At 49.8% G+C, this 57,671-nt stretch carries 52 protein-coding genes (2 of these 52 cut by a window edge); 33 read left to right on the top strand and 19 right to left on the bottom strand.

Annotated features, from left to right (window positions below):
• The 6 genes from ispG to D515_RS05935 all read left to right on the top strand — a co-directional run.
• On the top strand, window positions 1-760 hold the 3' portion of the coding sequence (gene ispG, locus D515_RS05910) for a flavodoxin-dependent (E)-4-hydroxy-3-methylbut-2-enyl-diphosphate synthase (protein WP_002536953.1). It extends 359 nt beyond the left edge of the window; only the last 760 of its 1,119 coding nucleotides appear in the window; its start codon lies off the left edge, out of view; its stop codon occupies window positions 758-760.
• A 53-nt stretch (window positions 761-813) separates the two neighbouring features.
• The gene (gene hisS / locus D515_RS05915) at window positions 814-2,082 is read left to right on the top strand and encodes a histidine--tRNA ligase (RefSeq protein WP_039849686.1); all 1,269 of its coding nucleotides are present in this window, start codon (window positions 814-816) and stop codon (window positions 2,080-2,082) included.
• A gap of 13 nt (window positions 2,083-2,095) precedes the next feature.
• Complete coding sequence (locus D515_RS05920) at window positions 2,096-2,701, top strand: YfgM family protein (protein ID WP_002536956.1); 606 nt, start codon at window positions 2,096-2,098, stop codon at window positions 2,699-2,701.
• Between the two features lie 12 nt (window positions 2,702-2,713).
• Window positions 2,714-3,871, top strand: coding sequence for an outer membrane protein assembly factor BamB (gene bamB / locus D515_RS05925; protein ID WP_039849699.1), 1,158 nt, complete (start codon window positions 2,714-2,716; stop codon window positions 3,869-3,871).
• 88 nt (window positions 3,872-3,959) lie between these two features.
• The gene (der, locus tag D515_RS05930) at window positions 3,960-5,453 is read left to right on the top strand and encodes a ribosome biogenesis GTPase Der (RefSeq protein ID WP_039849687.1); all 1,494 of its coding nucleotides are present in this window, start codon (window positions 3,960-3,962) and stop codon (window positions 5,451-5,453) included.
• A 619-nt stretch (window positions 5,454-6,072) separates the two neighbouring features.
• Window positions 6,073-6,306: a zinc ribbon domain-containing protein gene (locus tag D515_RS05935; RefSeq protein WP_002536962.1), complete on the top strand. Its 234-nt coding sequence runs from the start codon at window positions 6,073-6,075 to the stop codon at window positions 6,304-6,306.
• 300 nt (window positions 6,307-6,606) lie between these two features.
• On the opposite strand, the gene xseA is transcribed toward D515_RS05935, so the two are convergent.
• On the bottom strand, window positions 6,607-7,935 hold the full coding sequence (gene xseA / locus D515_RS05940; protein WP_002536964.1) for an exodeoxyribonuclease VII large subunit: 1,329 nt from the start codon (window positions 7,933-7,935) through the stop codon (window positions 6,607-6,609).
• 165 nt (window positions 7,936-8,100) lie between these two features.
• Here xseA and guaB point away from each other — a divergent pair, with 165 nt between their 5' ends.
• From guaB to D515_RS05960, 4 genes are all read left to right on the top strand, one after another.
• Window positions 8,101-9,567: an IMP dehydrogenase gene (guaB, locus tag D515_RS05945; protein WP_002536968.1), complete on the top strand. Its 1,467-nt coding sequence runs from the start codon at window positions 8,101-8,103 to the stop codon at window positions 9,565-9,567.
• Window positions 9,568-9,649: 82 nt separating this feature from the next.
• A complete protein-coding gene (gene guaA, locus D515_RS05950) occupies window positions 9,650-11,227 on the top strand; it encodes a glutamine-hydrolyzing GMP synthase (protein WP_039849689.1) in 1,578 nt (525 codons plus the stop codon).
• A 355-nt stretch (window positions 11,228-11,582) separates the two neighbouring features.
• The gene (locus tag D515_RS05955) at window positions 11,583-13,142 is read left to right on the top strand and encodes an AbgT family transporter (protein ID WP_002536972.1); all 1,560 of its coding nucleotides are present in this window, start codon (window positions 11,583-11,585) and stop codon (window positions 13,140-13,142) included.
• Between the two features lie 398 nt (window positions 13,143-13,540).
• Window positions 13,541-15,097, top strand: coding sequence for an AbgT family transporter (locus D515_RS05960; protein WP_002536974.1), 1,557 nt, complete (start codon window positions 13,541-13,543; stop codon window positions 15,095-15,097).
• 59 nt (window positions 15,098-15,156) lie between these two features.
• Here the strand turns inward: D515_RS05960 and fghA are convergent, their stop codons facing one another.
• Window positions 15,157-15,999, bottom strand: a complete 843-nt coding sequence (gene fghA / locus D515_RS05965) for an S-formylglutathione hydrolase (protein WP_002536975.1) — start codon at window positions 15,997-15,999, stop codon at window positions 15,157-15,159.
• Window positions 16,000-16,058: 59 nt separating this feature from the next.
• Window positions 16,059-17,189, bottom strand: coding sequence for an S-(hydroxymethyl)glutathione dehydrogenase/class III alcohol dehydrogenase (locus tag D515_RS05970; protein ID WP_002536976.1), 1,131 nt, complete (start codon window positions 17,187-17,189; stop codon window positions 16,059-16,061).
• Window positions 17,190-17,361: 172 nt separating this feature from the next.
• Here D515_RS05970 and D515_RS05975 point away from each other — a divergent pair, with 172 nt between their 5' ends.
• Together D515_RS05975 and tadA are read left to right on the top strand one after the other, a co-directional pair.
• Window positions 17,362-18,246, top strand: coding sequence for a LysR family transcriptional regulator (locus tag D515_RS05975; protein WP_002536977.1), 885 nt, complete (start codon window positions 17,362-17,364; stop codon window positions 18,244-18,246).
• A gap of 54 nt (window positions 18,247-18,300) precedes the next feature.
• Window positions 18,301-18,819: a tRNA adenosine(34) deaminase TadA gene (tadA, locus tag D515_RS05980; protein WP_002536978.1), complete on the top strand. Its 519-nt coding sequence runs from the start codon at window positions 18,301-18,303 to the stop codon at window positions 18,817-18,819.
• Here the strand turns inward: tadA and D515_RS25975 are convergent.
• Both D515_RS25975 and mltF read right to left on the bottom strand, forming a co-directional pair.
• Complete coding sequence (locus tag D515_RS25975) at window positions 18,816-18,977, bottom strand: hypothetical protein (RefSeq protein ID WP_002536980.1); 162 nt, start codon at window positions 18,975-18,977, stop codon at window positions 18,816-18,818. The genes tadA and D515_RS25975 overlap by 4 nt on opposite strands.
• Before the next feature lie 102 nt (window positions 18,978-19,079).
• A complete protein-coding gene (gene mltF / locus D515_RS05985) occupies window positions 19,080-20,585 on the bottom strand; it encodes a membrane-bound lytic murein transglycosylase MltF (RefSeq protein WP_002536982.1) in 1,506 nt (501 codons plus the stop codon).
• Window positions 20,586-20,938: 353 nt separating this feature from the next.
• Here mltF and purL point away from each other — a divergent pair, with 353 nt between their 5' ends.
• The 3 genes from purL (at window position 20,939) to glnB (ending at window position 25,844) form a co-directional block, all read left to right on the top strand.
• Entirely contained in the window at window positions 20,939-24,847 is a 3,909-nt protein-coding gene (purL, locus tag D515_RS05990; RefSeq protein WP_002536984.1) for a phosphoribosylformylglycinamidine synthase, read from the top strand.
• A 128-nt stretch (window positions 24,848-24,975) separates the two neighbouring features.
• Window positions 24,976-25,413 (top strand): GNAT family N-acetyltransferase, encoded by a 438-nt coding sequence (locus D515_RS05995; RefSeq protein ID WP_002536985.1) that lies wholly within the window; start codon window positions 24,976-24,978, stop codon window positions 25,411-25,413.
• 92 nt (window positions 25,414-25,505) lie between these two features.
• Window positions 25,506-25,844 carry a nitrogen regulatory protein P-II gene (glnB, locus tag D515_RS06000; RefSeq protein WP_002536987.1) on the top strand — a complete coding sequence of 113 codons (339 nt, stop codon included), beginning with the start codon at window positions 25,506-25,508 and terminating at the stop codon, window positions 25,842-25,844.
• A 62-nt stretch (window positions 25,845-25,906) separates the two neighbouring features.
• Here the strand turns inward: glnB and D515_RS06005 are convergent, their stop codons facing one another.
• Entirely contained in the window at window positions 25,907-26,476 is a 570-nt protein-coding gene (locus D515_RS06005) for a DUF6198 family protein (protein ID WP_051997479.1), read from the bottom strand.
• A 555-nt stretch (window positions 26,477-27,031) separates the two neighbouring features.
• Between D515_RS06005 and glyA the strand changes: the two genes are divergently transcribed.
• The 9 genes from glyA to pgpA all read left to right on the top strand — a co-directional run bounded on the left by glyA (window position 27,032) and on the right by pgpA (window position 34,596).
• Window positions 27,032-28,282 (top strand): serine hydroxymethyltransferase, encoded by a 1,251-nt coding sequence (gene glyA, locus D515_RS06010; RefSeq protein WP_002536991.1) that lies wholly within the window; start codon window positions 27,032-27,034, stop codon window positions 28,280-28,282.
• 121 nt (window positions 28,283-28,403) lie between these two features.
• Window positions 28,404-28,853: a transcriptional regulator NrdR gene (nrdR, locus tag D515_RS06015; RefSeq protein WP_002536993.1), complete on the top strand. Its 450-nt coding sequence runs from the start codon at window positions 28,404-28,406 to the stop codon at window positions 28,851-28,853.
• A gap of 8 nt (window positions 28,854-28,861) precedes the next feature.
• Window positions 28,862-29,980 (top strand): bifunctional diaminohydroxyphosphoribosylaminopyrimidine deaminase/5-amino-6-(5-phosphoribosylamino)uracil reductase RibD, encoded by a 1,119-nt coding sequence (gene ribD, locus D515_RS06020; protein WP_002536994.1) that lies wholly within the window; start codon window positions 28,862-28,864, stop codon window positions 29,978-29,980.
• An 18-nt stretch (window positions 29,981-29,998) separates the two neighbouring features.
• Entirely contained in the window at window positions 29,999-30,661 is a 663-nt protein-coding gene (locus D515_RS06025) for a riboflavin synthase (RefSeq protein ID WP_002536995.1), read from the top strand.
• 36 nt (window positions 30,662-30,697) lie between these two features.
• Complete coding sequence (gene ribBA / locus D515_RS06030) at window positions 30,698-31,807, top strand: bifunctional 3,4-dihydroxy-2-butanone-4-phosphate synthase/GTP cyclohydrolase II (RefSeq protein ID WP_002536997.1); 1,110 nt, start codon at window positions 30,698-30,700, stop codon at window positions 31,805-31,807.
• A gap of 332 nt (window positions 31,808-32,139) precedes the next feature.
• Window positions 32,140-32,610 (top strand): 6,7-dimethyl-8-ribityllumazine synthase, encoded by a 471-nt coding sequence (gene ribH, locus D515_RS06035; protein ID WP_002536998.1) that lies wholly within the window; start codon window positions 32,140-32,142, stop codon window positions 32,608-32,610.
• A gap of 12 nt (window positions 32,611-32,622) precedes the next feature.
• Window positions 32,623-33,078, top strand: a complete 456-nt coding sequence (gene nusB, locus D515_RS06040; protein WP_002537000.1) for a transcription antitermination factor NusB — start codon at window positions 32,623-32,625, stop codon at window positions 33,076-33,078.
• 57 nt (window positions 33,079-33,135) lie between these two features.
• Entirely contained in the window at window positions 33,136-34,107 is a 972-nt protein-coding gene (gene thiL, locus D515_RS06045; protein WP_002537002.1) for a thiamine-phosphate kinase, read from the top strand.
• Window positions 34,108-34,110: 3 nt separating this feature from the next.
• Window positions 34,111-34,596, top strand: a complete 486-nt coding sequence (pgpA, locus tag D515_RS06050; RefSeq protein WP_002537003.1) for a phosphatidylglycerophosphatase A — start codon at window positions 34,111-34,113, stop codon at window positions 34,594-34,596.
• Window positions 34,597-34,624: 28 nt separating this feature from the next.
• Here the strand turns inward: pgpA and D515_RS06055 are convergent, their stop codons facing one another.
• The 5 genes from D515_RS06055 to xseB form a co-directional block, all read right to left on the bottom strand.
• Window positions 34,625-37,552, bottom strand: a complete 2,928-nt coding sequence (locus D515_RS06055; RefSeq protein WP_002537004.1) for a bifunctional diguanylate cyclase/phosphodiesterase — start codon at window positions 37,550-37,552, stop codon at window positions 34,625-34,627.
• Window positions 37,549-38,517 carry a substrate-binding domain-containing protein gene (locus D515_RS06060; RefSeq protein ID WP_039849692.1) on the bottom strand — a complete coding sequence of 323 codons (969 nt, stop codon included), beginning with the start codon at window positions 38,515-38,517 and terminating at the stop codon, window positions 37,549-37,551. Before D515_RS06060 ends, D515_RS06055 begins: the two co-directional genes overlap by 4 nt.
• Before the next feature lie 183 nt (window positions 38,518-38,700).
• Window positions 38,701-40,566 (bottom strand): 1-deoxy-D-xylulose-5-phosphate synthase, encoded by a 1,866-nt coding sequence (gene dxs, locus D515_RS06065; protein WP_002537007.1) that lies wholly within the window; start codon window positions 40,564-40,566, stop codon window positions 38,701-38,703.
• A 26-nt stretch (window positions 40,567-40,592) separates the two neighbouring features.
• Window positions 40,593-41,492 (bottom strand): (2E,6E)-farnesyl diphosphate synthase, encoded by a 900-nt coding sequence (gene ispA / locus D515_RS06070; RefSeq protein WP_002537008.1) that lies wholly within the window; start codon window positions 41,490-41,492, stop codon window positions 40,593-40,595.
• The gene (gene xseB, locus D515_RS06075) at window positions 41,485-41,730 is read right to left on the bottom strand and encodes an exodeoxyribonuclease VII small subunit (RefSeq protein ID WP_002537010.1); all 246 of its coding nucleotides are present in this window, start codon (window positions 41,728-41,730) and stop codon (window positions 41,485-41,487) included. The genes ispA and xseB overlap by 8 nt, the downstream gene beginning before the upstream one ends.
• 414 nt (window positions 41,731-42,144) lie before the next feature.
• On the opposite strand from xseB, the gene pomA reads away from it, so the two are divergent.
• The 3 genes from pomA to thiI all read left to right on the top strand — a co-directional run bounded on the left by pomA (window position 42,145) and on the right by thiI (window position 45,425).
• Complete coding sequence (gene pomA / locus D515_RS06080; protein ID WP_002537012.1) at window positions 42,145-42,906, top strand: flagellar motor protein PomA; 762 nt, start codon at window positions 42,145-42,147, stop codon at window positions 42,904-42,906.
• Window positions 42,907-42,916: 10 nt separating this feature from the next.
• Window positions 42,917-43,846 carry a flagellar motor protein MotB gene (locus D515_RS06085; RefSeq protein ID WP_039849695.1) on the top strand — a complete coding sequence of 310 codons (930 nt, stop codon included), beginning with the start codon at window positions 42,917-42,919 and terminating at the stop codon, window positions 43,844-43,846.
• Window positions 43,847-43,976: 130 nt separating this feature from the next.
• Window positions 43,977-45,425 carry a tRNA uracil 4-sulfurtransferase ThiI gene (gene thiI / locus D515_RS06090; protein ID WP_002537015.1) on the top strand — a complete coding sequence of 483 codons (1,449 nt, stop codon included), beginning with the start codon at window positions 43,977-43,979 and terminating at the stop codon, window positions 45,423-45,425.
• Between the two features lie 93 nt (window positions 45,426-45,518).
• On the opposite strand, the gene D515_RS06095 is transcribed toward thiI, so the two are convergent.
• From D515_RS06095 to D515_RS06130, 8 genes are all read right to left on the bottom strand, one after another.
• Entirely contained in the window at window positions 45,519-46,118 is a 600-nt protein-coding gene (locus D515_RS06095) for a DJ-1 family glyoxalase III (protein ID WP_002537016.1), read from the bottom strand.
• The gene (locus tag D515_RS06100) at window positions 46,105-46,995 is read right to left on the bottom strand and encodes a 2-dehydropantoate 2-reductase (protein WP_039849696.1); all 891 of its coding nucleotides are present in this window, start codon (window positions 46,993-46,995) and stop codon (window positions 46,105-46,107) included. The genes D515_RS06095 and D515_RS06100 overlap by 14 nt, the downstream gene beginning before the upstream one ends.
• 148 nt (window positions 46,996-47,143) lie before the next feature.
• Complete coding sequence (locus tag D515_RS06105; RefSeq protein WP_039849697.1) at window positions 47,144-47,926, bottom strand: nucleoside-specific channel-forming Tsx family protein; 783 nt, start codon at window positions 47,924-47,926, stop codon at window positions 47,144-47,146.
• Between the two features lie 256 nt (window positions 47,927-48,182).
• Window positions 48,183-49,577: an AmpG family muropeptide MFS transporter gene (locus D515_RS06110; protein WP_002537027.1), complete on the bottom strand. Its 1,395-nt coding sequence runs from the start codon at window positions 49,575-49,577 to the stop codon at window positions 48,183-48,185.
• Window positions 49,578-49,625: 48 nt separating this feature from the next.
• Window positions 49,626-49,991 (bottom strand): hypothetical protein, encoded by a 366-nt coding sequence (locus tag D515_RS06115; RefSeq protein WP_002537029.1) that lies wholly within the window; start codon window positions 49,989-49,991, stop codon window positions 49,626-49,628.
• An 18-nt stretch (window positions 49,992-50,009) separates the two neighbouring features.
• Window positions 50,010-50,576: a peptidylprolyl isomerase gene (locus D515_RS06120; protein ID WP_002537030.1), complete on the bottom strand. Its 567-nt coding sequence runs from the start codon at window positions 50,574-50,576 to the stop codon at window positions 50,010-50,012.
• Window positions 50,576-51,148, bottom strand: a complete 573-nt coding sequence (locus D515_RS06125) for a YajG family lipoprotein (RefSeq protein ID WP_002537032.1) — start codon at window positions 51,146-51,148, stop codon at window positions 50,576-50,578. The genes D515_RS06120 and D515_RS06125 overlap by 1 nt, the downstream gene beginning before the upstream one ends.
• Before the next feature lie 3 nt (window positions 51,149-51,151).
• Window positions 51,152-52,303: a methyltransferase gene (locus D515_RS06130; protein WP_002537034.1), complete on the bottom strand. Its 1,152-nt coding sequence runs from the start codon at window positions 52,301-52,303 to the stop codon at window positions 51,152-51,154.
• A 198-nt stretch (window positions 52,304-52,501) separates the two neighbouring features.
• Between D515_RS06130 and bolA the strand changes: the two genes are divergently transcribed.
• The 6 genes from bolA to nqrE form a co-directional block, all read left to right on the top strand.
• A complete protein-coding gene (gene bolA / locus D515_RS06135) occupies window positions 52,502-52,825 on the top strand; it encodes a transcriptional regulator BolA (RefSeq protein ID WP_002537036.1) in 324 nt (107 codons plus the stop codon).
• A gap of 489 nt (window positions 52,826-53,314) precedes the next feature.
• Window positions 53,315-54,655, top strand: coding sequence for a Na(+)-translocating NADH-quinone reductase subunit A (locus tag D515_RS06140; RefSeq protein WP_002537037.1), 1,341 nt, complete (start codon window positions 53,315-53,317; stop codon window positions 54,653-54,655).
• Window positions 54,656-54,658: 3 nt separating this feature from the next.
• Entirely contained in the window at window positions 54,659-55,903 is a 1,245-nt protein-coding gene (locus tag D515_RS06145; protein WP_002537040.1) for an NADH:ubiquinone reductase (Na(+)-transporting) subunit B, read from the top strand.
• A complete protein-coding gene (locus D515_RS06150; protein ID WP_002537041.1) occupies window positions 55,890-56,672 on the top strand; it encodes a Na(+)-translocating NADH-quinone reductase subunit C in 783 nt (260 codons plus the stop codon). Before D515_RS06145 ends, D515_RS06150 begins: the two co-directional genes overlap by 14 nt.
• A complete protein-coding gene (locus tag D515_RS06155; protein ID WP_002537043.1) occupies window positions 56,665-57,297 on the top strand; it encodes an NADH:ubiquinone reductase (Na(+)-transporting) subunit D in 633 nt (210 codons plus the stop codon). The genes D515_RS06150 and D515_RS06155 overlap by 8 nt, the downstream gene beginning before the upstream one ends.
• A gap of 7 nt (window positions 57,298-57,304) precedes the next feature.
• A protein-coding gene (gene nqrE, locus D515_RS06160) for an NADH:ubiquinone reductase (Na(+)-transporting) subunit E (protein WP_002537045.1) crosses the window boundary here: on the top strand, window positions 57,305-57,671 show its 5' portion. The gene runs 230 nt beyond the window's last position; the window shows 367 of its 597 coding nt (coding positions 1-367); its start codon is at window positions 57,305-57,307; its stop codon lies beyond the right edge, outside the window.

Below are 57,671 nucleotides of genomic sequence, written 5' to 3' on the forward strand. Positions count from 1 at the left end.
TGTGGTTGACGCAGCGCGTGACAAGAACATTCCGATCCGTATTGGCGTGAACGGTGGTTCGCTGGAGCGTGATATTCAAGAAAAATATGGCGAGCCGACACCAGAAGCACTGGTGGAATCGGCGATGCGCCATGTTGATATTCTGGATCGCCTCAACTTTGACCAGTTTAAAGTGAGTGTGAAGGCGTCTGATGTATTCCTGGCCGTTGAATCTTACCGTCAACTGGCAAAACGCATTGATCAACCTCTGCACCTTGGTATTACCGAGGCAGGTGGTGCGCGTGCAGGTTCAGTGAAATCTGCAGTTGGCCTTGGCATGCTGCTAAGTGAAGGCATTGGTGATACCCTGCGTATCTCATTGGCGGCTGATCCAGTAGAAGAAATCAAAGTCGGTTTCGATATTTTAAAATCACTGCGTATCCGTTCACGCGGTGTGAATTTTATTGCCTGCCCAACATGCTCCCGTCAGGAGTTTGATGTGATTGGTACCGTAAACGCACTGGAACAGCGTCTGGAAGATGTTGTTGTGCCTATGGACGTTTCAGTGATTGGCTGTGTGGTTAACGGGCCGGGTGAAGCTGAAGTATCACACATCGGTGTGGCTGGTGGTAACAAACGCAGCGCGTATTACGATGATGGCAAACGCCAGAAAGAACGTTTTGAAAATGACAACCTGATCGATCAGCTGGAAGCGAAGATCCGGGCGAAAGCGTCAATGTTGGATGAAAACAACCGCATCGACGTGAACACACAAGAGTAAGCGCAGCGCGCTCACTTACAGCTAGAACAAACAGATCGGTTACGAGAGTTAACGTGGCAAAAACTATTCAAGCAATCCGAGGCATGAACGACTGCCTCCCAACACAGTCTCCACTTTGGCAAAAAGTCGAAGGCACTGTTAAAGACGTTATCAGCGCATACGGTTACAGCGAAGTGCGCATGCCGATCGTGGAAATGACTCATCTATTCAGCCGCGCCATTGGTGAAGTGACCGACGTGGTTGAGAAAGAAATGTACACCTTCGAGGACCGCAACGGCGACAGCCTGACTTTGCGTCCTGAAGGCACAGCGGGCTGTGTGCGCGCCGGTATCGAGAACGGTTTGCTTTACAACCAGGAGCAACGTCTGTGGTACGTTGGTCCAATGTTCCGTCATGAGCGTCCACAGAAAGGCCGTTACCGTCAGTTCCACCAGTTTGGCGTGGAAGTGTTTGGCCTGAACGGCCCTGATGTTGACGCTGAACTTATCATGATGACTGCACGCCTTTGGCGTAAGCTGGGCATCCATGAACATGTGCGTCTGGAACTGAACTCTATCGGTTCGTTGGAAGCACGTGCGAATTATCGTGAAGCGCTAGTGGAATTCTTGATGCAGCATGAAGCGATCTTGGATGAAGATTGCAAACGCCGCATGCATACCAATCCACTGCGAGTGCTGGATACCAAGAATGCGGATATCCAAGCGGTATTGACCGATGCACCGAAGCTTTCGGAGTATCTGGATGAAGAATCAAAACAACATTTTGCAGGTCTTTGTGAACTGTTGGACGCAGCAGGTATCCAATACACGGTAAACGAGAAACTGGTTCGCGGTCTGGACTATTACAACCGTACCGTTTTCGAGTGGATCACTGAAAGCCTGGGCTCTCAAGGTACAGTTTGTGGCGGTGGCCGCTACGACGGTCTGGTTGAGCAACTGGGCGGTAAAGCTACCCCGGCAGTCGGTTTTGCAATGGGCGTTGAGCGTCTGGTGCTTCTGATGGAAACGCTGGAACTTGATGATACCCGAGCTGCGGTTGACGTATACATGGTCACTGCAGGCGAAGGCACGCTGGTAGCGGGCATGCAACTGGCTGAGAAACTGCGTGAGCAGGTTCCTGGTCTGCGCGTGATGACCCACTTTGGCGGCGGTAACTTTAAGAAGCAATTCAAACGCGCTGACAAAGTTGGTGCGTCGGTGGCTCTGGTACTTGGCGAAGATGAAGTCGCTAACAACCAAGTAACCTTCAAAGATCTTAAAGGCGGCGAACAGCTGACCATTTCTCAGGATGAAGTAGCCGATAAACTGGCTCAACGAGTTTAAGAGAGGACAAAACGTGGACGTCTACACCACAGAAGAACAACAAGTTGAAGCGATTAAAAAGTGGTGGCGGGATAACGGCAAAGCCGTTGTCCTCGGCGCAGTAATCGGTTTGGGCGGCCTTTATGGATGGCGTTATTACCAATCGGAAATGGAAACCAGCCGTGAGCAGGCATCAGAAGCGTATACACAAGTAGTAAGCGCACTGGTTGCAGGCGATGCGCAGGCGGAAGAGAAAGCGACAGCTTTCATCGGTGATAATGAAGGCTCTTACGCGACCCTGCTTGAGCTGCAATTGGCGAAGTCGTTTGTTGATGCAGGCGATCTGACCAAAGCGGCCGAGCAACTGCGTAAAGTGCAGTCCTCAAAAGACGAAACACTGAAAACACTGGCGACAGTTCGTTTAGCACGTGTTGAAGCAGAGCAGGGTAACTACGACGCTGCACTGACACAACTGAACAGTGTAACGGCGGAAAGCTGGAAAGCACAGGTTGAAGAACTTCGCGGCGATATCGAGCTGCGTAAAGGCGATACAGCCGCAGCGCGTTCTGCTTATGCAGCTTCCATTGCAGCAGCGACCAACCCAGTTGTTCAGATGAAACTGGACAACCTGTCTCAATAAGGTCTGAGTATGATGCGTAAGGGATGGAAACGTGTTGGTGCAGTTGCCTTGCTGGGAACACTGCTGATTGGCTGTGCGGGTGAGGAAGATTCCATCCAGATGGCACCCGTGCCAGTGGTTGAGAGCGAATTCACCCTGAGTCAGGTTTGGAAGTCCAGTGTAGGTAACGGTGTTGGAAATTATTTCAGCAACCTGTCTCCTGTACAGGCTTATGGCAAAGTGTTTGCGGCTGATCGCCAAGGTGTGGTTAAAGCCATGGACACTGAAACCGGTTCGACCCTTTGGAGTGTCGATCTGGGTGAAGATTCTGCCGCACTGATCTCCGGAGGTCTGACGGCCTCTTACGGTAAGATCTACTTGGGGACCGAAACTGGTGCGTTGATTGCGTTGGATGAAGAAACCGGAGAAACCGTTTGGCGTAGCAACGCAGGCGGCGAAATCCTTTCTAAGCCTTTGGCAGATGAAAGTCTGGTGATTGTTAACACCAGCCGTGGTGAACTGGCTGCATTTGATGCAGAATCCGGTGAAGAACGTTGGCGTATTTCCAGTGACGTGCCAAACCTGACATTGCGTGGAGACAGCTCTCCGGTATCAACGTCAGGTGGTGTGTTCTGGGGCATGGCAAACGGGCGTCTGGGTGCTGCATTCGTTGAGAATGGCAACATCATCTGGCAACAGCCGATTGCGAGCCCGAAAGGTGCCACTGAAATCGACCGCTTGGTTGATGTTGATGCGACACCTGTGATTGACGGCGCACTGCTTTACGCGGTGGGTTACAATGGCCAATTGGTTGCGATTGACCTGCGTTCAGGTCGCCCTGCGTGGAAACGCACTTACAGTTCATCGACTGACTTTTTGGTGGCGGGAAGCTATCTGTTTCTTATCACTGACAAAGATCATGTGGTGGCAGTAGATGCGCGCAGTGGCACTGAGCTTTGGCAGAACCGCGATTTGGAGTACCGTCAGTTGACGGCACCAGTGGCTATTTCCGGTTACGTTGTAGTGGGTGATGCAGAAGGCTATCTGCATTGGATGGACCCGAACTCTGGTGAGTTTGTGGCGCAGCAGCAACTGGATGACAGCGGTTTTGCGGTGAGCCCATTAAACGTAGATGGCGGTTATATCGTCACAACCCGTGATGGCACAATAAGTAAGAAGCAAGTACAGTAAATACAGTTGCTTATCAATTATTCGGCTCCTGATCCTGACCGGTCAGGAGCCGCTGTTATTAATGAATTTGAGATTTTAAGAGGTCAGTATGATTCCTGTAGTAGCCCTGGTAGGGCGTCCTAATGTGGGGAAGTCGACACTCTTTAACCGGCTAACAAGGACGCGCGATGCGCTCGTTGCCGATTTTCCGGGTTTGACCAGGGATCGTAAGTACGGAAAAGCTATGCTGGGTGAGCATGAGTTCATCGTGGTGGACACCGGTGGTATCGACGGTACCGAAGAGGGTGTAGAAACCAAGATGGCTGAGCAGTCACTGGCAGCGATTGAAGAAGCCGATGTTGTGCTGTTTATGGTTGATGGCCGTGCGGGTCTGACCGTTGCCGATGAAGCAATTGCGCACCACCTGCGTAGCCGTGAAAAGAAAACCTTCCTTGTCGTCAACAAAGTTGATGGCATTGATGCAGACGCAGCAAGTGCGGAGTTTTGGCAGTTGGGCATGCCAGACATGTACCAGATTGCAGCCGCACATGGTCGTGGTGTACTCGCTTTGATCGATCGCGCACTGAAGCCGTTCGCAGAAGAGCTCGCGAGCGAAGAAGGTGAAGAAGGTTTGGTCGACCTGACGGGCGAACAAGATGCCGAAGACGAAGATAAAGATCTGACCGAAGAAGATGCAGAATCTGCATTGGAGCGTCTGCGTAACCTGCCAATCAAATTCGGTATCATCGGTCGTCCAAACGTGGGTAAATCGACCCTGACTAACCGTATCCTTGGCGAAGACCGCGTCGTAGTTTACGACATGCCGGGCACAACGCGCGATTCCATCTACATTCCAATGGAGCGTGACGGCCGTGAGTACGTGATCATTGATACCGCAGGTGTTCGCCGACGTAAGCGTGTTAACGAGAAAGTTGAGAAGTTCTCTGTTATCCAGACACTGAAGGCGATCGAAGACTCGAACGTTGTGCTGCTGGTTATTGACGCGCGCGAGAACATTTCGGATCAGGATTTGAGCTTGTTGGGCTTTGCATTGAACGCAGGTCGTTCGATCGTCATCGCTGTAAACAAGTGGGATGGTCTGGACAGCGATGTGAAAGAGCGCGTGAAGTCAGAGCTTGACCGTCGTCTTGGCTTTGTTGATTTCGCCCGTATTCACTTTATCTCTGCATTGCATGGTACAGGTGTGGGTCACCTGTTTGAGTCGATTCAGGAAGCATATGAGTCTGCGACCAAGCGAATCAGCACCGCGATGCTGACCCGCATCATGAGCATGGCTCAGGATGATCACCAGCCACCTATGATCCGTGGCCGTCGCGTGAAGCTGAAGTATGCACATGCGGGTGGTTACAACCCACCGATTTTCGTTATTCACGGAAACCTGGTGAAAGAACTGCCTGATTCGTACAAGCGTTACCTGATGAACTACTACCGTAAGTCTCTGGAAATCATGGGTACACCTATCCGTATTCAGTTCCAGAACAGCGAGAACCCGTTTGAAGGTAAGAAAGAGAAGCTAACCATTTCTCAGGCGCGTCAACGTAAGCGTCTGATGGACATGGTGAAAACCCGCGGCAAAAAGTAACTCTCTGCCACTAAATACCAAGAGCCGACCTAAAGGTCGGCTTTTTTACGCCCGTAAAAAACGGATTGCATCTGGATAGATGAAGGTTGAATGACAGCCCATGTAATTTAGACAAAAGTGTCATCTTTCCGTGTTTCCCGCCCGTAATTTGAGCTGTTAGCCTCGATAAGGGCTATCAGATTGGGCTGATTGAACGCTAATTCAGTCTGATCTGACCGTCGAATGAGGAAATTTAGATGATCTTCGTCACAAAAAATAAGCAATTAGGCGTGAAATATCGTTCTAGGAAGGAAAGGCGAATTATTACGCGGCTACTATGACAGCTATAATTTATAAAATATCGAAATCAATGGTATTTAATTTATACATCGACATTTTATCCTTTTAAAAATCCATATGCAGAACATGTAACTTATGCTTTCGGGGGTTGTATTGATAAATATTTTTTTAGGGGGTGATCGCTGATCGGATCCCATAATCGCTGCGATCTGACGATCTTTATAGGATCCAGCACTAGGCTGCTCGTTTTGCCAGCATCTAAGGGTTAGAATAACGGTAAAAGGATCTTTGTGCATCCTTTGACCAAAAAACTGCGAAGTGAAAAGCTAAGGAAACCTGAATGGGAAATCATTGCCCTGAATGCGAGAGTGACTTGGTGTGGGACAACGGCACTTACCGTTGTGAAACCTGCGAGAAAAGTTTTGTAAAACAGGCTTTTTGTGCCACTTGCGACGCGCTATTGGAAAAGCTTCAGGCTTGTGGGGCGACCAGCTATTTCTGCAATAGCTGCAACGAGCTGAAATCGAAGTCGAGCGCGAGAATCGTTTTTGAAGAACAAAAAACGGTGTCCTGAGACACCGTTTCACCTTTCTGGTTAAAGATCCTTTTTAGGGGCTGTTGACCTTTGGTGATGATTTTTGCAGCAGTTTGTGGGGATTTTATGCAAGGCAGAAGCTTCGATGTGTAGCTCGCCTACATGAGAAGCTGATAACGCAGCAGAAATACCCCACAAACGCTGCCCGAAGGGTTCTGCTCTAACCGTTTTATGCTTTGTTGAGGTGTATTTGCTTAGAATCACTAGGCGGCACACACCTCGCCGCGCCTAAAACGCTTATAGCTAGAACTAAATTTAACCACCAAAGATCAACAGCCCCTAGATCACCGTAGATTGGATCTCTCCATCTCCAAACGTTGACCTGATCTGATCGCCAGATTTAAGCGACGATGCTGAACGAATCACTTCGCCTTTATCGTTTCGGGTGATTGAATAACCGCGTGCAAGTGTTGCCAGTGGGCTCACCGCATCCAGTGTTTCCATCTGCAGTGCCAGTGCATGTTGTTGTTGTCGGAGTTGGCGGCGCATGGCCTCAATAAGACGCTGCTCCACATAGCCCAGTTGCGCTTTCTGGCCAGGAATTTGGTTCGCGGGTGAGTATCTCTCAAGCTTTTGCGCTGCTCTATCCAGGCGCTGTGCTTCCGTTTGAAGTGTATAGCGCATGGATTGGTGAAGACGCCTTTCAAGCTCATCAAACTGCTGAGACTGTTGTTGAAGCTGCGCTTTGGGGTGCTGCATCGCCAATCGGTGTTGCAAGCGTGTCAGCCATTCCTGAGAGCGGCTTAAATGACGGCTGAAAGCGTGTGCGAGGCGATCAGTACGCTGCAAGAGTTGCTGATCACGTACCGAGATATCTCGGCTGACAAGCTCTGCTGCTGCTGACGGGGTAGGGGCACGGACATCGGCGACGAAATCCGCGATGGTAACATCAACTTCATGGCCAACTGCACTGACGATCGGGATGGAGCTGGCGGCAATGGTACGGGCAACAATTTCCTCGTTGAAACACCACAAGTCTTCCAGCGAACCACCACCACGGCCAACGATCAGCACATCACATTCATTGCGGCTGTTGGCACGCCCAATAGCCTGCGCTATTTGAATCGCAGCATCTTTGCCCTGCACTTGGGTGGGATAAATCACCACAGGCAAGCTAGGATCGCGGCGTTTCAATACATGCAAAATATCATGCAGCGCCGCTCCAGTACTAGAAGTGATCACGCCAACCCGCTTGGGTTGTTCTGGGAGTGGTTTTTTCAGACTGGCAGCAAACAGACCTTCTGCGGAAAGCTGCATTTTCAGTTTTTCAAATTGTTGTTGAAGCAGGCCGTCACCTTCGGGCTGCATGCTTTCGACAATGATTTGGTAGTCACCGCGGGGCTCATACAAAGAAAGCCTTGCACGCACCAACACCTGATTTCCGTTGGCAGGTTTAAATGTCACCCGTCGGTTATTGCCTTTGAACATGGCGCATTTGACCTGAGCCTGACGGTCTTTCAGGGTGAAATACCAGTGACCAGATGTTGCCACGGTGAGGTTTGAAATCTCGCCAACCAGCCAAACAATGCCCATTTCGTTTTCGAGCAATAAACGTACTTCAGCGTTTAATCTGGAGACGGTATAGATATTGTTGTTGGTGAGATTCATAGCGGAATGCGTCTTTGTTTTCAGCAAGATGAAGCCATGTTAAAGAGGCGAAATCTGAAAGCCAAACGTTTTCGTAAAAATCTGTAGCCAAACGTTTGCGCCGTCAGTATAATGCGGCGGCAATATTTTGAACTCCCTCATATTATATTGGCGTGAGATATTGCAATGTTACGAATAGCTAAAGAAGCCCTTACTTTTGACGATGTACTGCTGGTTCCAGCACACTCCACAGTTCTTCCGAACACTGCCGACTTGCGCACTCAACTGACGAAAAAAATCTCTCTGAACATCCCACTGATCTCAGCGGCGATGGACACAGTGACCGAAGCGCGCCTCGCAATTGCGCTTGCTCAGGAAGGTGGCATCGGTTTTATCCACAAAAACATGTCTATTGAGCAACAAGCGGAACAAGTTCGCTTGGTGAAGATCTTTGAAGCCGGTGTGGTTTCAAACCCTGTTACTGTGACGCCTGATCAAACCATTGCTGATGTAAAAGCACTGACCGACACTCACGGCTTTGCCGGTTTCCCAGTTGTCACTGAAGCCAATGAACTGGTGGGTATCATCACTGGCCGTGACGTTCGTTTCGTGACTGACCTGAGCCTGAAAGTGTCAGAAGCCATGACACCGAAAGAGCGTCTGGCGACAGTGAAAGAGGGTGCAAGCCCAGAAGAAGTTCAAAAGCTGATGCAAAAACACCGCGTAGAAAAAATCCTGGTGGTTAATGACGATCACCACATCGCGGGCATGATCACTGCAAAAGATTTCCAAAAAGCTGAGCGCAAACCAAACGCATGTAAAGACGAGCAAGGCCGTCTGCGTGTTGGTGCCGCGGTTGGCGCAGGTGCAGGTAACGAAGAACGTGTTGCTGCACTGGTTGAAGCAGGCGTTGACGTGCTGCTTATCGACTCTTCTCATGGTCACTCTGAAGGCGTGCTTCAACGCATTCGTGAAACCCGTGAAAAATTCCCTGAATTGCAAATCATTGGCGGTAACGTCGCAACTGGCGCAGGTGCAAAAGCCCTGATTGAAGCGGGTGTAGATGCAGTGAAAGTGGGTATCGGCCCAGGCTCAATCTGTACAACCCGTATTGTTACCGGTGTGGGTGTTCCGCAAATCACTGCGATTTCAGACGCAGTCGAAGTGGCAGAGCAATACGGCGTGCCATGTATCGCTGATGGCGGTATCCGCTTTTCTGGTGACCTGTGTAAAGCACTGGTTGCAGGCGCATCATGTGTGATGGTTGGTTCTATGCTGGCAGGTACGGAAGAATCTCCAGGTGAAGTAGAACTGTACCAAGGCCGCGCTTACAAATCTTACCGTGGTATGGGCTCGCTGGGTGCGATGTCTAAAGGTTCTTCTGACCGTTACTTCCAGAGCGATAACGCAGCGGACAAGCTGGTACCGGAAGGTATCGAAGGTCGCGTGGCATACAAAGGCCGTCTGAAAGAAATCATTCACCAGCAAATGGGTGGCCTGCGCTCGTGCATGGGTCTGACCGGTTCCGCGACGGTTGAAGCTTTGCGCACAAAAGCAGAATTCGTTCGCATCACTGGCGCTGGTATGACGGAATCGCACGCACACGATGTGACCATCACTAAAGAAGCACCAAACTACCGTACTGGCCAGTAATTCACGCCCGTAAGTTAAAGCCGAAATTTATAGCATGGGGACGGAAGTCCCCTGTATCGATGACTTTTTGAGACAAGCTGAAATGACCCAAAATATTCATGACCAACGTATTCTGATCCTCGACTTTGGTTCTCAGTACACCCAGTTGATTGCGCGTCGTATCCGTGAAATCGGTGTTTACTGTGAGCTGTGGGGCTGGGATGTTGAAGAGCAGGATATCCGTGACTTCAACCCGAACGGCATCATTCTTTCCGGTGGCCCGGAGAGCGTGACCGAAGACGGTTCGCCACGTGCGCCTGAATATGTGTTTAACGCGGGCGTTCCAGTACTGGGCGTGTGCTACGGCATGCAAACCATGTCTGAGCAACTTGGCGGTAAAGTTTCAGGCTCAAACGAGCGTGAGTTCGGTTACGCGAAAGTGACGCTGGACAACCCAGGTAGCCTGTTTGAAGGTATCGAAGATGCCATCAATGAAGCGGGCAAAGGCGTTCTGGATGTATGGATGAGCCACGGCGACAAAGTGGTAGAAATTCCATCTGACTTTGAGAAAGTTGCGTCGACTGATACTTGTCCGTTTGCAGCAATGGCAAACGAAGAGAAGCGTTTCTACGGCGTTCAGTTCCACCCTGAAGTGACGCACACCCGTCAGGGTCACCGCATGCTTGAGCGCTTCGTGATGGATATCTGTGGCTGTGAAAAGCTATGGACGCCAGCATCTATCATCGAAGATGCGATTGCGCGCATCAAAGAACAAGTGGGTGATGACGAAGTGATCCTTGGCCTGTCAGGCGGCGTGGACTCTTCTGTTGTTGCTATGCTTATCCACCGCGCGATCGGTGACAAGCTGACCTGTGTATTCGTAGACAACGGTCTGCTGCGCTTGAACGAAGCAGAGCAGGTTATGGAAATGTTCGGTGACCACTTCGGCCTGAACATTGTTCACGTTGATGCGGAAGACCGCTTCCTGTCAGCGCTGGAAGGTATTGCGGATCCAGAAGCAAAACGTAAGAAGATTGGTCACGTGTTCGTAGACGTATTCGATGAAGAATCGAAGAAGCTGAAGAACGCGAAATGGCTGGCGCAAGGCACTATCTACCCAGATGTGATCGAGTCTGCTGCTTCCAAGACCGGTAAAGCGCACGTTATCAAATCTCACCACAACGTAGGTGGTCTGCCGGATGACATGGAAATGGGTCTGGTTGAGCCGCTGAAAGAGCTGTTCAAAGACGAAGTGCGTAAGATTGGTCTGGAGCTGGGTCTGCCGTATAACATGCTTTACCGCCACCCGTTCCCAGGTCCAGGTCTGGGTGTACGTGTACTTGGCGAAGTGAAAAAAGAGTACTGTGATCTGCTACGCCGTGCGGATGCTATCTTCATCGAAGAGCTACACAAAGCAGACCTTTACAACAAGGTTTCTCAGGCATTTACCGTGTTCTTGCCAGTACGCTCTGTCGGCGTAATGGGTGACGGCCGTAAATACGATTGGGTCGTTTCTCTGCGTGCAGTAGAAACCATCGACTTCATGACCGCACACTGGGCGCACCTGCCATACGACTTCCTGGGCCGCGTTTCAAACCGCATCATCAACGAAGTTGACGGCATCAGCCGCGTGGTTTACGACGTATCTGGTAAGCCACCTGCAACCATCGAGTGGGAATAATCCCTCTTCAAATCCAGTCATTCAAAAGGCACGCATAGCGTGCCTTTTTCTTTCTCTCTCACCTGCGATACGTCTTCCGTTCTCAGGGTGGCTGATACTCACCATTTCACGCCAAAAGTAGCCACTTTAGCGTGGTTGTTGTGAATTTGGATTGTCTTTGTTTGCTTTGTGTTTATTGCTTGTGTGGTAATTGAATTTATGTGCTGAAACCGTAATTTTAATTGAGATTAGTCACTATCAATTTGGTTGGTTACGTGTATTTTGTGCTGTTGAATAATTATGACGTCGTTGCGAATTCATCAAAGAATCCGCTCCTTACGATGCAAACACACACTGTAAAAACTCGGAGCTTTAAATGAGTAACCATGCCATGAGCAATACTCCAGACGCGCCAAGTGGCGGTATGGAAAAGTTCCTGAACTGGATTGAAAGGGCGGGTAACAAAATCCCTGATCCTGCACTTCTGTTCTTCTATGGACTTTTAATCGTATGGGGCCTGTCCGCCGTTCTTTCTCAGGTTGATTTCGGCCTGATCCATCCTGTTACCGGCCAGGCTGTAGAGATTAATAACCTTCTGACAGGCGAAGCGCTTGCAAGCTTCCTCGCGAACATGGTGACGACTTTCACCAGCTTTGCACCTATGGGTATTGTGCTTGTAGCCATGCTGGGTGTGGGCGTCGCGGATGCATCTGGCTTTATCACCACTGGCCTGAAAAAAATGCTGAACGTGACACCTAAGAAGCTGCTGACGCCAGCGCTGATTCTGGTGGCGATTGTGTCGCACACGGCAGCAGATGCGGGTTACGTTCTGGTTATTCCTTTGGGCGGCATCATCTTCCACGCCGCGGGTCGTCACCCGCTGGTGGGTATTGCTGCGGCGTTTGCCGGTGTGTCGGGCGGTTTCTCAGCTAACTTTATTCCAGCGGGTATTGACCCTCTGTTGGCTGGCTTTACCCAATCTGCAGCGCAGGTTCTGGATAAAGACTACGTGGTGAACCCACTGGCGAACCTGTATTTCACAGGTCTTTCTTCATTCCTGATTGTGGCTATCGGCTGGTATGTGACTGAGAAAATTATCGAGCCACGCCTGAACAAATTGCCAATTGATGAAGATGCAGAAAAAGCACCTGATCTCGGCAGCTTCACCGCTATTGAAAGTAAAGCGTTCAACCGCGCAGGTTTTGCAATGCTGGCGGGTATCGTTCTGCTGGTGGTTGCTCTTATCCCTGAAACGTCAGCACTGCGTTCACCTGAAGGTGAACTGACTGCGTTCTCTGCGCCGCTGATGAAATCTATCGTACCGCTGATCTTTATCTTGTTTGTGATTCCAGGTGTGGTTTATGGTCGCGTGGCAGGTACCTTCAAAACGCAAGGCGATATCATTAAAGCAATGAGCGATACCATGGCGACCATGGGCGCATATTTGGTGATGTCATTCTTCTGTGCGCAGTTCCTGGCGGCATTCAGCCAGTCGAACATCGGCACCTTGCTGGCATTGGAAGGCGCGGCATTCCTGAAAGCGCTGAACATGCCGGGTCAGTTGACCATCATCGGTATGATTCTGTTGACCGCGTGTGTGAACCTGCTTATCGGTTCTGCATCGGCAAAATGGGCGCTGATTGGTCCAATCCTTGTACCAATGCTGATGGCGCTGGGTATTTCTCCTGAGTTGTCTCAGGCGGCTTACCGCGTAGGTGACTCCGTATCTAACATCATTTCTCCACTGATGGTGTTCTTCCCACTGGTCGTGGTTTACTGCCAACGTTATGTGAAGAGCACAGGTATCGGCACATTGGCTTCAATGATGATGCCTTACTCCATTGCGATGCTGATCGGTTGGTCAATCTTCCTTCTGGCTTACTGGGCTCTGGGCATCCCTCTGGGTATCCAAGCACCTTACACCTACCAGATGTAACAGCAATCTGTTGTAATCCAAGCCCTGCCGCCGTGCAGGGCTTTTTCTTGCGTTTGAATTCTTCTCCAACAATACGTGCTACATCAACGCAACATTATCAAAACATACATCTATGCATTAATGGATTTTTGAGATTTTGTATAAAAGATGTATCTTCTGGGATGTTTGCGTTATCTCACACTATTATCTGCGGTGCTGTCTTCAATCTGCCATAAGTCCTGACTCTTAATGTTGATTTGGCATTATCCCCTTTTTAATCTCATTTATTGGAGTTTTACTCCAAAAGTGGCATCTGCTAAGTTCTTGCGGCAAAAGTAACGGATATACCTGATTTCATCGCATGCTCGTTTCGGCGAATGGTCAATCAAGGTTAGAACTCATCGAAAAGGTGGTATGACATGAGTCAAGCTTCACAAGGAGCGCCGCAACAGAATGGCGCGATTGCGTTTATTGAACGCGTAGGTAAAAAAATCCCCGATCCTGTGATCATTTTTATGTTCCTTTTTGTGGCTGCATTGGCCATTACAGGTTTGATCGGCGGAATGGAATTCCAAACCACAGGGGCAGATGGTAACCCTGTCAGCCACACTGTGAAGAGCATGCTGGCAACAGAAAACGTTCGCTGGATGTTTGATAATGCGATCCTTGAAAACTGGCTGTCGTTCGGCCATGGCGTACTCGGTGTCATTCTCGTGGTGATGCTGGGTGTCGGCATTGCTGAGAACTCAGGCCTTCTGGGGGCAGTGATTAAGCGTGTTGGCCTACGCCTGAATGAGAAGTGGCTGCCGATGCTGCTGGTATTCCTGGGTATCATGAGCTCCATCGCGACGGATGCGGGTTACCTGGTGCTTATCCCATTGGCAGGTATGCTGTACGCAGGTGTGGGTAAAAATCCATTGATCGGAATGGCAGCTGCGTTCGCAGGTGTCTCTGCGGGCTTCAGTGCAAACCTGATTCCTGCAACCCCGGTTGACGTCATTATTGGTCTGAATGCACGTGTGTTTGCAGAATCTCAAGGCGTGCCTTTTGAGACCGCAGCAGGTGAAGTGCTAAACCCTGCGACAATGCACTATTTCTTCATCTTTGTTTCCACCTTCATGCTGGCGATTCTGGGTGCTTGGGTCACCAAACGCTTTGTCGCACCTCGTTTGGAAAAGATGGAGTACACGCTACCGGAAGACTTGGATCAGAGCGATTTCTCTGTCAGCGAAAGCGAGCAAAAGGGTCTGCGCGCTGCAGGTCTCGGCCTGATTGCTTCTCTGGCTGCGATTGTTGCGCTGGCAATGGGTCCACTTGCGCCATACACCAATGAGGCTGGCCGCACAGTCACCCCTTACATGAACAACGTCATCCTTTTGATTGCGATGGTGTTTGCGGTAACGGGTATTTGCTTTGGTTACAGCACGGGCAAGTTCAAGTCTTTACAAGACGTAGTGAATGCCATGGTGAAGCAGATGAACACCTTTGGTTATGTTTTGGTTTTGACTTTCTTCAGCCATAACTTCCTGGCGGTATTGAGTTATTCAGGCTTGGGTGTTTATATCACTTACCTAGGTGCGACCACCTTGTCTTCACTGGGTCTGGAAAACTTCCCAATCCTGCTCATCATTGGCTTCATTCTTACCACTGCACTTATCAATCTGTTTGTGGGTGGTTTGACATCGAAGTGGATGCTGCTGGGGCCAATTTTCGTTCCTATGCTGTATCAGGTTAACCCGAATATGACACCTGATTTGGTAGCAGCTGCGTATCGCGTAGCAGATTCGTCGACTAACATCATTACGCCAATGATGACCTATGCAGGTGTGATTCTAGCCTTCATGCGTAAGTACAAATCTGATCTGACGTTTGGCGACGTGATTGCGATGATGGTGCCATACTCAGCAGCGTTCCTGACTGTATGGACAACCTTGCTGATTGTGTTCTTCAGCTTCAACATTCCACTGGGCTTCTGATCAGGCTCAGCAAGAATAGAAAAACCCGGCTTCGGCCGGGTTTTTTGTTGTTTGAAGCCTTACTTCAAATGCTCTCCATGAAACCGTAGGTGATCTTCAATAAAGCTCGAAATGAAGTAGTAGCTGTGGTCATAGCCTTCCTGCATACGAAGCTCCAGCGGATAACCAGCTTCTTCAGCAGCTTGAAGCAGGTTACCGGGTTTCAGTTGCTCATGCAGGAACTGGTCGCCATCACCTTGATCAATCAGCATCGGTAAGTGCTTCTCGGCTTTTTTGATTAAGGCGCAGCTGTCGTATTCCAGCCAAGTTTGGCGGTCTTCACCTAAATAGTTGGTAAAAGCCTTTTCGCCCCAAGGCACAGCAGCGGGATTCACAATTGGGCTGAATGCAGAAACAGAACGGTAATCGTCACTGTTTTTCAGTGCGATTGTCAGGGCACCGTGTCCCCCCATGCTGTGACCGGAAATCGCCTTCACATCACTGACCGGGAAGTGCGCTTCGATAACAGCAGGAAGCTCTTTTACCACGTAATCGTACATGTGATAGAAACGATTCCAAGGTGCCTCAGTCGCATTCAGGTAGAAACCAGCACCGATACCAAAATCGTACGCACCTTCAGGATCATCAGGAATATTGTCGCCACGTGGGCTGGTGTCAGGGGCAACGATAGCAATACCCAGCTCAGCAGCGACACGATGTGCGCCGGCTTTCTGCATAAAGTTTTCGTCACTGCAGGTCAGTCCTGACAACCAGTAAAGTACTGGCACACGATTTGATTCTGACGCTTGAGGTGGCAAGAAAATGGCGAAACGCATATTGCTATGAACAGTTCGCGAGGTGTGAGTGTACTGCTTATGCCAGCCGCCAAAACTGCGGTTGCTGCTGATATTTTCAAGACTCATTTAGGACTCCAAAGCAGGCGGTTAGCTGCCGCCTGCGTGGGGTTTTAACTTAACGGCTCTTACTTGTCGTAGTGAATAACAGTACGGATGCTTTTACCTTCGTGCATCAGGTCAAATGCTTCGTTGATACCTTCAAGACCCATGGTATGAGTGATGAAGTCATCCAAAGCGAATTCACCCGCCATGTAACGCTCTACGATCTCTGGTAGCTCTGAACGGCCTTTCACACCACCGAATGCAGAACCACGCCATACGCGACCGGTAACCAGTTGGAATGGACGGGTAGAGATTTCCTGGCCAGCACCGGCAACACCGATGATGACAGACTCACCCCAGCCTTTGTGGCAGCACTCTAGCGCTGAACGCATGACATTGACGTTACCGATACATTCGAATGAATAATCCACACCACCGTCGGTCAGTTCAACAATGACGTCCTGAATAGGTTTGTCGTACTTGCTTGGGTTGATGCACTCAGTTGCACCCAGCTTTTGAGCCAGCTCGAACTTGCTCTCATTGATGTCAACACCAATGATGCGGCTTGCACCTGCCATTGCTGCACCAATGATAGCTGAAAGACCGATGCCACCCAGACCAAACACAGCCACAGTGTCGCCTTTTTGGACCTTAGCGGTGTTGAGTACTGCGCCCATACCGGTGGTCACACCACAGCCGAGAAGACATACTTCCTCTAGCGGCGCATCTTTGTTCACTTTGGCCAGAGAAATCTCGGGCAACACTGTGTACTCGGAGAAAGTTGAGCAGCCCATGTAGTGGTAGATTGGCTGACCATCTTTGTAAAAGCGGGTGGTGCCGTCTGGCATCAGGCCTTTGCCTTGAGTCTCACGGATTTTCTGACACAGGTTGGTTTTACCTGATTTACAGAACTTACATTCGCCACATTCTGGGGTGTAAAGGGGAATAACATGATCACCCACTTGAACGCTGGTGACACCTTCACCCACTTGTTCAACAATACCGCCACCTTCATGGCCCAGAATTGCAGGGAAAATACCTTCTGGGTCATCACCTGACAGGGTAAATGCATCGGTGTGGCAAACGCCAGTTGCGATAATACGCACCAGTACTTCGCCCGCTTTTGGCAGCATGACATCCACTTCTTCAATGCTAAGTGGTTTGCCGGCTTCCCAGGCAATTGCTGCGCGTGATTTGATAAATTGTTCTGCCATTGAAAGCATCCTCATTAGTAAAGGGCTAGTCCCTTAACGTCTAACCCTAGGCGATATATCTTGGTGGAGCGAGTTCACTTTTGTGACACGCTGAATTTGAGTGATAGTCTATTTATTTCTATTCGTGTGATAATCCATTTAAATTGCAATTAACTTTTACTGGTGAGAAATAATGTCAGATTGGCAAGGGGTTTCAGAGTTTTTGGCCGTGGTCGAAACCGCAAGCTTTACCAAAGCGGCCAGCCGTCTCGGAGCTTCAACGGCACATGTGAGCAGGCAGGTGGCTTTGCTCGAGGAGCGCCTTAATACCCGGCTTTTGTTTCGTACAACGCGAAAGGTATCGACCACAGAAGAAGGCGATATCTATTATCAGCATTGTCGGTTGCTGGCAGACGGGTTAAAAGAAGCAGAGAGTGCAGTCACCCAGTTACACGAAACACCAAACGGCCATATCAAATTGACTGCTCCGGTAACTTATGGGGAAAAAGTAGTCATGCCATTGATACTGGATTTTATGGATGCCTATCCTGAAATTCAGATAGAGGTAGATCTGACCAATGCGACGCTAGACCTTGTCGATTCATCTTGTGATGTCGCATTGAGACTGGGGCGATTGGTAGATTCTTCCATGGTGTGCAAGCGTCTTGCCACACGTCGTCTTATTGTCTGTGGTTCTCCGGATTACCTTTCCAAATTTGGTACCCCCCACACCCTTTCTGAACTGGCACAACACAATTGCCTGCGTGGGCAACACGACTATTGGCGTTTTAGAGAGGAAGGAAAAGAACGTACAGTAAGGGTGCGCGGAAACCTTCGTTGTAACAGTGGTATTGCGTTGCTCGATGCTGCAACTCGCGGTAATGGGCTAATCCAGCTTCCGGATTACTACTTGCAGGAGGCTTTGGGCTCCGGTGAGGTCGTCAAAATACTGAATGCCTATGAGGATTTGGAGGAGGGGATTTGGGCACTTTTCCCACACCGCCGTCTGCAGCCCCTTCGTGTCAAGCTATTGGTGGACTTTCTGGCGGCCAAACTGGCAAATCAGCCTAAGGAATAGCGCCTATAGGGTGATATACTCCGCCGCATAGCAAGAGTAAGGTTAAAGTACACAGTGACACAGAGCGAAATAGATCAGCAATTTATGCGCCGGGCGATGGAGCTGGCGGGCAAAGCAGAGTCCGAAGGTGAGGTTCCCGTCGGTGCAGTTGTCGTGCATGAAGGTGTGGTCATTGGAGAAGGCTGGAATCGCTTGATTGGCCAACATGATGCCACCGCTCATGCGGAGATGATGGCGCTACGTCAGGCAGGTAAAGTATTGCAAAACTACCGCCTGTTGGATGCGGTGCTTTATGTCACCTTGGAGCCTTGCCCAATGTGTGCGTCCGCCATGGTGCATAGCAGGATTGGCAAAGTGGTGTTTGGCGCGCCCGATTACAAGACTGGTGCGGCGGGAAGTGTCATGAACTTGCTGAGTTATGACGGCGTTAACCATCATGTTCAGTATCAGGGTGGGGTGTTGGAAGAGGAATGTCGCGAGCAACTGCAGGCATTTTTCCGCCGTCGTCGCTCAGAAAAGAAAGCGGAAAAAGAAGCGCGTAAAGCTGCGCAAAGCCCTTCTGACGAAAATTAAAAACTCTCGTCCATCATGGCGAATTCGCGTATCGCGAACGTGCGTTGGCGCCATAGCACCTTCTTCAGTGCCACATTGCGTTGGCGTTTACGACGGTTCGACGCCGCGCTGGAGTTACGGGAAAAGTTAGCTTGTGCCTTTCTTTTCTTGGCAAACATCGTACGTTCCTTTTGAAAAAATAAGCGCAGCCCCGCTGCGCTTATTGATATTTATAGTCGTCCTTTATTAAAGCACGATGACAGCATGATTCTCTGATAAACCTAGTTCTTCGTGTCGGCTTTTTCCTGAGTTTCTGGTGTTTTTCCCGCACTCTCTGCTTCATCTGCCACGGGTGTCGATTCAAGCGTATCAATCACTTCACTGACACCTTCGCCAGGTACGTCTTCCACTTTGATGGTTTGCAAGCCATCCAGATCGTCAGCTGCATCACTAGTGATGGCTTCCGCTTTATCTTGCTCATACCCAACCATACTCTGGTAGTAACGACGAATATTTTCCACATAGCTTAGCGCCTCATAACCACGCGCAAAGCCATAGCGGGTTTGTTTGTAATACTGGCGCTTCGCCAACAGAGGTAGACGTTGTTTAACATCGGCCCACGAATCTGGGTTCCCACCTTGCGCCTTGGTCAGGCGTCGCGCATCCATCATGTGGCCGAAACCAATGTTGTAGGAAGCGAGCGCAAACCAAATTTTTTCGTGCTCGTTAACGCTGTCAGGTACGCGATGTAGCATTTTGCGCAGGTACTCGGCACCACCGCGAATGCTTTGCTCTGGGTCGAGTCGGTTCTTCACACCCACTGATTTTGCTGTCGGCAGTGTCAGCATCATCATGCCACGCACCCCTGTTGGTGATACAGCGCGGGGATTCCAGTGAGATTCCTGATAGGAAAGTGCAGCCAGCAGACGCCAGTCAAACTCATCAGCGTACTTCTTAAACAGCGGCTCCCATTCAGGCAGTTTGGAGTCAATGGCTCGCAAGAAGGCGCGGGTATCGACAAAGTCAAAGCTGTCGACGTGGCCGAAGTACTTTTCTTCGAGTGCCGCCAATTCACCGCTTTGGGTCTTCTTACCGAAAAACTCAATCATCAAAGCGTAAACACTGTCATCCTGCGACTTCTTCATAAACCAAGCCACAGGTTCATCTTCTGTCAGGCTCAAGGCGATAGTGATGGAAGGGTGGGTACGTTGCACGAGTGCAATGTCCACGGAATCGGCAATGGTAAAATCCAGCTTACCGTCAGCGACTTGTTTGAGCAGCTCATCGTCGTCAGTGTCTTTGACGCTTTCCCAAATAAGTTCTGGGTATTCACGCTGAATAGCTTGAAGAGTGAGAGCATGGCTTGAACCTTCCACCACAGCAACGCGCGCGCCGTCTTTGTTGAGTTCGGTCAGATTGCGCGGACGCCAGTGACCGTTTTTGTATACCAACTGCTGACTAACATAGTAATAAGCAGGCCCAGGGCGGAAATGCTCCAGACGGTCTTTGGTGATGGTTAAGCCAGCCGCGATGATATCAACATCACCACGCTCTACGGCAGGGAACAGACCTGACAGCGTATAAGCGGGTTGCATTTCTAGCTTCACGCCCAGGCTTTGAGCGAATTGGGAGGCCAGTTCATAGTCGAGGCCGGTTGGGCCATCGGGACCAATGTAGTAAGAAAGCTGGTTATTTAGCGTGCCCACGCGCAATACGCCGCGGTCGCGGATTTTTTCCAGCGCGGTTCTGTCATCATACTTCCACTCGCAGCCTGCGAGGAAAAGCATCAGGAAAAAACCGGTAAGTAGTTGATAGGTTCGTTTTACAGCGTTCGAGTTCAAAAAGTTATGCCTACCTCTAAAGTTTGAAGACTGTTATATCAAAGCTCGCCGTATGCGGAAAGTTAAGCTGCAACCGTTACTTGGGGAATCCTCAGAATAGTGACAATAAACGCCAGTCAAAAAAAGTTACGCAAACGGTTGCGTCAAGTGTTACGTCGCTCACTTTTTTCCCCTATAATACCGCCCCGAAGCCTTTAGAAGTGGTATCGACATGGCTTTCCCATCTCATTTGCGCAATGTAAATCATGGGGTTAGGTCAATATTACTTTAATTCACCGCTAACCGAGAGACGTACGCACATGGAAATTTTGCGTGGTTCCCCCGCTCTGTCCGAATTTCGAGTCCAAAAACTGCTGGAAAGCTGCAAAGCCAATGATTTGCCTGTGACCAGCCTCTATGCTGAGTATATCCACTTTGCTGATCTCAGCGCGCCTTTGAGTGAGGACGAGAAGCAAAAACTGGATCGCTTGCTCACTTATGGTCCAACGATCGCAGAGCATGCACCTACAGGAACCCTCTTCCTTGTTACACCACGCCCCGGCACCATTTCCCCATGGTCTTCTAAAGCTACCGACATTGCTCGCAACTGTGGCTTAGCTCAAATCAAACGTCTTGAGCGTGGTACTGCTTACTATGTTGAGTTGTCTGGTGAACTGTCAGAAGCGCAGCAAAAAACGCTGGTTGGCCTGCTTCACGATCGCATGATGGAAGTGGTATTTGGTCAGTTCGACGAAGCTTCTGCATTGTTCCAAGCGGCAACGCCTGCACCAATGACGGCAATAGATGTCTTGGGGGGCGGACGCGAAGCACTGGAAAAAGCCAACGTTGAGTTGGGTCTGGCGCTGGCGGAAGACGAAATTGATTACTTGGTGGAAAGCTTCACCAAACTGGGTCGTAACCCGAACGACATCGAACTCATGATGTTTGCACAGGCAAACTCTGAGCATTGTCGTCACAAGATTTTCAATGCGGACTGGACCATCGATGGTGTTGAACAGCCAAAGAGCCTGTTCAAGATGATCAAGAATACGTTTGAACACAACAGTGAATACGTGTTGTCAGCGTACAAAGACAACGCAGCTGTGATGACAGGTTCTAATGTGGGTCGATTCTTCCCGAATCCAGAGTCACGCCAATATGATTACCATCAGGAAGACGCACATATCCTGATGAAAGTGGAAACCCACAACCACCCAACGGCGATTTCTCCATGGCCTGGTGCTTCAACCGGCTCTGGCGGCGAAATCCGTGATGAAGGCGCAACCGGTATCGGTGGTAAGCCAAAAGCGGGTCTGGTGGGCTTCACGGTATCTAACCTGCGTATCCCTGGCTTTGAGCAGCCTTGGGAAACTGATTTCGGCAAGCCAAACCGCATTGTTAATGCGCTGGATATTATGTTGGAAGGCCCTCTGGGTGGCGCCGCATTTAACAACGAATTTGGTCGTCCGAACTTGCTGGGTTACTTCCGTACTTACGAGGAAAAGGTGACCTCGCACAACGGTGAAGAAGTACGTGGTTACCACAAGCCAATCATGATTGCGGGCGGCATGGGTAACATCCGTGACCAGCACGTACAGAAAAAAGAAATCCCAGTTGGCGCGAAGCTTATTGTTCTTGGCGGCCCTGCGATGAATATCGGTTTGGGCGGTGGTGCCGCGTCTTCAATGGCGTCTGGTCAGTCGACCGAAGATCTGGATTTTGCTTCTGTTCAGCGTGAAAACCCTGAGATGGAACGCCGCTGTCAGGAAGTGATTGACCGCTGTTGGCAGCTTGGCGAGCAAAACCCAATTGCGTTTATTCACGACGTGGGTGCGGGCGGTATTTCGAATGCCCTGCCTGAGCTGGTGGATGACGGCGAGCGCGGCGGTAAATTCCAGCTGCGTGACGTACCGAATGACGAGCCGGGTATGAGCCCACTGGCAATTTGGTGTAACGAATCTCAAGAACGCTATGTGATGGCGGTTGCGCCAGAAAACATGGACGTGTTCGATGCCATCTGTAAGCGCGAACGCGCGCCATATGCAGTGGTAGGTGAAGCGACTGAAGAGCGTCATCTAACGCTGGAAGACAGCCACTTCGACAACACACCAATCGACATGCCAATGGACATTCTGCTTGGCAAGCCACCGAAAATGCATCGTGATGTGACCTCTTTGAAAGTGGAAGGTCAGACAATTGCCCGTGATGGCATCAACATTGAAGAAGCCACCCAGCGTGTGCTGCGTTTGCCTTCAGTGGCAGAGAAAACTTTCCTTATCACCATCGGTGACCGCACCGTAACCGGTTTGGTTGCGCGTGACCAAATGGTCGGCCCTTGGCAGGTGCCTGTGGCGAACTGTGCGGTAACGGCAGCAAGCTACGACACTTATCACGGTGAAGCCATGTCGATGGGTGAGCGCACGCCAGTTGCACTGCTGGACTTTGCTGCGTCTGCGCGTCTGGCAGTCGCTGAATCCCTGACTAACATTGCCTGTTCTGACATCGGCGATCTGAAGCGTATCAAGCTGTCTGCAAACTGGATGGCCGCTGCGGGCCACCCGGGCGAAGATGCTGGTCTGTATGAAGCAGTGAAAGCGGTGGGTGAAGAGTTATGTCCAGCGCTGGATCTGACCATTCCTGTGGGTAAAGACTCGATGTCTATGAAGACCCGCTGGGACGAAAACGGTGAGCAGAAAGAAAACACTTCGCCACTGTCTCTTATCATTACCGCATTCGGCCGTGTCGAAGATGTACGCAAGACAGTCACGCCTCAGCTTCGCACTGACAAAGGCGACAGCGCACTGGTTCTGGTCGACCTTGGCCAAGGTCAAAACCGCATGGGTGCAACCGCGCTTGCGCAGGTTTACAAGCAGTTGGGTGACAAGCCTGCTGATGTTGACAGCCCAGAGCTGCTGAAAGGCTTCTTCAATGCAATGCAAACGCTGGTACGCGACGAAAAACTGCTGGCTTACCATGACCGTGGTGACGGTGGTCTTTATGTGACACTGGCGGAAATGGCGTTTGCTGGTCACGTGGGTGTGGAAGTGGATATCAACACTCTATCTGCTGAAGGCGAGTGCAGCGATGAGCTGGCAGCGCTGTTCAACGAAGAACTGGGCGCTGTGGTTCAGGTTCGCACCGAAGATCTGGATTCTGTGCTGTCGACGCTTTCTGCATACGGTCTGGAAACCTGTAGCCATGTGATTGGTACCCTGACAGAAGACGATGCTGTTCGTATCTGGAATGGTGATGCATTGGTGCTGGATCAGAACCGCACTGAGCTTCGTACCATTTGGGCGGAAACCACTTACCAAATGCAGGCAATGCGTGATAACCCACGCGGTGCTCAGCAAGAATTTAATGCGAAGAAAGACGTTACTGACCCAGGCTTGTCAGCTAACCTGACCTTCGATGTTCAGGAAGATGTCGCGGCACCATTTATCGCAACGGGTGCACGTCCTCAAATGGCAATTTTGCGTGAGCAGGGCGTGAACTCCCATGTTGAAATGGCAGCGGCGTTTGACCGTGCTGGCTTTGACGCTAAAGACGTTCACATGAGTGACGTGCTGGCAGGCAACATTTCGCTGGAAGAGTTCAACGGTTTGGTGGCATGTGGTGGCTTCTCTTACGGTGACGTACTGGGTGCAGGTGAAGGTTGGGCGAAATCTATCCTGTTCAACGAGCAGGCACGTGAGCAGTTCGAGCGTTTCTTCCACCGTGGCGATTCGTTCGCTCTGGGTGTGTGTAACGGCTGTCAGATGCTGTCTAACCTGCACGATTTGATCCCAGGCGCAGACTTGTGGCCGCGTTTCGTTCGCAACGAATCTGAGCGTTTTGAAGCGCGCTTCAGCTTGGTTCAGGTTCAGGAGAACCCATCTCTGTTCCTGAGTGGTATGGCGGGCTCTCACATGCCTATCGCGGTTTCTCATGGCGAAGGTCGTGTAGAAGTGCGTGATGCTGAGCATCTCGCTGCGATTGAGCAATCAGGCACTGTCGCGCTGCGTTATCTGGATAACTTCGGCGAGGTCACGCAAGATTACCCGGCGAACCCGAACGGTTCTCCAAACGGTATCACTGGCCTCACCACTCGTGACGGTCGTGTGACCATCATGATGCCGCACCCAGAGCGTGTATTCCGCACTGTGGCGAACTCATGGCACCCAGATAACTGGGGTGAAGATAGCCCTTGGATGCGTATGTTCCGTAACGCGCGCGTCAAGCTGGGTTAACTGAGGACGTTTAAAACGCCAAACTTGTGACACAAGCCGCTACCTTCTGGTGGCGGTTTTTTTATCCGATTGCATCCGGTATCGGCGAAAGGGTAAAGTGTCCCGGCAATTTTATGGAGAGAAATGCAATGGACAGTGCAATCAGCTTTACGCTTATTCCATCCGGACAGGTGCCGGAATCCCTGCAGTGCCGTTTTCCCTCGTTGGCAAAACTGAACGATCCTGAATCGACGAAAGAGCTCCCTATGCTGGTTGCCGAAAAAGAGGGTGAACCTGTTGCTGTGGCTGTGCTTCAACATGAAAAACGCCACAACGGCATCATGGTGGAAGATGCGACCTTGACCCTGCTTGAAGTCGATCAGGCGAGCCGCCTTCAAGGCATTGGTAAAAATTTGCTAAATGCATTGGAAGCTTACGCAGCAACGGTAGCATGTGAGTTAAAAGTGGACTGCGGTGCGGTGATCGGACGTAAACCTATGCAGGCGCTGTTGACCAACTCAGGCTATGAGCCACCCTTTGCGTGTGGCGAGACCAAAACCACGACATGGAAGAAGTCTCTGGTTTAATACGGGAAATTGTTAAGGAAAACCGCGCCAACGGAACAGTGTAGGGTTACAATTAGTGATGTTGCGCAATGCAGAATTTAAGGGAATGAGACATGAAAAAAATTGAAGCGATTATCAAGCCGTTTAAGCTTGACGACGTGCGCGAAGCACTGGCGGAAGTCGGCATTACCGGTATGACAGTTTCGGAAGTTAAAGGTTTCGGCCGCCAAAAAGGTCACACCGAGTTGTACCGCGGTGCGGAGTACATGGTGGACTTCCTGCCAAAAGTAAAATTGGAAATCGTCGTGGCTGCTGATGCCGCAGACCAGTGCGTTGAGACCATTGTGCAAACAGCACAAACTGGCAAGATCGGTGATGGTAAGATCTTCGTCACTGACGTAGAGCGCGTCGTGCGTATCCGTACTGGTGAAGAAGACGAAGAAGCGATTTAATCGTCTCTCATCCAAGTTTAAAGCCTCCCAATCGGGAGGCTTTTTCGTTTGGATCACCTGACTTAATAGCAGACCACGTAACGGTCGGGTCTGTGGTTCATAGTCAGCACCAGGTTCAGAACAAAAGCGCCAACAACAGAGCACGCTAGCAGCCATGGCGAAACAAAGAAAAATGAAGCAAGCAGGATGGCAATATCAATTGCCATCTGTACATTGCCCGCACGAACGCCGAACTTGTCCTGACAGTAAAGCGCCAGCACATTGAAGCCCCCGAGACTTGCGTTATGGCGGAAGATCATCAACATGCCCACACCCATTAGCAATCCGCCAATCAAACCGCAATACAGGGGTTGTAGCCAGCCAATAGTAAATACATGTGAAATGTGGTCGACGATTAACGACACCATGCCACCTGCAAAGACACTACGAAGGGCAAACTGGGTACCAAAACGCTGCCATCCCATAATGTAGAAAGGCACGTTCATCAGAAAGTAAATGGTACCGAATGAGAGGTCGGTAAACTGGGTGATCAAAAGTGCCAGACCTGTCGTACCGCCAGTAAGCAAACCTGCCTGCTGCAGGAAATAAACACCCTGCGCCACAATGAACGCACCGGACAGGACGGCAATCATGTCTTCAAACTGTGAATGTTTGGGCTGATAACTCAACGCAATAACTCCTAAAAATGTGTCGTTTTTAAAGGGATTCACGACGCAAGAATGTACTCACAAAAATCCGGGATGTTTGATTCTCTCTGGAATCATTCCGCGGTGTCGCTTTCACAGTAAATAGATGAAAAGCAGGGCATCTTAATGAGATTGCATAAGGGAGGAAAGAGTCGGGGTAAACTCGCGTAAGCGCTTGTGTCAGCAGCAGCTTACGAGGTGTAAAGATTTGTGGTTTACAGTCTGTGACATTGGTCAATGTGAATTCAATTCATGATTGGAATGAGAAAAGACCATGTTCAGTCAGGCAAAAAAAATGTGATTCCTACTACCTGTTGCGCAACAAATTTTGTAGAATCGCAGCCAATAGGAATGCAATGACGAAAACGTTTGCGTCCGCATGGATACTGGCGTTTTTAATTTGGTGTAAATCAACCCAAACCAGGTTGACCCGATGATTTGCCTAAGCGAGTTATCCGGTCAACTTGGTACCCAGGGAACTATCTGAGTCAGGAGATACAGATGCTAAAGCGTGACATGAACATCGCTGATTACGATGCGGAGCTGTTTGCCGCGATCCAGGAAGAAACTGCACGTCAGGAAGAGCACATCGAGCTCATCGCGTCAGAGAACTACACCAGCCCTCGCGTTATGGAAGCGCAAGGTTCCCAACTGACTAACAAATATGCGGAAGGCTACCCAGGCAAGCGCTACTACGGCGGTTGTGAGTACGTAGACAAAGCAGAAGCGCTGGCAATCGACCGCGCGTGTGAGTTGTTCGGTGCAGAGTATGCGAACGTTCAGCCACACTCAGGTTCTCAAGCAAACAGCGCGGTTTACATGGCGCTGCTGAACCCAGGCGACACCGTTCTGGGCATGAGCCTGGCTCATGGTGGTCACCTGACTCACGGTTCACCAGTTAACTTCTCTGGTAAGCACTACAACGTGATTCCTTACGGTATCGACGAAGCTGGCCAAATCAACTACGACGAAATGGAAGCGCTGGCGCTTGAGCACAAGCCTAAGATGATCATCGGTGGTTTCTCTGCGTACTCGCAAATCGTTGACTGGGCGCGCATGCGCGAAATCGCTGACAAAGCAGGTGCTTACCTGTTCGTTGACATGGCGCACGTTGCTGGCCTGATTGCGGCGGGTGTATACCCAACGCCAATCCCACACGCACACATCGTGACCACAACCACGCACAAAACGCTGGCGGGTCCTCGTGGCGGTCTGATCCTGTCTAACGCAGGCGAAGACATGTACAAGAAGCTGAACTCAGCGGTATTCCCTGGTGGTCAGGGCGGCCCTCTGATGCACGTTATCGCTGCAAAAGCTGTTGCGTTCAAAGAAGCGATGGAACCAGAGTTCAAAGCATACCAGCAGCGCGTAGTAGACAATGCTAAAGCGATGGTTGCGCAGTTCCAAGAGCGTGGCTACAAAGTGGTATCTAACGGTACTGAAAACCACCTGTTCCTGGTTGACCTCATCGACAAGAACATCACAGGTAAAGAAGCGGATGCAGCACTGGGTGCCGCGAACATCACTGTGAACAAGAACAGTGTTCCTAACGATCCACGCAGCCCATTCGTGACTTCTGGTATCCGTGTTGGTTCTCCAGCGATCACCCGTCGTGGTTTCACGCAAGATGACGCGAAAGAATTGGCTAACTGGATGTGTGATGTTCTGGATAACATCGAAAGCCAGGAAGTGATTGAAGCGACGAAAGCGAAAGTACTGGAAATCTGTAAACGTCTGCCAGTTTACGCATAAGCCGTTATCTGATTGAAAAAAGCACCTTCGGGTGCTTTTTTTGTGCCTGTTTTCACCACTTTCGCGCTTTCTCAGGTCTGCAAATCGGTTACACTGTTCACCAATTGTTTAAGGAGGCGAGATGCACTGTCCATTTTGTGGTGCGAATGACACCAAGGTCATTGATTCACGACTGGTCGCAGACGGCCATCAGGTGCGTCGTCGTCGCCAGTGTTTGGCGTGTAACGAACGTTATACTACGTTTGAAACTGCAGAGCTGGTGATGCCGCGTATCATCAAGACCAATGGCAACCGAGAGCCATTTAACGAAGATAAATTGCGTGGCGGTATTCAGCGAGCTCTTGAAAAGCGCCCGGTGAGCACGGACGATATCGAAAAGTCTATTAACACCATCAAATCAACGATTCGCGCAACGGGCGAACGTGAAGTGTCTTCGACGCTGGTAGGCAATTTGGTGATGGATGCGCTGAAAGAACTCGATAAAGTCGCTTACATTCGCTTTGCGTCTGTGTACCACAGCTTTGAAGATATCCGAGACTTCGGTGAAGAAATCGCCCGCCTGGAAAAATAAGCGGATACATGTTTTCAATTTTTGATTCTCAAATGATGCTGCGAGCCATCGAGCTGGCAAAACGCGGCATCTATACCACCGCGCCTAACCCTAGCGTTGGTTGTGTCGTCACTCAGGGTGATGACATTGTCGGCGAAGGTTTTCACTTCCGTGCCGGTGAACCGCACGCAGAAGTGCACGCCCTTCGTGCTGCAGGTGAAAACGCCAAAGGCGCCACAGCCTATGTCACCCTTGAGCCATGCTCCCATTACGGGCGCACTCCTCCTTGTGCTGATGCATTGATTGCTGCGGGTGTCAGCCGTGTCGTTTGTGCCATGGTCGATCCAAACCCAAAAGTTGCAGGGCGCGGTATACAGCGTATGCGTGATGAGGGTATTCAGGTTGATGTAGGTTTAATGCAGGCACAAGCTGAAGCACTGAATCCCGGTTTTATCAAAGTAATGAAAACTGGTTTGCCGTTTGTACAGTTAAAGCTTGCCTCCAGTCTTGACGGTCGCACGGCGCTGGCAAATGGTCAGAGTAAATGGATCACCGGGGATGAAGCCCGCGCCGATGTGCAGGTGTTTCGTGCTCAAGCAGGTGCCATTCTCTCAACCAGTCAGACGGTACTGGACGACAATCCGTCTCTTAACGTGCGTTGGGAACAACTGCCCGATGCCGTGAAAGCGCAGTATGCGCAAGACAATTTACGTCAGCCGGTCCGCGTGATCCTCGACACCCAGAGAAAGGTGAAAGATGATGCGCACCTTTTCTCATTGGACGGGGAAGTTATCATCGTAACGGCATCTCACGCAGATTCAGGTAATGACACGGTAAAACTGCTTACCGTCGCCAAAGAAGCGGGACAGCTTGATCTTAATAGCGCTCTGCGTGCCTTGGCATCTCATGGCATCAATCATATCTGGGTGGAAGCGGGCGCGACTCTGGCGGGTAGTCTTCTGAAGGCTGGCTTGGTGGATGAGCTGATTATCTATCAGGCCCCTAAACTAATGGGAAGCGACAGTCGTGCTTTGGTGAACTTGCAGGGCATGACCTGTATGAGTCAGGTGCCAGCCTACGAACTGACAGACGTGACCTGTATCGGCGATGATGTGCGTCTTCGCATGCAAAAAACACAGCCAAAGTAACAATCAAAGCGAATCTATATGTTTACAGGAATTATCGAAGCGGTTGGTCATATCCAGAAAATCACCCCTAAAGGTGGTGACATTTCGCTGACCGTGGAATGTGGCAAGCTGGATCTGGCTGACGTGAAGCTGGGCGACAGCATCGCCACCAATGGTGTGTGTCTGACCGTGGTCGAATTGACCGGAAAGGGTTATGTGGCGGACCTATCGGGTGAGACACTTAACCGTACTGCTTTTGCAACCTATAAAGCGGGCCAGAAAGTGAACCTGGAAAAAGCCATGCTGCCTACAACGCGTTTTGGTGGTCATATGGTTTCCGGCCATGTCGACAGCGTGGCGACGGTTGTTTCACGCACTCAAACAGGGCGTGCGATTGAGTTTTGGCTCGAAGCACCAGCAGAGCTTGCCAAATACCTGGCCGAGAAAGGCTCGGTGACGATTGATGGTATCAGCTTGACGATCAATGCAGTGGATGGCAATCGATTCAAACTTACCATCGTTCCGCATACCGCTCTGGAAACGACGATCGAAGATTTCACTGTCGGATACCAAGTCAACATCGAAGTAGACGTGATTGCCCGCTACCTTGAACGATTAATGATGGGCGACCGTGCTGCGCAGCAAAGTGGTGCAGGCGGTTTGACCATGGCAAAGCTCGCTCAGTCGGGCTTTTTGAGATAACAGAACCGGATTGCCGGTAAGAACAGGGACAGAACCATGCCAATCAGCAGCGCAGCAGAGATTATTGAAGACATCCGTCAGGGCAGAATGGTTATCCTGATGGACGATGAAGATCGTGAAAACGAAGGCGACCTCATCATTGCAGCAGAGAAAATTACGCCGGAAGCCATCAACTTTATGGCGACATATGGCCGCGGTCTGATTTGTCTTACCATGACTAAAGATCGTTGCCAGCGCCTTGGTTTGCCTCTGATGGTCAGCGACAACAACGCGCAATTTTCGACTGCCTTTACCGTTTCTATTGAGGCAGCAGAGGGCGTGACAACGGGTATTTCTGCCGCTGATCGTGCACGTACGGTCGAAGCGGCGGTTGCACCGAATGCAGTTGCTGCAGATTTGGTTCAGCCGGGACATATCTTCCCGCTGATGGCTCAGGATGGTGGTGTACTGACCCGAGCGGGACACACTGAAGCAGGTTGTGATTTGGCGCGTCTTGCGGGTTTTTCTCCTGCAGGTGTTATCGTTGAAATACTCAATGAAGACGGCACCATGGCACGTCGTCCGGATCTGGAAAAATTCGGTGAGAAGCACGGTATCAAACTGGGTACCATCGCTGATCTGATTGAATACCGTAACAACAACGAAACCACCATAGAGCGCGTAGCTGAGTGTAAGCTGCCAACGGAATATGGTGAGTTTGACCTAATCACCTATCGCGACACCATCGACAGCCAGGTGCATTATGCCCTGCGTAAAGGAGAAGTGAGCAACCAGCCAACGCTGGTACGCGTGCACCTCCAAGATACCTTTACCGATTTACTGCATTCTGACCGTTCTGCAGAGCGTAGCTGGTCACTCAGCGATGCAATGAAACGTATCAATGCTGATGGCGGTGTGCTTGTGATTCTCGGCAAAGAAGAGTCTTCTCAGTCCATCATTAACAAAGTGCGGACTTTTGAAGCTCAGGACAAAGGCGAGAAACCGGCAGCAGCCAAATGGCAGGGTACCAGTCGTCGTGTTGGTGTAGGCTCGCAAATTCTGGCGGACTTGGGTGTGACGGACATGCGTTTGTTGTCTTCAACCAATAAACGTTACCATGCACTTTCAGGCTTTGGTCTGAAAGTGGTCGAGTATGTCGTTGACTAAACTGAAACGACGCTGACAAAGAAAACGCAGCTTAAGCTGCGTTTTTTTATTCCGAAACAGGCTGGATTGGACGTAATACCAATCGTAGTAAATATCTGCTCATCCTAGCTTGTTAAAATGCTCGATAACTGCATTGAAAAATTTGATTGTAGAATAACTGCTTATCGAAATTTTCGCCTTGTTCTCGAGCATTTTTCCTGCGCTATTTATGATCATCTACCTACTGTGATTGGTATAAATTCCCAAGCGGCATAAGCGCTGGCGGCTTTGCTGAAAAGTGTGATAGAATCCCGCGGTTTCTCAATCCGGATAAATAAGTCATAGGAAGGCCCATGAAGGTAATCGAAGGTGCATTCGCAGCACCAAATGCTCAAGTTGCTATCGTTATCTCCCGTTTCAACAGCTTTATTAACGAAAGCCTGCTGGATGGTGCTATTGATGCGCTGAAGCGTCAGGGCCAAGTAAGTGAAGACAATATTACTGTAGTACGTTGCCCAGGCGCTTACGAGTTGCCGTTGGTGGCGCAACGTGTTGCAAAAAGCGGCCGTTACGACGCTATTATCGCGCTGGGATCAGTGATCCGAGGCGGTACGCCACACTTTGACTATGTGGCCGGAGAATGTAACAAAGGTCTGGCACAGGTTGCGCTTGAGTTTGATACTCCTGTTGCATTCGGCGTGCTGACCGTAGACACCATTGAACAAGCCATCGAACGCGCGGGTACCAAGGCTGGTAATAAAGGGGCAGAGGCTGCACTAAGCGCGCTTGAAATGGTAAACGTACTGTCCCAAATCGAATCCTAATCGGGGGTTACTGTGAAACCAGCCGCACGGCGCAACGCGCGCCATTTTGCACTACAAGCAATCTACTCATGGCAACTAACGCAAGGCAACGTAGCTGATATCGAAGCTCAATTCCTTGCGGCAGACAACTATGAAGAAGAAGAGCATCAGGCGGAAGAACCACGTCTGCGCCAACCAGAAACTGACGTAGATTACTTCCGTGATCTACTGGCAGGTGTTGTTCTGAATTATCAGGAAATGGACAGCAAAATGCGTCCTTACCTGTCTCGTCCAATTCAGGATCTGGACGAAATGGAACACGCACTTCTTCGTCTGGCTATGTATGAACTGTGCAAACGCGAAGACGTTCCTTACAAAGTAGTTATTAACGAAGCGATTGAGCTGGCGAAGCGTTTTGGCGCGGAAGACAGCCACAAATTCGTGAACGGTGTGCTGGATAAAGCGGTACCGACGCTGCGTAAAAAGTAATATCGAGTTAAGACTTCAAAGGCCAGCGACGCTGGCCTTTTTCTTAGGAAAGGACTGATGGCCGGTAACGAATTCGACCTGATAAACCGTTACTTTAAATCGCAGCCAGTCACGCGCCGCGATGTGGACTTAGGCATAGGGGATGATGCAGCTATCATCACGGTGCCGGAAAACTGTCAACTGGTCGTCACGACCGATACACTGGTGGCAGGAACCCATTTTCTCCCTGATGCTGATCCCGTAAAAGTGGCGCACAAAGCGTTGGCTTCCAACTTAAGCGATCTCGCTGCCATGGGCGCTATGCCAGCATGGTGTTCTCTTGCTTTGACACTCCCTGAACCGAATGAAACTTGGCTTGCAGCCTTCTGTGGCGGTTTTTACAAGCTTGCTGAGTATTATCAAGTCCAATTGGTGGGTGGTGACACGACAAAAGGTCCCCTGAGTATTACGATGACTCTTCAAGGTTTTGTTCCTGCGGGTAAAGCCATTCGTCGTGATAGTGCGAAAGCCGGGGACTGGTTGTATGTGACGGGGAGCCTTGGCGACAGTGCTGCAGGTTTGGACGTTATCTTGAATGGCAACGCGCCTAAGAATGACACCGAAAACACGCTGCTGAATCGCCACTATTATTCTGAGCCAAGAGTACTGGCTGGACAGGCTCTTCGTGAAATTGCGTCGTCTGCGTTGGATATCTCTGATGGTCTGGTGGCGGACCTTAAGCACATCCTGAAAGCCAGCGGTGTGTCCGCTGTTATCAATGCAGAAACCCTGCCTGTATCTGAAGAGTTAGTAGCGTTTGCAGGCGGTGAAGAAGCAGCAAGGAAAATCGCATTGACCAGTGGCGAAGAGTACGAGCTTTGTTTTACTGTACCTGAGAGTCACCGTGGTGCGGTGGATGCGGCTTTTGCGCATACCAACACCGCAGTGACCTGTATCGGTCAGGTTCGCCATGGTGAAGGTATAACCGTGCAATGGCAGGGAAAGCCTGTCGATTGGTCCCTGGGCGGCTGGGATCATTTCTCCGAGTGATGTATGGATAATCCAATTAGTAAAATTCGTCTTTCGAATCCTGTTCATCTTTTGGCAACAGGCTTTGGCTCCGGCCTTTCTCCCATAGTACCCGGCACCATGGGCACCTTGGCTGCGGTGCCGTTTTATTATTTACTTGTGAGCTTGTCTCCTATCGCATTGGCAATCGCTATTGTGTTGGGTTCGTTGGCAGGGATTTACCTTTGCGAACGTACCTCCAGCGATATGGGCGTACACGACCATGGCAGTATTGTCTGGGATGAGTTTGTCGGCTTTTGGATCACCATGTTCCTTGTCCCTGTGACTGATTGGCAGGTTGTGCTGGCTGGATTTATCATTTTCCGTTTCTTTGACATGGTCAAACCCTGGCCTATCAGCTGGCTGGACAAGCAAGTTCATGGCGGCTTTGGCATTATGCTGGATGATGTAGTCGCTGGCCTGATGTCGATGGTAACGCTTTGGGCAGGTTATACCTTCTTGTTTAACTGACAGGATTGAAAGCTTTTCGAGACTGGAATCAATCGCTCTCACTATGGTTGAGGTACTGACGAAGCCGCTCAATTCGCGAGCGGTTTTGAGCCATTGTTTCAACCGCAGGGCGGAGCGCGTCGTTCAATGTTGGCACTTCACACCAACTTGGATCGGGGTGCCAGTTATCTACCCAGCCAATTACCTCTTCCCTGATCATAGGTTTGGCAATGCCGAACCCTTGCCCAAGATCGCAGCCCAGCCAGACTAGCATCTGAGCCTGCTCTTTCGTTTCCACCCCTTCTGCCAGCACTTCGCGGTTGAAGGTGTTCGCCAGTGATATCACACCTTCCAAAATGGCTAAATCATCAGGGTCTATCAGCATATCCCGGATAAAACTTCTGTCTATTTTGAGTGTCTGTGCGGGCAGCTGTTTCAGATAGGTAAGGGAGGCGTAGCCTGTACCAAAGTCATCTATTGCAAATGCGACGCCGAGCTTCCGGCACTGGCAAATGACTTCAGAAACGGCTTCAAAATCTTCAAATGCGCTAGTCTCTAAGATCTCCAACTCTAACTGCTCGGCCTTGATTTGAGGATAGCGGGCAAGTCGTAAACGGAGATGATGAATGAAGTCTTTTTGCAGTAGATGGTGGGGGGCGAGGTTGACGCTCACCGTGGTACTCAGTCCGTTTTCCTGCCAGTAAACCAACTCAGCCAGAGCTGTATCAATCACCCAGTTGCCGACATCGATAATCAAGGCAAGGTTCTCGATTTGAGGAATGAACTCAATTGGGGTGAGCTCGCCCTTGCTCGGGTGCAGCCAACGGATCAAAGCTTCAAAGCCAATCAACTCACCGGTTCGGAGGTTTACCTTGGGTTGATATCGGAGAAAGAGTTCGCCGTTTTCAATGGCATTGGTGATCTGGCTGAGTTTCTCGTTCTGACTTTTCAGGCTTTTCTCTAAATCAGCATCAAAGAAGTGGTAACGCCGTTTGCCTTTGAGCTTGGCCTGATACATCGCGTAGTCAGCCTGTCTCAACAGTTTGTCTGAGTTCACATCCTCGGACTGCGGATAGGTGGTGATACCAAAGCTCGCCGATACCTGAACCAAGTTGCCATTGACCTCCATCGGTTCTGAAGTGGCGGCCAAGAGGCGGGGGAGCAGGGGCTGACAGCACTCTGGCGACTGTAGATCAGCTAAGACGGCGACAAACTCATCACCACCAATCCGGGCGATGGTGTCGCTGTCCCTGAGGACATTTTTCATCCGAATGGCGAGTTGCTGAAGTAAAAGGTCTCCCACTTCATGACCATAGGTATCATTGACGGGTTTGAAGCCATCAAGGTCGAGGAAAATGACAGCGATGAATTGCTTGTGGCGCTTGGCCTGCTTCATGGCATGTTTCAGTCGGTCCCCCAAAAGCAGACGGTTAGGCAGTTCGGTTAGCTGGTCGAAATGCGCAATCTTCTCCAGTTTGTGTTCGTGTTCCTTGTAGGCTGTGATGTCAGAAAAGACAGCGACATAGTTGATTGGGTTCCCCAGTTCATCTGTCACCGCGCTGATGGTAAGAAGTTCTGGATACATTTCGCCATCTTTGCGTCGGTTCCAAATTTCACCACTCCAGTGCCCCTTTTTCTCAAGTGAGCGCCACATATCCTTGTAGAACTTTCCATCCTGCTTGCCCGATTGCAAAACGCTCGGGTTTTTACCCTTCACTTCGCCCAGTGAATAACCTGTGATGCGGCAAAACGCTTCGTTCACTTCAATAATTCGGGTTTGGCTGTCGGCTATGATGATACCTTCTCGGGCATGGGTGAAGACTTTGGCGGCCAGTTTCAGGTTTTCTTCGGCTTTCTTATGGGCAGTAATATCCTGATGGGTTCCGAGCACTTTGAGGGGGCGACCTTGGTCATCCCATTCCACAATTTTCCCTCTGGCCAATACGTGGACCCATTGCCCTGAAAAATGCCTGAGGCGGATATCGCAGTCGTAATAGTCTTGCTCCCGAGCAAAAAGCTTGGCGAGTTGTTGCTCAGAAAGTATTTTGTCTTCAGGGTGGATGAAGTGTTTCCAGTCCTGATTCGGAGGGCCATTGAGTGCCTCTAAATCCCAGCCCAAAATATCTGACCATGCGCCGTTATAGGTAATATATCCGCTGACCACATCCCATTCCCAAGTGCCCGTTCGGGTACCTTCAATCACGTTTTGGAGTCGTGAATGCTCCAGACTCAGCGAGTTATGGGAGTGGCGGATGAGGCTTATCATATTGTTCATGGTGGTGCTAAGGGAGGAGAGCTCTTTGTTCGCGAAGTCAGGAATATGCGCGACGGGAATACCACTCATATCACGGGTGCTGATGGCTTCCGCGATGTCTTCGAGTGGTTTGACGAAAAAGCGGTTAGAGAAGTACAGCAGAAGACTGATGAGAACCGTACCTGCAACGATGGAGGAGGCAACTGTTTGCCGCAGTTGTTGCGTCAGGTTCTTTCTCAGTTGCTCATCAGACATGTGGATCACGATATTGCCAAGCATTTCTCCTTCTTTAGTGAGAATGGGGGCAGAGCGTGAAAACATGGTGTTTTCTAAAAGCTTACTGTGCAAAGGAATATCGTCGTTATAGGTAACGAGTTCTCCTTTCTCATTGCGAATATAGCCATAAACGTATTCGGTTTGGCCGAGAATGTTCGCCATTGCTCTGTCATGAACCAATACCGCAAAGAGGTCATGAAGACGGGCTTCAGCACGAATGAGGTTGCTGTATTCATTCGGGGCGTAGGACTCCACAAAAGGGGCAATGGTTTCGGTGAGACGCTCTGTACTTTCTTGTACCTTTTCTTCCATGTAGGCGACGGTTTCACGTCGCTGATCGAGATAAACCAGCACCGAGGATAAAGAGAAAACGGCGATCACGGCGACACAGATAGCGATCGCCAGGTGAGTAAACAGTGAACCTTTACGAGAAGGTTTATCCGTCATCGACTGTCTTCCATTCCCAGGACGTTTCGCCTGATTTGCGGCATCAGAGAATCAACATTGGTTTCTGATACAGCTAACACGGGCAAAGAAATGGTCTTCTTAACCGGTTTTCCCTGAAGGTGCTTTTGAAGTGTAGAGATGGCCATCTCACCCATCAGAAAAGGCTGTTGCATACCAGCACCGACTAGCTTTCCGTTTTCGAGCATGGCGGGGAATTCTGGCTCAGCATCAAAGCAGAGCAATAGGATTTCGCCTTTCTTGCCTGCATCCCTGATGGCATCCAGTGCTGCCTGATAGCGATCTGAACCTTGTAACCACAGCCCTTTAAGGTCGGGATTGGCTTCAATAAGGGCAATCGCATGATCGTAGGTTTCTTGATATGAGAAGTCGACTTGCTGTTTGAGACCTGCCGGCTGGTAACCTTTTTCGTCGATGGCGCGGAGGAATCCTTGGGTTCTTGCCCGGCCATTCTCGCGTTTTTGTGGAATCGAGATGATGCCAACTGTGGCGTCTTTCCAGCCCCGCGCGCTGAATGCTTCTGACAGGATCAATCCCAAATCATAAGCGCCAGTGAAGTTATCCGAGGCGATGTAACTGATGTAATCGCCATCATCGGCTCCAATATCAGCAATCACCACGGGAACACCAGCTTTTTTCGCGAGTTTTAGAATAGTCACCGCACTTGAGGAATTGGTCGGGGAGATGATGAGCCCACTAATCCCTGATTTCAGCGCCTTCATCGTGTTTTGCAGTTCTTGTTGTTTGCTGTTTTTCGCCGAGTAAACATCAACCTCAAACCCCAACTCTTCCCCACGATGCTCTATGCCACGTTTTAAAATGTCCCAAAAAGGGATCCGCGCGTCGGACACCAGATAGGCAACGCGGGGTGTGTTTTCACTTGCTGAACCAGGAAAGATAAAAAAGCCCAGACAAAAGCCGAGAATGAGTAAATAGGTTCTTTTCATTTCCTTACCGCCATGACAGTAACCAATTGATATAACAGTTTTAAGCAACCCAATAAGCGTAGTCTCAAATATGAGAAGTTGCGTGTTTTCGTTGGTGAATGTGAGCGGTGTGAAACTTAGAAAAGAAAACGGCGCTGAAAGCGCCGTTTTGATGAGAATAACGAGGGTCTATTGGTCTTGCAGTTATTCGCCAAGATAACGTCGGATTTGGGCCTCAATGCCTTTACCGTCGATCTCCAACTCTTCATGAAGTTCTTGCTGAGTACCTTGATGAATAAACTTATCCGGTAGGCCGATTTGCAGTACTGGCTTGATTTGGCGGGACTTCATCAAGTATTCAATCACACCAGAACCTGCACCGCCGGAAATCGCATTCTCTTCGACCGTGACCAGTACATCATGAGATGCGACCAGTTCGTCGATAAGGGCTTCATCCAATGGCTTCACGAAACGCATATCTGCAACGGTAGCATTCATGTTTTCTGCTGCTTGCAGTGCATAAGGCATCATGGTGCCAAAGTTCAGAATGGCAATTTTCTCGCCTTGACGGCGAACTACACCTTTACCGATCGGCAATGCGGTCATGGCTTTTTCAACGGTCGCGCCGCAACCTGTGCCACGAGGATAACGAACAGCACTTGGGCCCTGATGAAGATGACCGGTGTACAGCATTTGGCGACACTCGTTTTCGTCACTCGGCGCCATGATCACCATGTTCGGGATACAGCGCATGAAGCTGAGATCGAATGCACCTTGGTGAGTCTGACCGTCTGCACCAACCAATCCACCACGGTCAATCGCGAACATCACAGGCAAGTCCATGATCGCGACATCGTGGATCAGTTGGTCATAACCGCGTTGCAGGAAGGTGGAGTAAATCGCAACCACTGGGTTGTAGCCACCAATCGCCATGCCGGTACCAAGGGTAACCGCATGCTGCTCAGCAATCGCTACGTCGAAGTAGCGGTCTGGGAATTCTTTAGAGAATCGCACCATGCCTGAGCCTTCGCGCATGGCAGGGGTGATCGCCAGTAGCTTTTCGTCCTCTGCCGCCATGTCACACAACCAGTCACCAAAGATTTTGGAGAAAGTTGGGCCGGATGATTTGGCTTTTGGCAGAGTATTTTCAGCCGGGTTGAACTTAGGCACGGCGTGATAGCCAATCGGATCTTTCTCCGCTGGCTCGTAACCTTTGCCTTTTTTAGTCATGACATGCAAGAACTGCGGCCCTTTGAGGTTTCGCATGTTCTTGATGGTTTTAACCAGCTCTTCAACATCGTGACCGTCAACTGGGCCTATGTAGTTGAAACCCAGTTCTTCAAACAGGGTGCCTGGCACAACCATGCCTTTCAGGTGCTCTTCCGCGCGACGAACCAGCTCTTTAATCGGTGGTGCGCCGGACAGCACTTTCTTGCCGCCTTCACGGATAGAAGTGTAGAAATTGCCTGAAAGCAGTTGAGCCAGATGGTTATTGAGCGCACCAACGTTTTCTGAAATCGACATTTCGTTGTCATTCAGAATCACCAGCATATCGGCATGAACATCACCTGCATGGTTCATGGCTTCAAAAGCCATGCCTGCGGTGATTGCACCATCTCCAATCACGCTGACGACTTTGCGGTCGCGACCTTCTTTGGCGGCGGCAATCGCAAGTCCTAACGCTGCGCTGATTGAGGTAGAGCTATGGCCGACAGAAAGCACGTCATATTCGCTTTCTTCACGCCAGGGGAAAGGGTGAAGCCCGTCTTTTTGGCGGATAGTCGTCAGGCGTTCACGGCGACCGGTCAGGATCTTGTGAGGGTAAGCCTGATGGCCAACATCCCATATCAGATGATCGAATGGGGTGTTGTAAACATAGTGAAGCGCCACGGTCAGCTCAATGGCACCAAGGCCAGATGCAAAGTGGCCGCTTGAATGGCTCACGGAGTTGAGCAGATATGTTCTTAGCTCGTCGCACAGTTTTGGCAGAACGTCGCGTGGTAGCGTTCTGAGTTCGTCAGGCGTGTCTGCCAATGCGAGCGTTGGGTATTTAGAAATATCGAGAGTCATATATTCGTTTTATGGCGCTATTTGTTTTAATTCTTGCGCTCGATGATATACCGGGCGAACAGTTCCAATTGCTCTGTATTGTAGGGGATCGCTTGCAGGGCTTGTAGTGCTTCTTGGTAAAGAAGCTCAGCTTTCTGCTGTGCGCCCTCCAATCCCAGCAAAGCCGGGTAGGTGCTTTTTTCCGCTTCGAGATCGGAACCTTGTGGTTTTCCAAGGGTTTCGGTGTCGCTGATGATGTCTAGAATGTCATCCTGCACCTGAAACGCAAGGCCGATAGCGTTGGAAAATGTATCCAGTTGTGAAAGATATGTTACGCCTTTCTCGCCAGCAGCCAAAGCGCCCAAGCGAACCGCACAACGGATTAGAGCGCCGGTCTTGTTACGGTGGATAGTTTCCAGCGCAGAGAGATCCACTTTTTTCCCTTCCGCCGCCAGGTCCAGCGCTTGTCCCAGGCACATGCCTGCGGCACCGGATGCCGATGCTAATTCTTTGACCATCTGAATCCTGTACGCGTCACCTTCCTTGGAGAGATCACCTTCTGCCAGAATAGTAAACGCCAGCGTCTGCAAGGCATCGCCAGCCAGTATCGCGCTGGCTTCATCGAAAGCAACATGACAGGTCGGCTTACCGCGGCGCAGTGCGTCATCATCCATGGCAGGCAAATCGTCATGAATGAGGGAATATGCGTGAATACATTCAACGGCAGCCGCAGGAGTGTCCAATGCTTCCTCAGGCGCACCGAATAGCATACCAGTGACATAAGTCAGGTAAGGACGAACGCGTTTACCACCCAGCAAAGCGCCATGTTTCATTGCTTGAATCAGAGGCTGGTCGTCATTCCCCAAACTGTCGAGCCAGTGGGAGAGCTCCGCATTGCTGCGGTTTTGGTAATGAATGAGGGTGGATGTTAAAGCGGTATCACTCATCGCGCGTGTCTTCAAAATTTTCCAAAGGGGCGTTGTCATCTTGCGCGAGCAGGATCTCGACGCGTTGCTCGGCATCAGAGAGCGTTTTTTGTCCCTGACGAGCCAGAGAGATCCCGCGTTCAAATTGTTTTAGCGCCGCATCCAGCGGCAAGTCACCACTTTCAAGGCCATTAACAATCGTGTCTAACTCTTTGAGGGTTTCTTCAAAGGTCATGTTCTCAGGTTTCTTAGCAGCCATGATAAATCCAGAACTATCAGAATGGCGGAGAAGTTAACCCAGTGCCTGTTAGGGGTCAAACGCTTGAGTAAAAATCTGCGCTGCCGCGGAGATTTTCTGGGGTTTGCGACGATTTAGGCCTGATTTTTGCCTATCTATTGGGCGGCGGCAATATTCTGTCAGCCAATAGTGGGCTCAATTCTGATTCACGAAATCGGACATTGAGCTTAATCTTGAGAGGAAAATCTGCATCTTGAGATGAGAAGGGTATAAAATTTAAAGTACGCGCTAAATCTATCGCTACATCTGCCGTTAACGGAAGGGCAGACAGCGAATTCAGTCATACTCAAGCGGTTTAATAACCTGCTGATTCAGGTTGCTTGGGGATAGGTCACTACTCTTTCTGGCTAGTAAAAAAATTAAGGGGATCGTTCCGTGGATCTGGCGACACTTCTAGGTATTTTGGGCGCCTTTGCCTTCATCGTCATGGCGATGTTGCTTGGTGGCACCATCAGTATGTTCGTAGACGTTCCATCTACTCTGATCGTTTTCGGCGGCAGCTTGTTTGTTGTATTGATGAACTACACCATGGGTCAGTTCTTCGGCGCATTTAAAATCGCAGGCAAGGCTTTCATGTTCAAAGCCGATGATCCGGAAGACCTCATTGCCAAAATCGTAGAGATGGCGGATGCGGCGCGTAAAGGTGGCTTCCTGGCACTTGAAGAGATGGAAGTGACCAACTCCTTCATGAAAAAAGGCGTCGATATGCTGGTGGACGGCCATGATGCTGAAGTCGTGAAAATGACGCTCCAAAAAGACATTGTCATGACCGATGAACGACACGACAGTGGTGCGCAGTTCTACAGCGCACTTGCGGACGTTGCCCCGGCGATGGGGATGATCGGTACGCTGATCGGTCTGGTAGCCATGCTTTCAAACATGGATGACCCAAAGGCGATCGGTCCTGCGATGGCGGTAGCACTTTTGACAACACTCTACGGCGCCATGCTCGCAAACATGATCGCGATTCCTATTGCGGCAAAGCTTCGCCTGCGTAAAGACCAGGAGAAAATGAACCGTCGTCTTATCATGGACGGTTTGTTGGCAATACAGGATGGTCAGAACCCGCGTGTTATTGACGGCTACCTGAAAAACTACCTCAACGAGAAGAAACGTACTGTTGACGTAGACGGATAAGGAGTCGGGTATGGATGATGAATGCAAATGTCCCCCCCCCGGGCTACCCGCTTGGATGGGGACCTTCGCTGACTTGATGTCGCTGCTGATGTGTTTCTTCGTACTTCTGCTTTCCTTCTCGGAAATGGATGTACTGAAGTTCAAGCAGATCGCAGGCTCGATGAAATTCGCTTTTGGTGTACAGAACCTTCTGGAAGTCAAAGACATTCCGAAAGGGACCAGTGTGATTGCGCAGGAGTTCCGTCCGGGTCGTCCTGAGCCGACGCCGATTGAAGTCATCATGCAGCAAACTATCGATATGACGCAGCGTACCCTCGATTTCCAAGAGGGCGAATCCGATCGTGCAGGTGGCTCCCAGCGAGATTCAGCAAAATTGGATGGGGGCTCGACGGCAAGCGAAGCTTCAATGCAGGAGCAAGAACAGAACACCGAACAAATGTCGAGCACAGCCCAAATGGTCGTGCAGGCACTCGAACGTGAAGTGGAAGAGGGCGCTGTAGAGGTGGAAAACCTTGGTCAGCAACTGATTATACGTATTCGCGAAAACGGTGCATTCCCAGCAGGCTCTGCTTTTCTTCAGCCTAAATTCCGGCCTTTGGTACGTCAGATTGCTGATTTGGTGAAGGACGTACCAGGGGTGGTTCGTGTTTCCGGCCACACCGACAATTCCCCTCTCGATTCCGAACTGTATCGTTCAAACTGGGATCTGTCTGCACAACGAGCGGTGTCCGTCGCTCAGGAGATGGAAAAAGTCGATGGCTTCGACCCAATGAGAATGCGGGTTGAAGGCTTGGCGGGTTCTTCACCGCGCGTACCGAATGATACGCCGGAAGGTCGCGCTCAAAACCGCCGCGTTGAAATTGCGATTATGCAGGGTAAACCTAAGGAATCTGACGAGATTTCTACCAGTGCTCCAGTTCAACCTATTCAGGAAAACTGATGGTTTGAAGCCCTTACAGAAGGCAGTGCAATAGCGCTGCTTTTTTGTTCTCACTTCTGTGTGGTTATTTCGAATACGTTATGCTTGAGGTATAATCCGCGCCTTTGTTAAAGCCGTAGCGAAACCTGTTATGAAATTTATCGTCAAAATTCACCCTGAGGTGATGGTCAAAAGTGAATCTGTACGGAAACGCTTCACGAAAATTCTGGAAACTAACATCCGAAATATTCTTAAGCGAAAGTCAGACGCTATGCCGGTGTTCAACCGTCGTGATCATATTGAGGTTTCGCTAAAAGACGCGGCTGAGCGTGATATTGCACTGAGTGTATTGACCAACACGCCAGGTATTCACCATGTGCTGGAAGTTGAGCAAACGCCATTTACTGATCTGCACAACATCTATGAAATCGTTTCAGCGACGGTATCACATCAGTTGGAAGGCAAGTCTTTCTGTGTGCGTGCCAAACGTCGTGGCAATCATGACTTCACTTCCATTGATGTTGAACGTTACGTCGGTGGTGGTTTGAACCAAGATGTTGAATCCGCCCGTGTTCAGCTGAAAAAGCCTGACATCGTCGTACACCTGGAAGTAGACAAAGAAAACGTTAATGTGGTTCGTGAGCGTTTCAAAGGTCTGGGTGGTTTCCCTCTGGGCACACAGGAAGATGTACTGAGTCTGATTTCAGGCGGTTTCGATTCTGGTGTTTCCAGTTACCTGCACATCAAACGCGGTAGTAAGGTGCATTACTGTTTCTTCAATCTTGGTGGTGCGGCGCATGAGATTGGTGTTCAGCAGACTGCGCACTATCTTTGGGAGAAATTTGGTTCTTCTGCCAAGGTGAAGTTTGTCTCTATCGACTTCGAACCTGTTGTTGCTGAAATCCTGGAGAAAGTGGATGACGGCCAAATGGGCGTGGTATTGAAGCGTATGTTTATACGCGCTGCATCAATGGTCGCAGAGAAGTACGGTATTCAGGCATTGGTCACCGGTGAAGCACTGGGTCAGGTATCAAGCCAGACGCTGACCAACCTGCGCATGATCGATAACGTATCTGACACCTTGATCCTGCGTCCTTTGATCAACTGGGATAAAGAAGACATCATCAATCTCGCGCGCGATATCGGCACCGAAGATTTTGCGAAAACCATGCCGGAATACTGTGGCGTGATTTCACGTAAACCGACCATCAAGGCCGAAAAAGCGAAGTTAGAAGCGGAAGAAGCGAACTTTGATTTCAGCATTCTGGATAAAGTGGTTTACGACGCGCGAATCATTGATATTCGTGATATCGGCAAGCAGAGTAAAGAAAAAGCGCCAGACGTCGAACTGGTGGACGAAATTGCTAACGGTGCAGTGGTGCTGGATATCCGTAGCCCTGAAGAAGAAGATGAGAAACCGCTGGAGATTGATGGCGCCGAAGTGGTTCACATTCCATTCTTCAGACTGGCGACCAAGTTCGGCGATCTGGATCAGAGCAAAACTTATCTGCTCTACTGTGATCGCGGCGTGATGAGCCGACTGCAGGCGCTCTATCTGCAAGAAAATGGCTACGCGAACGTGAAGGTATACCGTCCGTAAGGCTGATCCGAGAAAGCGCAGCGACAAGATTTAGAAACAAAGAACCGACCTATCGAGGTCGGTTTTTTTGTTTGAGGTATACCCAGTGCAGGGTTAAGCGAATTTCTTTTCGTAATGGAGGTTAGGAATGATCACCATTGGTTCTACGACTTCGCGGGCTTTGTCTTTGCCTCCCAGCAAGTAAACAATCTCAACAGCAAACTCCAACGCGGTGCCCGGACCTTGGCTGGTGAGCAGTTTGTGGTCGTGGTCAGTGAAGACCCGACGGCTGTTCTGCTTATCTGTCGGAATATGGTCTATGAATGCAGGGTGGCAGGTTTTATAAGCGTCTGGGAACAGCTGATTCTTCTCAATCACCAAAGCAGGCGCCGCACAGATTGCCGCCACCCATTTCTGGTCACACTGCTGCTGTTTAATCATTTCAACAACCAATGCACTTTCTCCCAAGGCTTTAGCGCCTTCGACGCCGCCCGGCACAACAATGCAGTCAAACTCTTCATCGGCAACTTTGACCAGTGGAATGTCTGCTGTCAGTTTTACACCACGTGAACACGTCAAAGTGAGCTCTCCATTTTCCGCAGCACTTGCGGTGGTGACGTTAAATCCAGCACGTACCATAACGTCAATAACCGTTACGGCTTCCATTTCTTCTGTGCCTTGGGCTAGGCACACCAATACGCTAGGCGTGGTCATAGGATTGCTCCAAATTCTTGATGGCTTGATACAGCGCCCGGTTTTCCGGTACCGCTATATCGTGTGATTCTGCTCGGCTGATCAGGTAGCCGGTAATAAAGTCTATTTCCGAGTGACGTTTGAAGTGCACGTCCCGGTTCATCGAAGAGTGGTTTTCTGCGGTGGCTTTCGCGACCTGTAATGCGTGTTGTAAGACGTCATCCGATGCGGCATTTAATCCTTCGGCTTGCATAACCAAAGCGATCTCTTCACTTAATGTGTTTAGCTGCGCTCGAAAGCTATCAGAAAGCAACTCGCCATTCTGACACTGACGCAGTGCAGTCATAGGATTGATCATACAATTGACGGCCAGTTTCCGCCAAAGCGCTGTCTGAATTTCTTTTTCCCATTGAGCACTGGGTAGAGCATGGCTGAAAACGTCAGCAAGAAAGTCACACTGTTTTCCACTGACATTCGCACCGCCTAGGCGTGTTTCCCCAAGGCCAGTATGTCGTAATACCGATGGAGAGAGCTTTAAAGCGCCGTGGGAGGTCGTGGCAAGTACGAGAGGGTTTGTGTCCAGTGTTTGAAGAACAGCATCAGCTGTACCCATGCCGTTGTGCATCAAGACTACTGGGGTATCTGGATGAAGATAAGGCTGTATAAGATGGATGGCATCCAGCACCTGGAAGGCTTTGACGCAAACCAGAACACAGTCGCTTTCTTCAATTCGAGCGGATTGGTTGCAGGGAAAAATCAGTGGACTCTGATGTTCGAATCCCAGCGTGATGTCAGACTCTTCTTTGCGGGTGACAAAATGAACCTGATGCCCAGCTTCAAGTAGTTTTAAACCCCATAACGCACCGACCGCACCGGCACCGACAAGCGTAAAACGCATGCATCATCCTTATTGTTTAACTGGCTGAAAGCATACCACTGTTGATACAAGAGCCGAACGCTGAAAAGTAAAAAGGCAGCCAAAGTGGCTGCCTCATATAAATCTGATTTAAGAGTGTTCTTAAATACCGGCGCTTTAAGCTCTTTGGTTAGAACTTATAGGTAGCTGCAAAGTAGTGACCCGCACCAGAAGATGGGAATCCAGCGCTATCTTCAATACCGTACACGTCTTTGTACAGCTTCAGGCCATAACCAAGAGCGAAGTTGTCAACATGCCAGTAGATGCCATTGAACATCGCGCCACCGTGGCTTGAGTTTGCACCATTGTTGTCATCCATACCGAACTCGTAGTCTAGGTAACCTTGGTAAGAAATGAATGAACCATTTTCGAAGTTAATGAAAGGTTTAAACCAGTTAGTTGAGATTTGGTAACCGTTCCATTCGTGGTTTTGTAGGTCGTGACGCGCATACAGGTTGAACTGCATTTTGCCAAACCAAGGTACCATTACGTCAGAACCGATACCCCACTTAGTTTTGTAACCCGCATCGCCACCATCAATGATGTTTTCGCTTGCAATGTAAAGCTCTTGAACTGGGCCAAAAGACAGATCAACACCAGTAGCAGCATCGATAGACATACGTGGGTTAAATTTCATGAACAGGCGATCAGCGCCGTCTTTCTCACTGCTTGAGCTATTGCTAGGGTTAAACAGGTCAACATAACCATACAGATCGAAAATACCAGAGCGGCCACCGAACTCCATTTCTAGGTAGGTGTGGTTTGCATCACCAGGCTTCTCGTCGATGGTATGCATCACATTGAATTGCATCCATGTGTGATCATTCTTGCGAACGTCGTCTGAGTAATCAGCAGCAATTGCTGGTGCAGAAGTAGCAGCCATTAGGCCTAGAGCTAGAAGTGATTTACGCATTTTCTGTTCTCTTAACATCGTGAGAAAGGAGCGGCACTGGACCTTAATTGGTTGGACCTCCGCCGTAACGAGCGCCATTCTATGGGAAAGTTCAAAAAAGAAAATGCAATGAAATCGCAATCGTTTGCTAAATGTGATTTAGATCGCGTTGAAATGGATTACATTCGAGATATGTGTTTCAAAAGATGATCAGAGTGACGGTTTAAACAGAAAGTATGAGGGCAATCCGCGACGGTTGTCGCGGATTAAACACAGATTAAGCCGTTTTCTGCATGTCTTGCAGCTTTTTAAAGTGCTTTCTGAGTCCAACAATCATGGCAAGGCTTGGAGTGACCATGATAGTGGTGAGGATGAAGAAGAAGGACCAAGGATCAAGCCAGCTGATGTTGTGAATCCATTCAAACTGTTCAATCCAGTCGACTAGTGAGCCACTGAAGGACGAGAGGGTTGTCCTCCCCAAATTACCCAGAGAGGCCAGCAAAGCATATTGGGTTGCGGAGAACGCCCTGCCTGTAAGGAAAGTCAGGAAGGATACAAACGCAATGGTTGCGAATGCACTGGTGAAGTTATCCACGATGATTGTGGCAAGGAACAGGTTCTCATTTGGCCCAACCTGCGCCATCAGCGCAAACATCAGGTTACTGGCAGCCATGGCAATACCACCAATCAGAAGCCCTTTAACGACGCCGAAGCGAACGTTAATCGCGCTGCCAATCAAAGTGAAAACAACAGTGGCTCCCCAGCCGATCAGCTTAGAGTAATAGCCAATCTGTTCATTGCTGAACCCCACTTCTTTGTAAAAGACGATCGACATACGCCCTAAGAAGGCCTCACCAATCTTAAACAGGAACACAAAGAGAAGAAGCGTGAGCGCGACTTTCACGCCATTGCGTCGGAAGAACTCAGCAAAAGGCTCAACGATGGTGACGGAGAACCACACCAGAACACTGTTTTCGCCTTGATTTAAACGCTTGGCGTAACGGGACTCTGCTTCTGCCTGGAGTTCGTCGCGTTGTGAATCTGGCTCACCAACAAACAGGGTAAATAAGATGAGTAGCCCGATAAAACCTGCCATACCATAGTAAACGCCATTCCAGCCTATCGAATCGGCATTGATAAAAGCGAAATACCCTGGAAGGCTGTAACCTGTCCACCAACCAATCACCGCCATGGCGGCAGCTTGCGGCATTTTGGATTTTTCCTGCTCACCAAAACTGTCGATACGGAAAGCATCCACGGCAATGTCTTGGGTGGCAGAAGCCAATGCTATGGTGAAAGCCAGAACTGAAGTCAGCCAAAGATTGAATGAAGGATCAGTATTAGCGATGAAAAGGGTACAGACCAGCATGATCACCTGCATCAGGAAAATCCAGCTGCGGCGTTGCCCTAATGTTCGGTGAAGCACGGGAAGTTTCACGCGGTCGATGAGTGGTGCCCACATCCAGTTAATCGCGTAAACCGCAAAAATAGAACCGAATAAGCCGATCGCCGTTCTGGTTAAGCCCGCATCCTTGAGCCAGCCAGACATATTTGAACCGATCAAAAGCCATGGAAAGCCACTTGCGCAGCCCAACATGAAAACCCAAAGGAGCCTGCGGTCAAGATAGCTGTTTAGCGTTTCCCGCCAGGTAGGGTGAGAAGAAGGGGACATGAGTGTACGTCCTTGTTATGTGCATAGGTAACCCCATGCTACCGTGCTTCAAGGACGAATGCCACGCGCAAAACGTGGCAATTTTCCCTTATTGATCAGATAACAAGCACATTCTTTAAGACGTTGGTTCACAAATCTGTTACCGCGCAATTCATCTTCGCGGCGCGATTCGATCATGTACAACAGATACCAATATACAGATTCGTAATCATCTTCCGGAGAGCCTCCAGAAATAGAGAGTTGCCACCATTCAAGAAACTGGTTGCGGCAGGAAAGTTTGAGATCTTCATAGGAAGCTTGCTGCAAGACATAGCGAATGACGTCTGCAGCAAAAGCCGGTGCATGTTGTCGAACATGTTCACCGGCGAGCTCATCATTGTTTTGTTCGGGATTGTCTGCAACGAGTTTTAGCATTCCCTCTCAACCTGCTACTTAATTGGTAATGAGAATCTTCTCGATAAGTATAGGTTGCTGGGGAACATCGCGCATACGAGTTTCAGGGATTGTGACGGTTTTAACCTTTGCCATTTTCTCAACGGTATTAAACCCCTCGATGACTTTGCCAAACACGGTGTAACCATAGTTGTAGCTGTTGCCATCTAAGTTACTGTTGTTTTGCAGGTTAATGTAAAACTGTCGAGTGGCAGAATCTGGCGCCTGGCGCCTTGCCATAGCGATGGTGCCACGTTCGTTACCCAATCCATTTTTGGACTCGTTAATCACTTCGCCATAGGTGCTTGGACGAGGCTGGAATTTGGCGTCGTAGCCACCGCCTTGTGCGACAAACCCTGGAATCACTCGGTGGAATTGCGTACCCACATAGCTACCGTCTTCCACATATTTCAGGAAGTTTTCGACGCTTTTCGGTGCTTTTTCTGGATAAAGCTCGAGTTTGAAGTTACCCACGCTAGTTTCAACGTTGACAACAGGGTTCGCTGCCATCGCGTTAGCTGCAAATAGTGTGGCAGCGACTAATGCTGTTTTAAAAACGGTTTTCATTAGAAGTTCTCATTCATGAAGGTCATCAGCTGTTGGTCGCGAGCAATGTCTTGCAGTACAGCTTCGAGCAGGCTATTCAAGGCCATTTCCATGTCTTCGACAGACGCACTGGTGGAACCTTCAGTGGTTGATTTGCCAGTGTAGCGTTTCACGAACTTGTTCTGCCCATTATCGGCAACCAATTGGATTTGAACATTGGTGTTCATGGTGTGTGAGAACACGCTGTGCTCCACTTTCACCAGCGCGTCCAGCAGATCCATGCGTAGTTTACCTTTGCTGTCGGCAACCACTTTGTAGCCTTGAGAATTCAGTTGACGGATCAGGGCATCTTCCAATACCACGCGAACGTTTGAAGTTGCCTGAATTGGCTGCACATTTTTACGGCCATTGTCTACCACTGCCACAAACTGAGCAGTGCGCAGATCTCGGCTTTCAACGGTAACAGGTTTACTTTGCGCAACGGGTACCGAAGAAATAGAAGGTTGTGGGGCAATCGTCATCTGAGGTTCGCGGGGTGACGAACAAGCACTCAGGCCCAATACCAGTCCGGAAACAAGCAGAAGTTTTTTCATGAGTTAACGCATCCCTTTAGAGTCTGGCTGTTTATATGCTTCGACAATAACAAACTTACGATTAGAAGCAATGACTTGTGCATTGCCAAAAAGACGTTTCAATTTAGTATGATAGCCGAGGTGACGGTTACCAATCACTACAATGCGTCCCTTGGGTTCAAGAACCCGTCTGGCGTCACAAAACATTTGCCAGGCAATGTGGTCTGTCACTGTGTTGAGTTGATGGAATGGAGGGTTACACAGCACTAAGTCAGCGCTGTTTGGTTCGAAACCTTCCAGACAGTTGTTCACTCTGCAATTTATGCGTTCTGGTTTAATACCATGACTGAGCAAGTTTGCAGATGCTGACGCCACTGCCATGTGACTTTCGTCCACAGCTGTGATGATTGCCTGTGGATTGCAACGGGCAGCTTCCACAGAAAGTACCCCGTTCCCACAACCCAGATCGATGATGTGCTTAATCCCTTGGTCTTCAGGGATATGTTCAAGCATGAGGTAAGCGGCGATATCCAAACTTTCCGACGAAAACACGTTGGCATGGTTTTGCAATGTCATTTTGTAATCGGCAACGTCAAAAGACGTCGTTTCAACCGGCGCTGATTCAAGCTGCTTTTCTTTCTGACAGAAAATCAATCGTGCTTTTTTCTTAGCGAGCGAGGTATGGGTAGCACCAAGGTGTTTTTCAAACAGCTTAAGTGTTGAAGTGTGGATGTCTTTGGCTTTTGCACCCGCTAATACTTGAACATTCATCCGCGCAGAATGTGAAATCTGCTGGAGTTGCCAAATCAGAAAACGGGTATATTTTGGCAGCTTCATCACGATGATATCGGCATCGACTGGCAGGGGCGTTAAAGATGAAATGATATCGACGCCTTCAAGGTTATTATCTTTGAGGTTCTGCTCGGTGCTTAACTGGGCTAAATGGGAGTCGCTCACCATGGTGACACGATATCCTTTCTGAATCGCCCAGCAGCTCAATGCCCCAAAACCATCATTGAAAATCAAGATGTGTGCGTTGTCTGGTAACACACTGTTCTCAAGTTCCTCGATCAGGTATTCATCTGCTGCATCCCATGCCTGCAGGGTTTCGTTCTTCTGAATAGGATAGCGGTGGAGTGCAAACGTCTGTCCAGCAATGTCTAACGTGGTTTTCATGGCGTGTATCAGCTAGAGATAATCGAGTATATTGTCGCAGATAATATAACGAAACGGCTTGGGATGGAGAGAGAATAGGGATATATCCAAGCAACTTCGGGTTGTTTGTATACATACCCGTCAACTTTTAATTGTTGAAGACAAAAAGTTCGTAGACACGACCTATTTTAAAATTTGCGTCTAAAGTCAGAGGGAAGAATGAAAGTTCAGCAAAAAATTGAGCGTAAGCTCAACACCGCATTTTCACCGGTGCATTTGGATGTAAAAAACGAAAGTTACATGCATAACGTCCCTGAAGGCTCAGAAAGTCACTTTAAAGTGACTGTGGTCAGTGAACAGTTTGAAGGGCAACGCCTTATCGCTAGGCACCGTGCGGTAAACCAGACCCTGAGTGAAGAATTGCAAAATGATATCCATGCACTTGCAATTCATACTTATACTGAAGAAGAGTGGCGCGAATTAAATGGTCAAGCACCCGTCTCCCCGCCATGTCACGGTGGTTCGGTTTTAGACGCCGAATAGACCAATAAGTAAGGGCTGTTTCAAACAGCCCTTTTAGCGCAGAAAGGAAAATCGCTTTTGAATATCAGATGCCAAGCAACGGGACAGTGACTGTCCCAAAGTATGAGCAAATGTTAAATAAATTGGGTGTATCCAGCTGTTCAAGATAGCAACAGGTCCAAGTGTCAGATGTTGATTTTGTAACAATTAATCCACATCACATTTGCACCCTAAACTGTGCACCGCCTCATACTTATCGCTTACAATTGAGCATAGTTTGCTCAGTTGCTGAAAATTCAGGGTGTATCACGGTGATTGCCGTGGAATCACGACTTTGGTTAATGATAGAATCCACCGCTTGAAAACTGACCCCATGCCTTGAATTGTTGCGGGTTGGTGATGAGGAAGTTGCGAAGGTGAGCGAATGAGTCGCTCAGCTAGACAGTGGAAAGTCGTGTATTAAACTGCGCAATAACAGAATTTTTTCCCGTTAATGTAGTGCAAGTGCGTATGATTACAATAAAAAAGGGTCTGGACATCCCAATTGCCGGGACTCCAGCTCAGGTGATAAATGATGGCCCTGCCATCAAAAAAGTCGCCTTGCTTGGCGAAGAGTACGTTGGCATGCGTCCAACGATGCATGTTCGTGTTGGGGATGTAGTGAAAAAAGGTCAGGTTCTTTTTGAAGACAAGAAGAACCAAGGCGTTAAATTTACTGCTCCTGCAGCGGGTACTGTGGTTGAAGTTAACCGCGGTGCAAAACGTGTTCTTCAGTCTGTTGTCATCGAAGTAGAAGGCAACGAGCAAGTCACTTTCAACAAATACGAAGCCTCCGACATCGCAGGCCTGGATCGTCAAGTGGTCGTAGACCAACTTGTTGAGTCAGGTGTGTGGACGGCGCTCCGTACCCGCCCATTCAGCAAAACACCAGCGGTTGACGCAAGTCCTGCAGCTGTTTTTGTTACAGCGATGGACTCAAACCCTCTGGCTGCAAACGCAGAGCTGATCATTAATGAACAGCAAGAAGCTTTTGTAGCAGGTCTGGACGTGCTTTCACGCCTGACCGACGGTAAGGTGTTTGTGTGTAAAGGCGAATCCAGCCTGCCGCGTAGCAACCAAGCCAATGTGGAAGAGCAAGTGTTTAATGGTCCTCACCCAGCAGGTCTGGTTGGTACCCACATTCACTTCCTTCGCCCTGTTGGTATGGACGTGCAGGTTTGGCACCTGAACTATCAAGACGTTATCGCTTTCGGTAAGCTTTTCCTCACTGGTGAAGTTTATACAGATCGCGTCGTTTCTCTGGCGGGTCCGGTTGTTAACAACCCTCGTCTCATCCGCACGCAAATCGGTGCTTCTATCTCAGACATCACTGACAATGAGTTGATGCCTGGTGAAATCCGTCTCATTTCTGGCTCCGTACTAAGTGGTACGAACGCTGGTGGTGTTCACGGTTACCTCGGTCGCTATCACCTTCAGGTGAGCGCGCTTCGTGAAGGTCGTGAAAAAGAACTGTTTGGCTGGATTACTCCAGGTAAGAACAAGTTCTCCGTTACCCGCGCATATTTAAGCCAGTTCTTTAAAGGCCAGCTGTTCAACATGACCACTACCACAAACGGTAGTGAGCGCTCTATGGTGCCAATCGGTAACTACGAGCGTGTGATGCCTCTGGACATCGAGCCGACTCTGCTGCTGCGTGATATCTGTGCAGGTGACCTGGACAGCATGTCTCAGCTGGGCGCACTGGAACTGGATCCTGAAGATCTTGCTCTGTGTACTTTTGTTTGCCCTGGCAAGTACGATTTTGGCCCTATGCTCCGCGAGTGCCTGGATCAAATTGAGAAGGAAGGGTAAGCGATGAGCCTGAAGAATTTTCTTGAAGATATCGAGCATCACTTCGAGCCGGGTGGTAAACACGAGAAGTGGTTTGCGCTGTACGAAGCAGTAGCGACTGTTCTTTACACCCCAGGCCTAGTGACCAAACGCGGTGCGCACGTTCGTGACAGCATCGATTTGAAGCGCATCATGATCATGGTGTGGCTGGCTGTATTCCCTGCCATGTTCTTTGGCATGTACAACGCTGGTAACCAAGCCATCATGGCACTGAACTCTATGTACGGTGCAGAGCAACTGGCAGCAGTTGTTGGCGGTAACTGGCACTACTGGCTGACAGAAATGTTGGGCGGTACGCTGACACCAGATGCTGGCTGGGGCAGTAAAATGGTACTGGGTGCCACTTACTTCCTGCCTATCTACGCAACGGTATTTATCGTGGGCGGCTTCTGGGAAGTCCTGTTCTGTATGGTGCGCAAGCACGAAGTCAACGAAGGTTTCTTCGTTACTTCTATCCTGTTTGCATTGATTGTTCCGCCAACACTTCCTCTGTGGCAAGCAGCACTGGGTATTACCTTCGGTGTTGTTGTAGCAAAAGAAATTTTCGGTGGTACCGGTCGTAACTTCCTGAACCCTGCACTTGCTGGCCGTGCGTTCCTGTTCTTTGCATACCCTGCACAGATTTCAGGTGACCTGGTTTGGACTGCGGCTGATGGTTACTCAGGTGCGACAGCACTGAGCCAATGGGCTCAAGGTGGTCAAGGTGCGCTGGTTAACAACATCACAGGCCAAGCAACCTCTTGGATGGATGCATTCATTGGTAACATCCCTGGCTCAATCGGTGAAGTGTCAACGCTGGCAATCTTCATTGGTGGTGCAATGATCGTCGCGATGCGAATCGCATCTTGGCGCATCATTCTGGGTACCATGATTGGTCTTGTCGCTACAGCGACCCTGTTCAACATCATCGGCTCTGACACCAACCCAATGTTCAGCATGCCATGGCATTGGCACCTGGTTCTGGGTGGTTTCGCGTTCGGTATGATGTTCATGGCAACTGACCCAGTTTCCGCGTCGTTTACCAACAAAGCGAAATGGTGGTACGGCATCCTGATCGGTGCGATGGCAGTGATGATTCGTGTGGTTAACCCAGCGTACCCAGAGGGTATGATGCTGGCTATCCTGTTCGCGAACCTGTTTGCGCCGCTGTTCGACAACCTGGTAATCCAGGGCAACATCAAACGGAGACTGGCTCGTGTCAAGCAATAACGATAGCATTAAAAAAACGCTGACCGTAGTTATCGCGCTGAGCCTCGTGTGTTCAGTCGTGGTATCGTTCGCGGCCGTTTCTCTGCGTCCTCTGCAAGAGAAAAATGCCGTGCTGGACGTACAGCGCAACATCCTTTCTGTTGCTGGTATCGATGCGAACGGCAACATCACTGGAACCTTTGACAAGTTCATCGAACCACGTCTGGTTGACCTGAAAACAGGTGACCTCGTAGGTACTGTTGAAGAAGCGAAGGCTTTTGACCAACGCATTGCAGCGTCTGACCCATCTCAGTCAGTAAAACTGACTGCAGACAAAGATATCGCCAAGATTGGCCGCCTGTCTGACATCGCCAAGGTTTACTTGGTGAAAGACGACGCGGGTCAAACTGAGCGTCTGATCCTGCCAGTACATGGCAGTGGTCTGTGGGGCATGATGTATGCTTTCGTTGCACTGGACACAGACGGCAAGACCGTTTCTGACATCGCTTACTACCAGCACGGTGAAACTCCGGGTCTGGGTGGCGAAGTTGAAAACCCTCGCTGGCGTGCACAGTTCGAAGGCAAACTGCTGTTTGATGACAAAGGCATGCCTGCGCTGAAAGTTGTTAAAGGCGGTGCTCAACCTGGAGATGTTTACGGTGTAGACGGTCTGTCAGGTGCGACTCTGACTTCAAACGGTGTACAGCACACCTTTGACTTCTGGTTTGGTGACAACGGCTTTGGCCCATTCCTGAAGAAAGTTCAACAGGGAGAGCTGATCAATGGCTGATTCTAAAGAACTGAAAAAGAATCTTTGGTCTCCAGTACTGGATAACAACCCAATTGCCCTTCAGGTACTGGGTGTGTGTTCTGCACTGGCAGTAACCACCAAGCTGGAAACAGCGTTCGTAATGACCCTTGCGGTAGTTTTCGTAACGGCATTCTCGAACCTGTTCGTATCGCTTATTCGTAACCACATTCCAAACTCTGTGCGTATCATCGTTCAGATGGCGATCATTGCATCGCTGGTAATCGTGGTAGACCAGATCCTTAAAGCTTACGTTTACGACATCTCTAAGCAGCTGTCGGTATTCGTTGGCCTGATCATCACCAACTGTATCGTTATGGGTCGTGCAGAAGCGTACGCGATGAAGTCGCCACCGCTGCCATCATTTATCGACGGTATCGGTAACGGTCTGGGTTATGGTTTCGTACTGATTTCTGTTGGCTTCTTCCGCGAACTGCTGGGCTCAGGCAAGCTGTTCGGCGTGTCAATTCTGCCTCTGACTTCAGAAGGTGGTTGGTACCAGCCAAACGGTCTGATGCTTCTGGCCCCATCAGCGTTCTTCCTGATCGGCTTCCTGATCTGGGTTGTGCGTTACTTCAAACCTGAACAAGTAGAAGCGAAGGAGTAAGGACGTAATGGAACATTACATTAGTCTGCTGGTTCGTTCGATTTTCATCGAAAACCTAGCACTGTCTTTCTTCCTGGGTATGTGTACTTTCCTGGCAGTATCCAAGAAAGTAAAAACCTCTTTCGGTCTAGGTGTTGCGGTAATCGTAGTACTGTCTGTGGCCGTTCCGGTTAACAACCTGATTTACAACCTGGTACTGAAAAACGGTGCGATTGTTGAAGGCGTGGATCTTAGCTTCCTGAACTTCATCACTTTCATCGGCGTTATCGCGGCACTGGTACAGATCCTGGAAATGGTTCTGGACCGCTTCTTCCCGCCGCTATACAACGCACTGGGTATCTTCCTGCCGCTGATCACAGTGAACTGTGCAATCT

The organism is Grimontia indica, assembly GCF_000333895.2.
Lineage (GTDB): Bacteria > Pseudomonadota > Gammaproteobacteria > Enterobacterales > Vibrionaceae > Enterovibrio > Enterovibrio indicus.

What these genes read in the sequence shown, in the direction of transcription:
- D515_RS05995 (WP_002536985.1), top strand. Translation starts at nt 24,976, where the DNA reads ATGGACAGTGCAATCAGCTTTACGCTTATTCCATCCGGACAGGTGCCG.
- D515_RS06120 (WP_002537030.1), bottom strand. Translation starts at nt 50,576, where the DNA reads ATGAAAACCGTTTTTAAAACAGCATTAGTCGCTGCCACACTATTTGCA.
- guaA (WP_039849689.1), top strand. Translation starts at nt 9,650, where the DNA reads ATGACCCAAAATATTCATGACCAACGTATTCTGATCCTCGACTTTGGT.
- guaB (WP_002536968.1), top strand. Translation starts at nt 8,101, where the DNA reads ATGTTACGAATAGCTAAAGAAGCCCTTACTTTTGACGATGTACTGCTG.
- ispA (WP_002537008.1), bottom strand. Translation starts at nt 41,492, where the DNA reads ATGAGTGATACCGCTTTAACATCCACCCTCATTCATTACCAAAACCGC.
- glyA (WP_002536991.1), top strand. Translation starts at nt 27,032, where the DNA reads ATGCTAAAGCGTGACATGAACATCGCTGATTACGATGCGGAGCTGTTT.
- ribD (WP_002536994.1), top strand. Translation starts at nt 28,862, where the DNA reads ATGTTTTCAATTTTTGATTCTCAAATGATGCTGCGAGCCATCGAGCTG.
- D515_RS05935 (WP_002536962.1), top strand. Translation starts at nt 6,073, where the DNA reads ATGGGAAATCATTGCCCTGAATGCGAGAGTGACTTGGTGTGGGACAAC.
- D515_RS05955 (WP_002536972.1), top strand. Translation starts at nt 11,583, where the DNA reads ATGAGTAACCATGCCATGAGCAATACTCCAGACGCGCCAAGTGGCGGT.
- ribH (WP_002536998.1), top strand. Translation starts at nt 32,140, where the DNA reads ATGAAGGTAATCGAAGGTGCATTCGCAGCACCAAATGCTCAAGTTGCT.
- der (WP_039849687.1), top strand. Translation starts at nt 3,960, where the DNA reads ATGATTCCTGTAGTAGCCCTGGTAGGGCGTCCTAATGTGGGGAAGTCG.
- xseB (WP_002537010.1), bottom strand. Translation starts at nt 41,730, where the DNA reads ATGGCTGCTAAGAAACCTGAGAACATGACCTTTGAAGAAACCCTCAAA.
- D515_RS06140 (WP_002537037.1), top strand. Translation starts at nt 53,315, where the DNA reads ATGATTACAATAAAAAAGGGTCTGGACATCCCAATTGCCGGGACTCCA.
- D515_RS06055 (WP_002537004.1), bottom strand. Translation starts at nt 37,552, where the DNA reads ATGACGGATAAACCTTCTCGTAAAGGTTCACTGTTTACTCACCTGGCG.
- D515_RS06155 (WP_002537043.1), top strand. Translation starts at nt 56,665, where the DNA reads ATGGCTGATTCTAAAGAACTGAAAAAGAATCTTTGGTCTCCAGTACTG.
- dxs (WP_002537007.1), bottom strand. Translation starts at nt 40,566, where the DNA reads ATGACTCTCGATATTTCTAAATACCCAACGCTCGCATTGGCAGACACG.
- D515_RS06085 (WP_039849695.1), top strand. Translation starts at nt 42,917, where the DNA reads ATGGATGATGAATGCAAATGTCCCCCCCCCGGGCTACCCGCTTGGATG.
- D515_RS06100 (WP_039849696.1), bottom strand. Translation starts at nt 46,995, where the DNA reads ATGCGTTTTACGCTTGTCGGTGCCGGTGCGGTCGGTGCGTTATGGGGT.
- mltF (WP_002536982.1), bottom strand. Translation starts at nt 20,585, where the DNA reads ATGCTTTTCCTCGCAGGCTGCGAGTGGAAGTATGATGACAGAACCGCG.
- D515_RS06005 (WP_051997479.1), bottom strand. Translation starts at nt 26,476, where the DNA reads ATGATTGCCGTCCTGTCCGGTGCGTTCATTGTGGCGCAGGGTGTTTAT.
- D515_RS06130 (WP_002537034.1), bottom strand. Translation starts at nt 52,303, where the DNA reads ATGAAAACCACGTTAGACATTGCTGGACAGACGTTTGCACTCCACCGC.
- D515_RS25975 (WP_002536980.1), bottom strand. Translation starts at nt 18,977, where the DNA reads ATGTTTGCCAAGAAAAGAAAGGCACAAGCTAACTTTTCCCGTAACTCC.
- fghA (WP_002536975.1), bottom strand. Translation starts at nt 15,999, where the DNA reads ATGAGTCTTGAAAATATCAGCAGCAACCGCAGTTTTGGCGGCTGGCAT.
- D515_RS05975 (WP_002536977.1), top strand. Translation starts at nt 17,362, where the DNA reads ATGTCAGATTGGCAAGGGGTTTCAGAGTTTTTGGCCGTGGTCGAAACC.
- purL (WP_002536984.1), top strand. Translation starts at nt 20,939, where the DNA reads ATGGAAATTTTGCGTGGTTCCCCCGCTCTGTCCGAATTTCGAGTCCAA.
- D515_RS05960 (WP_002536974.1), top strand. Translation starts at nt 13,541, where the DNA reads ATGAGTCAAGCTTCACAAGGAGCGCCGCAACAGAATGGCGCGATTGCG.
- nrdR (WP_002536993.1), top strand. Translation starts at nt 28,404, where the DNA reads ATGCACTGTCCATTTTGTGGTGCGAATGACACCAAGGTCATTGATTCA.
- ribBA (WP_002536997.1), top strand. Translation starts at nt 30,698, where the DNA reads ATGCCAATCAGCAGCGCAGCAGAGATTATTGAAGACATCCGTCAGGGC.
- D515_RS05970 (WP_002536976.1), bottom strand. Translation starts at nt 17,189, where the DNA reads ATGGCAGAACAATTTATCAAATCACGCGCAGCAATTGCCTGGGAAGCC.
- D515_RS06145 (WP_002537040.1), top strand. Translation starts at nt 54,659, where the DNA reads ATGAGCCTGAAGAATTTTCTTGAAGATATCGAGCATCACTTCGAGCCG.
- thiI (WP_002537015.1), top strand. Translation starts at nt 43,977, where the DNA reads ATGAAATTTATCGTCAAAATTCACCCTGAGGTGATGGTCAAAAGTGAA.
- xseA (WP_002536964.1), bottom strand. Translation starts at nt 7,935, where the DNA reads ATGAATCTCACCAACAACAATATCTATACCGTCTCCAGATTAAACGCT.
- D515_RS06025 (WP_002536995.1), top strand. Translation starts at nt 29,999, where the DNA reads ATGTTTACAGGAATTATCGAAGCGGTTGGTCATATCCAGAAAATCACC.
- pgpA (WP_002537003.1), top strand. Translation starts at nt 34,111, where the DNA reads ATGGATAATCCAATTAGTAAAATTCGTCTTTCGAATCCTGTTCATCTT.
- D515_RS06125 (WP_002537032.1), bottom strand. Translation starts at nt 51,148, where the DNA reads ATGAAAAAACTTCTGCTTGTTTCCGGACTGGTATTGGGCCTGAGTGCT.
- D515_RS06115 (WP_002537029.1), bottom strand. Translation starts at nt 49,991, where the DNA reads ATGCTAAAACTCGTTGCAGACAATCCCGAACAAAACAATGATGAGCTC.
- D515_RS06095 (WP_002537016.1), bottom strand. Translation starts at nt 46,118, where the DNA reads ATGACCACGCCTAGCGTATTGGTGTGCCTAGCCCAAGGCACAGAAGAA.
- D515_RS06105 (WP_039849697.1), bottom strand. Translation starts at nt 47,926, where the DNA reads ATGCGTAAATCACTTCTAGCTCTAGGCCTAATGGCTGCTACTTCTGCA.
- thiL (WP_002537002.1), top strand. Translation starts at nt 33,136, where the DNA reads ATGGCCGGTAACGAATTCGACCTGATAAACCGTTACTTTAAATCGCAG.
- bamB (WP_039849699.1), top strand. Translation starts at nt 2,714, where the DNA reads ATGCGTAAGGGATGGAAACGTGTTGGTGCAGTTGCCTTGCTGGGAACA.
- D515_RS06110 (WP_002537027.1), bottom strand. Translation starts at nt 49,577, where the DNA reads ATGTCCCCTTCTTCTCACCCTACCTGGCGGGAAACGCTAAACAGCTAT.
- D515_RS06060 (WP_039849692.1), bottom strand. Translation starts at nt 38,517, where the DNA reads ATGAAAAGAACCTATTTACTCATTCTCGGCTTTTGTCTGGGCTTTTTT.
- bolA (WP_002537036.1), top strand. Translation starts at nt 52,502, where the DNA reads ATGAAAGTTCAGCAAAAAATTGAGCGTAAGCTCAACACCGCATTTTCA.
- glnB (WP_002536987.1), top strand. Translation starts at nt 25,506, where the DNA reads ATGAAAAAAATTGAAGCGATTATCAAGCCGTTTAAGCTTGACGACGTG.